The organism is Pauljensenia sp. 20925_1_27 (genome assembly GCF_041432835.1).
Taxonomy (GTDB): domain Bacteria; phylum Actinomycetota; class Actinomycetes; order Actinomycetales; family Actinomycetaceae; genus Pauljensenia.
On sequence record NZ_JAPWAH010000001.1, the window covers coordinates 287,172 to 340,582 of the forward strand.

Annotated in this window: 41 protein-coding genes and 2 pseudogenes (1 of these 43 only partly in view); 28 read left to right on the forward strand and 15 right to left on the reverse strand. The window is 63.2% G+C overall.

Going from position 1 to position 53,411, the window contains the following annotated elements; all coding sequences use genetic code 11:
• From O3684_RS01295 to O3684_RS01315, 5 genes are all read left to right on the forward strand, one after another.
• Window positions 1-56 carry the final stretch of a metal ABC transporter substrate-binding protein gene (locus O3684_RS01295; protein WP_500064491.1) on the forward strand. It extends 955 nt beyond the left edge of the window, so the window shows 56 of its 1,011 coding nt (coding positions 956-1,011); its start codon lies beyond the left edge, outside the window; its stop codon occupies window positions 54-56.
• Window positions 53-877 (forward strand): metal ABC transporter ATP-binding protein, encoded by an 825-nt coding sequence (locus O3684_RS01300; protein ID WP_500064493.1) that lies wholly within the window; start codon window positions 53-55, stop codon window positions 875-877. The genes O3684_RS01295 and O3684_RS01300 overlap by 4 nt, the downstream gene beginning before the upstream one ends.
• A 13-nt stretch (window positions 878-890) precedes the next feature.
• The gene (locus O3684_RS01305; protein WP_500064495.1) at window positions 891-1,817 is read left to right on the forward strand and encodes a metal ABC transporter permease; all 927 of its coding nucleotides are present in this window, start codon (window positions 891-893) and stop codon (window positions 1,815-1,817) included.
• Between the two features lie 16 nt (window positions 1,818-1,833).
• Window positions 1,834-2,223 carry a Fur family transcriptional regulator gene (locus O3684_RS01310; RefSeq protein WP_500064497.1) on the forward strand — a complete coding sequence of 130 codons (390 nt, stop codon included), beginning with the start codon at window positions 1,834-1,836 and terminating at the stop codon, window positions 2,221-2,223.
• A gap of 115 nt (window positions 2,224-2,338) precedes the next feature.
• Window positions 2,339-2,890 (forward strand): hypothetical protein, encoded by a 552-nt coding sequence (locus tag O3684_RS01315; RefSeq protein WP_500064499.1) that lies wholly within the window; start codon window positions 2,339-2,341, stop codon window positions 2,888-2,890.
• Between the two features lie 5 nt (window positions 2,891-2,895).
• Here the strand turns inward: O3684_RS01315 and uppS are convergent, their stop codons facing one another.
• On the reverse strand, window positions 2,896-3,720 hold the full coding sequence (uppS, locus tag O3684_RS01320) for a polyprenyl diphosphate synthase (protein WP_500064501.1): 825 nt from the start codon (window positions 3,718-3,720) through the stop codon (window positions 2,896-2,898).
• Window positions 3,717-4,454, reverse strand: coding sequence for a DNA repair protein RecO (recO, locus tag O3684_RS01325; RefSeq protein WP_500064503.1), 738 nt, complete (start codon window positions 4,452-4,454; stop codon window positions 3,717-3,719). The genes uppS and recO overlap by 4 nt, the downstream gene beginning before the upstream one ends.
• A gap of 243 nt (window positions 4,455-4,697) precedes the next feature.
• On the opposite strand from recO, the gene O3684_RS01330 reads away from it, so the two are divergent.
• Both O3684_RS01330 and O3684_RS01335 read left to right on the forward strand, forming a co-directional pair.
• The gene (locus O3684_RS01330) at window positions 4,698-5,237 is read left to right on the forward strand and encodes a TetR/AcrR family transcriptional regulator (RefSeq protein ID WP_500064504.1); all 540 of its coding nucleotides are present in this window, start codon (window positions 4,698-4,700) and stop codon (window positions 5,235-5,237) included.
• A gap of 257 nt (window positions 5,238-5,494) precedes the next feature.
• Window positions 5,495-6,064, forward strand: coding sequence for a TetR-like C-terminal domain-containing protein (locus O3684_RS01335; RefSeq protein WP_500064506.1), 570 nt, complete (start codon window positions 5,495-5,497; stop codon window positions 6,062-6,064).
• Window positions 6,065-6,154: 90 nt separating this feature from the next.
• Here O3684_RS01335 and leuA read toward each other — a convergent pair whose 3' ends face one another.
• Complete coding sequence (leuA, locus tag O3684_RS01340) at window positions 6,155-7,909, reverse strand: 2-isopropylmalate synthase (protein ID WP_500064508.1); 1,755 nt, start codon at window positions 7,907-7,909, stop codon at window positions 6,155-6,157.
• Window positions 7,910-8,091: 182 nt separating this feature from the next.
• On the opposite strand from leuA, the gene O3684_RS01345 reads away from it, so the two are divergent.
• The 8 genes from O3684_RS01345 (at window position 8,092) to O3684_RS01380 (ending at window position 16,264) form a co-directional block, all read left to right on the forward strand.
• On the forward strand, window positions 8,092-9,753 hold the full coding sequence (locus O3684_RS01345) for an L-lactate permease (protein WP_500064509.1): 1,662 nt from the start codon (window positions 8,092-8,094) through the stop codon (window positions 9,751-9,753).
• 386 nt (window positions 9,754-10,139) lie between these two features.
• Window positions 10,140-11,336 carry a hypothetical protein gene (locus tag O3684_RS01350; protein WP_500064510.1) on the forward strand — a complete coding sequence of 399 codons (1,197 nt, stop codon included), beginning with the start codon at window positions 10,140-10,142 and terminating at the stop codon, window positions 11,334-11,336.
• A 17-nt stretch (window positions 11,337-11,353) separates the two neighbouring features.
• The gene (locus O3684_RS01355) at window positions 11,354-11,716 is read left to right on the forward strand and encodes a hypothetical protein (RefSeq protein ID WP_500064511.1); all 363 of its coding nucleotides are present in this window, start codon (window positions 11,354-11,356) and stop codon (window positions 11,714-11,716) included.
• A 3-nt stretch (window positions 11,717-11,719) separates the two neighbouring features.
• Window positions 11,720-12,277: a hypothetical protein gene (locus O3684_RS01360; RefSeq protein WP_500064513.1), complete on the forward strand. Its 558-nt coding sequence runs from the start codon at window positions 11,720-11,722 to the stop codon at window positions 12,275-12,277.
• Between the two features lie 22 nt (window positions 12,278-12,299).
• Entirely contained in the window at window positions 12,300-12,854 is a 555-nt protein-coding gene (locus O3684_RS01365) for a hypothetical protein (RefSeq protein ID WP_500064515.1), read from the forward strand.
• A gap of 312 nt (window positions 12,855-13,166) precedes the next feature.
• A complete protein-coding gene (locus tag O3684_RS01370) occupies window positions 13,167-13,964 on the forward strand; it encodes a (Fe-S)-binding protein (protein WP_048671444.1) in 798 nt (265 codons plus the stop codon).
• 1 nt (window position 13,965) lies between these two features.
• Complete coding sequence (locus O3684_RS01375; protein ID WP_500064517.1) at window positions 13,966-15,588, forward strand: LutB/LldF family L-lactate oxidation iron-sulfur protein; 1,623 nt, start codon at window positions 13,966-13,968, stop codon at window positions 15,586-15,588.
• 1 nt (window position 15,589) lies between these two features.
• Window positions 15,590-16,264, forward strand: a complete 675-nt coding sequence (locus O3684_RS01380) for a LutC/YkgG family protein (protein WP_500064518.1) — start codon at window positions 15,590-15,592, stop codon at window positions 16,262-16,264.
• 103 nt (window positions 16,265-16,367) lie between these two features.
• On the opposite strand, the gene O3684_RS01385 is transcribed toward O3684_RS01380, so the two are convergent.
• The 5 genes from O3684_RS01385 to O3684_RS01405 are packed head-to-tail and all read right to left on the reverse strand — an operon-like array spanning window position 16,368 to window position 22,922.
• Window positions 16,368-18,833, reverse strand: a complete 2,466-nt coding sequence (locus O3684_RS01385) for an excinuclease ABC subunit UvrA (protein ID WP_500064520.1) — start codon at window positions 18,831-18,833, stop codon at window positions 16,368-16,370.
• 1 nt (window position 18,834) lies between these two features.
• Window positions 18,835-20,070: a GTPase Era gene (gene era / locus O3684_RS01390; RefSeq protein WP_500064522.1), complete on the reverse strand. Its 1,236-nt coding sequence runs from the start codon at window positions 20,068-20,070 to the stop codon at window positions 18,835-18,837.
• Window position 20,071: 1 nt separating this feature from the next.
• Complete coding sequence (locus O3684_RS01395; protein WP_500064524.1) at window positions 20,072-21,427, reverse strand: hemolysin family protein; 1,356 nt, start codon at window positions 21,425-21,427, stop codon at window positions 20,072-20,074.
• On the reverse strand, window positions 21,424-21,873 hold the full coding sequence (gene ybeY / locus O3684_RS01400; protein ID WP_016461311.1) for an rRNA maturation RNase YbeY: 450 nt from the start codon (window positions 21,871-21,873) through the stop codon (window positions 21,424-21,426). Before ybeY ends, O3684_RS01395 begins: the two co-directional genes overlap by 4 nt.
• Window positions 21,870-22,922 carry a PhoH family protein gene (locus O3684_RS01405; protein ID WP_500063744.1) on the reverse strand — a complete coding sequence of 351 codons (1,053 nt, stop codon included), beginning with the start codon at window positions 22,920-22,922 and terminating at the stop codon, window positions 21,870-21,872. Before O3684_RS01405 ends, ybeY begins: the two co-directional genes overlap by 4 nt.
• 138 nt (window positions 22,923-23,060) lie before the next feature.
• On the opposite strand from O3684_RS01405, the gene hrpB reads away from it, so the two are divergent.
• The gene (hrpB, locus tag O3684_RS01410; protein ID WP_500064526.1) at window positions 23,061-25,661 is read left to right on the forward strand and encodes an ATP-dependent helicase HrpB; all 2,601 of its coding nucleotides are present in this window, start codon (window positions 23,061-23,063) and stop codon (window positions 25,659-25,661) included.
• A gap of 28 nt (window positions 25,662-25,689) precedes the next feature.
• Here hrpB and O3684_RS01415 read toward each other — a convergent pair whose 3' ends face one another.
• Window positions 25,690-25,944: a type II toxin-antitoxin system Phd/YefM family antitoxin gene (locus O3684_RS01415; protein WP_016461314.1), complete on the reverse strand. Its 255-nt coding sequence runs from the start codon at window positions 25,942-25,944 to the stop codon at window positions 25,690-25,692.
• Window positions 25,945-26,144: 200 nt separating this feature from the next.
• Here O3684_RS01415 and O3684_RS01420 point away from each other — a divergent pair, with 200 nt between their 5' ends.
• A complete protein-coding gene (locus tag O3684_RS01420) occupies window positions 26,145-27,542 on the forward strand; it encodes a dihydrolipoyl dehydrogenase family protein (protein WP_500064528.1) in 1,398 nt (465 codons plus the stop codon).
• 272 nt (window positions 27,543-27,814) lie between these two features.
• Here O3684_RS01420 and O3684_RS01425 read toward each other — a convergent pair whose 3' ends face one another.
• Window positions 27,815-30,250, reverse strand: a complete 2,436-nt coding sequence (locus O3684_RS01425; RefSeq protein ID WP_500064572.1) for a S8 family peptidase — start codon at window positions 30,248-30,250, stop codon at window positions 27,815-27,817.
• Window positions 30,251-30,840: 590 nt separating this feature from the next.
• On the opposite strand from O3684_RS01425, the gene cas6 reads away from it, so the two are divergent.
• Genes cas6 through O3684_RS01460 form a run of 7 tightly spaced genes read left to right on the forward strand, consistent with a single transcriptional unit; the run spans window position 30,841 to window position 40,732 of the window.
• On the forward strand, window positions 30,841-31,473 hold the full coding sequence (gene cas6, locus O3684_RS01430; RefSeq protein WP_500064530.1) for a CRISPR system precrRNA processing endoribonuclease RAMP protein Cas6: 633 nt from the start codon (window positions 30,841-30,843) through the stop codon (window positions 31,471-31,473).
• Between the two features lie 14 nt (window positions 31,474-31,487).
• Window positions 31,488-32,033: a hypothetical protein gene (locus O3684_RS01435; RefSeq protein WP_500064531.1), complete on the forward strand. Its 546-nt coding sequence runs from the start codon at window positions 31,488-31,490 to the stop codon at window positions 32,031-32,033.
• A gap of 16 nt (window positions 32,034-32,049) precedes the next feature.
• Window positions 32,050-34,008 (forward strand): hypothetical protein, encoded by a 1,959-nt coding sequence (locus O3684_RS01440; RefSeq protein ID WP_500064533.1) that lies wholly within the window; start codon window positions 32,050-32,052, stop codon window positions 34,006-34,008.
• The gene (locus tag O3684_RS01445) at window positions 34,005-35,999 is read left to right on the forward strand and encodes an RAMP superfamily CRISPR-associated protein (RefSeq protein ID WP_500064534.1); all 1,995 of its coding nucleotides are present in this window, start codon (window positions 34,005-34,007) and stop codon (window positions 35,997-35,999) included. Before O3684_RS01440 ends, O3684_RS01445 begins: the two co-directional genes overlap by 4 nt.
• Window positions 35,996-37,846, forward strand: coding sequence for an RAMP superfamily CRISPR-associated protein (locus O3684_RS01450; protein WP_500064536.1), 1,851 nt, complete (start codon window positions 35,996-35,998; stop codon window positions 37,844-37,846). Before O3684_RS01445 ends, O3684_RS01450 begins: the two co-directional genes overlap by 4 nt.
• Complete coding sequence (locus O3684_RS01455) at window positions 37,839-38,462, forward strand: hypothetical protein (RefSeq protein ID WP_500064537.1); 624 nt, start codon at window positions 37,839-37,841, stop codon at window positions 38,460-38,462. The genes O3684_RS01450 and O3684_RS01455 overlap by 8 nt, the downstream gene beginning before the upstream one ends.
• Before the next feature lie 2 nt (window positions 38,463-38,464).
• A complete protein-coding gene (locus O3684_RS01460) occupies window positions 38,465-40,732 on the forward strand; it encodes a hypothetical protein (RefSeq protein ID WP_500064539.1) in 2,268 nt (755 codons plus the stop codon).
• Window positions 40,733-40,825: 93 nt separating this feature from the next.
• Here O3684_RS01460 and cas2 read toward each other — a convergent pair whose 3' ends face one another.
• From cas2 to O3684_RS01480, 4 genes and pseudogenes are all read right to left on the reverse strand, one after another.
• The gene (gene cas2 / locus O3684_RS01465) at window positions 40,826-41,107 is read right to left on the reverse strand and encodes a CRISPR-associated endonuclease Cas2 (RefSeq protein ID WP_500064540.1); all 282 of its coding nucleotides are present in this window, start codon (window positions 41,105-41,107) and stop codon (window positions 40,826-40,828) included.
• Window positions 41,104-42,297: pseudogene (gene cas1, locus O3684_RS01470) on the reverse strand (CRISPR-associated endonuclease Cas1). The gene cas2 and the pseudogene cas1 overlap by 4 nt, the downstream one beginning before the upstream one ends.
• A 33-nt stretch (window positions 42,298-42,330) precedes the next feature.
• Entirely contained in the window at window positions 42,331-42,897 is a 567-nt protein-coding gene (locus O3684_RS01475) for a hypothetical protein (RefSeq protein WP_500064542.1), read from the reverse strand.
• Between the two features lie 4,502 nt (window positions 42,898-47,399).
• Complete coding sequence (locus O3684_RS01480; RefSeq protein ID WP_500064544.1) at window positions 47,400-48,689, reverse strand: DUF5692 family protein; 1,290 nt, start codon at window positions 48,687-48,689, stop codon at window positions 47,400-47,402.
• A 167-nt stretch (window positions 48,690-48,856) separates the two neighbouring features.
• On the opposite strand from O3684_RS01480, the gene O3684_RS01485 reads away from it, so the two are divergent.
• Entirely contained in the window at window positions 48,857-49,894 is a 1,038-nt protein-coding gene (locus tag O3684_RS01485; RefSeq protein WP_500064546.1) for a hypothetical protein, read from the forward strand.
• A complete protein-coding gene (locus tag O3684_RS01490; protein WP_500064547.1) occupies window positions 49,894-50,949 on the forward strand; it encodes a DUF5692 family protein in 1,056 nt (351 codons plus the stop codon). The genes O3684_RS01485 and O3684_RS01490 overlap by 1 nt, the downstream gene beginning before the upstream one ends.
• A gap of 181 nt (window positions 50,950-51,130) precedes the next feature.
• Here the strand turns inward: O3684_RS01490 and O3684_RS01495 are convergent, their stop codons facing one another.
• Window positions 51,131-51,394, reverse strand: a complete 264-nt coding sequence (locus tag O3684_RS01495; protein ID WP_500064548.1) for a ribbon-helix-helix domain-containing protein — start codon at window positions 51,392-51,394, stop codon at window positions 51,131-51,133.
• Between the two features lie 613 nt (window positions 51,395-52,007).
• Here O3684_RS01495 and O3684_RS01500 point away from each other — a divergent pair.
• Window positions 52,008-52,886: a DUF6318 family protein gene (locus O3684_RS01500; protein WP_500064550.1), complete on the forward strand. Its 879-nt coding sequence runs from the start codon at window positions 52,008-52,010 to the stop codon at window positions 52,884-52,886.
• A pseudogene (locus O3684_RS01505) lies at window positions 52,873-53,411 on the forward strand (hypothetical protein); the annotation flags it as partial. The gene O3684_RS01500 and the pseudogene O3684_RS01505, both read left to right, overlap by 14 nt.

Consider the following 53,411-nt stretch of genomic DNA (forward strand, 5'->3'; position numbering starts at 1 on the left):
CCGCAACGATGAACTCCAACATTGACGCCCTGACGAAAGCCCTTGACTGCCAGTGACAACGACTTTCACCCCCACGACGGCGGGAGCCTCCCACGCGGAGGCGACCGCCGTCGTGCGTCTCGATAATCTACACGTGGCCTGGGATACAGACCTGATCCTGCACGGAATCTCGCTCGCCATTCCCGCTGGCCAGACCGTGGCGCTCACAGGGTCGAACGGCTCTGGCAAATCTACGACCCTCAAGGCCCTGCTCGGCACCGCTCCCATCACGAGCGGCGACGCACAGCTCTTCGGGCACTCGGTCACCACCCGTCGCCGCGTCCCGTGGAACAAGATCGGCTACGTGCCCCAGCGTATCTCCTCGGGCGGCGCGATCAGTGCCAGCGCAATCGAGGTTGTTCGTTCGGGCCTGCTCGGGCCTCGTCGACTGTGGGCCCTGCCGGGCGACACCGCAAGGGCAATGACAGCCCTCGAGCGCGTCGGCATGGCTCACCGCGCCCACTCCCCCCTCAACATCCTCTCGGGTGGACAGGCGCAGCGCGTCCTCATTGCGCGCGCCCTTGTACGCCGTCCCGAGTTGCTCATCATGGATGAGCCGATGGCTGGAATCGACGCGGCCTCGCGCGCACGCCTGGCACAGATCGTCGCCGAGGCCAAGGCGGAGGGGACCACGATCCTCATTGTCCTGCACGAGCTGGGCGAGCTCGGCCCCCTCCTTGACCGAGAGCTGCACATCAGCGCGGGGCACGTCTCCTACGACGGCCCGCCCCACATCGAGGACGACCACGAACAACACCACGGTGGCGGCGACCACTGCCACCCCACCATCGACCCCGGGGCCGCACCGACCGACCACGGCCTCGTGAGCGGAATCTAGACGGGAGCGACGCATGATTGACGCACTGACGACCCTCCTGTCCTCACCGATGATGCAGCGTTCACTGCTCGCTGCCCTCATCGTGGGCCTCACCGCCCCGATCATCGGCACGTATCTCGTGCACCGCAGGCTCGCGATGCTCGGAGACGGCATCGGGCACATCTCTCTGACCGGCGTCGCGCTCGGCTGGCTGGTCGGCACGTTCGCAAACGTGAGCCCGGCCGACTCGTGGGCGATCCCGGGTGCGGTGATCATCTCACTGCTCGGCGCGATCACGATTGAGCTGGTGCGCCAGAGCGGCCGCACGTCCGGGGATACGGCCTTAGCCATGCTGTTCTACGGCGGCATCGCCGGCGGCGTCCTGCTCATCGGCCTGGCGGGCGGCACCTCCGCGCAGCTCAACTCCTACCTCTTCGGGTCGATCTCGACCGTGCGATGGAGCGACATCACGCTCATTACGATCCTTGGTCTGGCGATCGTGGCCCTGGGCGTGGGATTGGCACCCGCGCTCTTCTCGGTGACCAACGACGAGGACTTCGCGCGCTCGACGGGCCTGCCCGTGCGCACGCTCTCCCTCCTCATCGCGGTTCTCTCGGCGCTGACGGTCGCCGTCGCGATGCGAGTCGTCGGCTCGCTGCTCGTCAGCGCCCTCATGGTCATCCCCGTCGCCATCGCACAGCTGGGAGCGCGTTCGTTCCGCTCGACGATGGGCATCGCGATGGCACTGGGCGTCGTCATTTGCACGGCGGGACTGTCCCTGACCTACTTCGTCGACCTCTCCCCCGGCGCAACGATCGTTGTGGGAGCAATCGCTCTGTACGCTATTGGTTTCGGGATCAGGGCTATTGTGGATCGTACACGCAGGGTGCGCAGGATTCGCGCGGCACGCAGCCACAACCAGCACCCTGAGCACGACCAGACCGCTCACTCGAACGCATGACGATGGAGGCAACACCATGCAGCGCATGACGAAGCAGCGTCAAGCAGTCCTCGACGAGCTGACGCGCGTCAACGACTTCCGCAGCGCCCAGCAGATCTTCGAAGACCTGCACCTGCAGGGACAGCGCGTGGGGCTGGCGACCGTCTACCGCTCGCTCCAAAGCCTCGCAGAGGACGGACGAGTCGACACGCTGCGTTCCTCCGACGGTGAGGCCCTCTACCGCTCCTGCACGACGCACCACCACCATCACCACCTGGTGTGCCGCAAGTGCGGTTTCACCGAGGAGATCGAGCAGTCGCAGATCGAGGCGTGGGTAGACTCCGTGGCAACTGCGCACGGCTTCAGCGACGTCGAGCATTCGCTGGAACTGTTTGGCGTGTGCAGCTCCTGTCGTTCTCAGGGCTGACGCAGCGTTATATGGACGAGGAGGCCCGGGAGGCGGATGCTCTCCCGGGCCTTTTCTCTCCTCTTTTCCTGGGTTAGGATAGGCTTCGTTTGCTGAGCCTCACTCTGGGAGCGTCATGTTTGCCGCCGGTATCGACTCCATGGTCCCCGCCTTCGCACGCGAGGGCGTCTGGCTCTTCGTGTTCCTCTTCGTGGTCGTTTTCTTCCGCGCGCAGCTCACCTATTGGCTGGCGCGAGGTGCCGCCTCCGGCGCGGTTCGAGCGAACGGGCGGCGCGGCCTCGTCGGCGCCATTGCACGCTGGTTTGACGGCCCTATCCCTCGTAAGGGCGCGGCCATCCTGGACAAGTGGGGAATCATCGTCATTCCCCTGTGCTTCCTGACGGTCGGCATCCAGACCGCCGTCAACGCGGGCGCGGGCCTCGTGCGCATGCGCTGGAGCACCTACACGTTCGCGATGATCCCGGGGTGCGTCCTCTGGGCTCTCCTGTATGGCCTCGGCACGCTCGCGGTCTTTGCGGCGGCGATCCGCGCGCTCGCTGGCTCCCCCTGGGGTTGGGCGGGCCTCGCCCTCATCATCGCGCTCATCGCCGCGAAGATCGCGTGGGGGCGCCGTAAGCGTCGTGCGGTCAGTGCCGCACTTGATCCAGGTGCAGCAGACAACGCCTAGGAGTCCTAGGAGCCAGCGACACGGTCGATCGCGCCGCCGAAGCGACGGTCGCGGCCCGCGAACTCCTCCAGGCAGCCCCACAGCTCTTCGCGGTCGAAGGCCGGCCAGGGCGTGTCGACGAACATCATTTCGGCGTATGCCATCTGCCACAGCAGATAGTTGGAGAGGCGCTGTTCGCCCGATGTGCGGATCATGAGGTCGACGTCGGGAACGTCGGGCAGGTAGAGGTGGCGCGACAGCGTCTTTTCGGTGACACCGCGCGGGCTCAGGCACCCGGCCGCGACATCCTCGGCGATGGACCTGGCGGCATCCGCGAGCTCAGCGCGCCCGCCGTAGTTGACGCACATGATGAGGTCAAGTGTCTTGCAGTGCGAGGTCGCACGGTCGGCTTTTTCCAGCGCGTTGATGACGCTCTTCCACAGCTTGGGCCGACGCCCGCTCCAGCGCACGTGCACGCCCCACTGCGCGAGCTGGTCGGTGCGACGGGCGAGCACGTCGGAGGCGTAGTTCATGATGAAAGAGACCTCGGCGGGCGAGCGCTTCCAGTTTTCGGTCGAGAACGTATAGACGCTCAGGTAGCGCACGCCCGCGTCAATGGCACCGGCAATCGTGTCCATGAGGGCATACTCCCCGGCGCGATGCCCCTCAGTGCGGGCCAGGCCTCGACTGTTTGCCCAGCGGCCGTTTCCGTCCATGATGAGGGCGACGTGCGCGGGGGCTTCACCCTTACGAAAGACGGGTGCGTTGCGGTGCCACTGACCCGGTCCGAGCAGCGGCGCGGTGGGGTCTTGCGGAGCGCGGTCCATAGGAGTGGGGCGCGGGTCTGTCATGGGTGACTCCTATCGATGACGCTCAGCGAGCGCAGGCGGCGTTCCAGATGCCATTGAGTGTACGAGGAGATGAGGCCCGAGGCCTCGGTGCGCGCGTACGCCTCGCAGCGGTCGGCGCGCTCCCAGTCACCGCTGAGCAGTTGACCGAGGAGGGCCACCGAGTCGGGCGCGGGCGAGGAGGCACCGGGCGGACGACAGGTGTCACAGACGGTACCGCCGTCGGGGATAGAGAACGAGGAGTGGGGTCCCTGGGTGCCGCACACGGCGCAGTCAAAACAGGAGGGCGCCCATCCGGCCAGGGCGAGGGCGCGCAGCGTGTACGAGGTGCGAATGAGGGTCGGGTCGTGGCGGCCTCGTGCCAGGGCGTTGAGTGCACCCAGGAGGAGCAGGTACTGAGAATGCGTGCCATCGTGCGCGTCCGTCGTGAGACGTTCGGCGGTCTCAACGATGACGGTGGCCGCGAGGTAGAGGTCGTAGTCGGCGGCGATCGCGTCACCGTATTGGGCGATGGAAGCGACCTGGGTCAGAGTATCGAGGGTGCGACCACGATGGAGTTGGGCGTCGATGACGGAGAAGGGTTCGACGCGCGCACCGAACTTGGAGGTCGTCTTGCGCACCCCCTTCGCAACGGCGCGCACCTGGCCATTCTCAGCGGTGAGAAGCGTGATGATGCGATCCGCTTCGCCCAGCTTGTGGGTGCGCAGGACGATCGCCTCGTCTCGATAGGACTTCATCACACGGACATTGTGTCACGCCTACACAGTCGCGGTCGGGCGATGCCGACGCACATCGCAGGGCGCGGAACTAATTGTGAAGTGCACTGTCACATCTACCGACAAGCCCTCCGACAGGCAATGACAACAATATATGAGAAACTGACAGCGTGGTCGGTTACACAGCCGGCAAGTAGTTTTCAAGTAGATAGTTTCTTCGTAACTGGTTATGGTTTACTCATAACCGTCGAAGGAAGGAAAAAGATGGCACCCCCGATCGATGCCCGCGAAAAGCTTGGCACTGCACTGCGTCAGGCCCTGATGCAGACCCCCCTGTCAAAGATCTCTGTCAGCGCGCTGACACGTTCCGCCGGGGTCACCCGTCAAGCGTTCTACTACCACTTCAACTCCCTGAGCGACCTGAACGCCTGGGTTTTCCGCGAGGAAGTCACATCGCGCCTGACCGCCAGTTCGGGAGAATGGCTCGATGCCGTCGAGGCCACCATGACCTGGATGCATCACCATCGCGACGAAACCGCCTCGGCCATGAAGACCATCGAAGCGAACGACCTGTGGGCATTCCTGGCCTCTCATATCCAGGAGCTCATCGAGTCCCGCCTGCCCGGCTCTGCCTCGGCCACAGCGCGCGACGTCGTCGCCCAGCACTTCGCCCTGGCAACCACCGCCCACATGGCACAGTGGATGCTCTCCGGTCTCGAGGTCAACCCCTCGCTCGCGATCGCTCGCATGCGAGTGCTCATGACCGACCAGACCACCCCCGCCCTGGCTCGCCTGGCCAAGTAACGCGGTTATTCCCACCAACCGCACAGGGACAGACGCACAGACCCCCTCAGCCCCGACCTCGTTCAGACAGTTCATTTCGACGAGGCCGGGGCTGAACCATACACTCCGCTTCCAAACAACGACGTTTCCGGATGCATACAAGCTAATCTGAGCTATACAATTGGTCAGTCGCACATTGCACTGAAATTTCGCGGATCCGCGATACAGCCTGTACAGTTTGCTCGTAACCTCTCTTTTCATGTCGACGAGGATCTCCGATGCCCCACACCGATGCGAAAACGATGCTCGCGCACGCCCTGCGCGACGCACTCCAGACCGTCCCCCTGTCAAAGGTGACCGTCTCCGGTCTCACGCGCACCGCCGGCGTGACCCGCCAGGCCTTCTACTATCACTTCGCCGACATCCGCGACCTGACTGTCTGGGTTTTCAAGCGCGAGGTTGCCAACCAGATCGAGGCCCAGTCCACCCACGAGGACTGGTCCGAGGGACTGCTCGCCATGCTCACATGGATGCAAGCGCACCTCGAAGAGACACGCTCCGTTGTCTCAACCCTGTCCATGGAGGACCTGCAGGTCTTCCTCTACAAGCAGCTGCGCGCCGTCATGGAGCCCATCGTCGACCACTACAGCGACGGTCTGACTGTCCGAGCGGACGATCGCGAGTTCATTACTGAGCACTTCACGCTCAGCGTGCTCGGACACGTCTCCCAGTGGCTCACCTCCGACATGAGCGCTGATCCCGCCCTCCTCACGGAGCGCATCTCCCGCATCCTCGCCGGGCAGGTACGTCGCAGCCTCGAGCTCTTCGCACAGTCTCACGCCTCCTGAGGGCCCCCTCCTGACGGCACAGACGCATACGAAGGACCCCGACCTCTTCACTTTGAACGAGGTCGGGGTCCCTATTGTTATCGCGCGCTCTTAGCGCAGGGCGCGGTTCACCGCCGAGATGACGGCCTTGTAGGACGCGCGAGTGATCGAGGAGTCGATGCCGACGCCCCACACGATCTGGCCGTCCACGGCCGCCTCCACGTAGGCGGCAGCGCGCGCATCGCGGCCCTGGCTCATCGCGTGCTCGGAGTAGTCGAGGATGCGCACATCCAGGTCGAACTCGTGCAGCGCGGACACGAACGCGTCGATCGGGCCCTTGCCCTGCGCGTGAACCTTGACGACCTCGCCGTTGTCGGTGAGCGTCGCGTTCAGCTCGACATTCTCATCATCCATGGTGCCCACCTGCGAGGAGCGCAGATCGAAGCGACCCCACGACTCCAGGCCCGGCGCGGCGTTCGTCGGCAGGTACTCGTCGGCGAAGATCTGCCACAGCAGATCCGCGTTGATCTCGCCGCCGTAGGTGTCCGTGTGGCGCTGGACGATGCGAGAGAACTCCACCTGCAGGCGGCGCGGCAGCTCGAGGGCGTGTGCCGTCGACATGAGGTAGGCGACGCCGCCCTTGCCGGACTGCGAGTTCACGCGCACCACGGCCTCGTACGAGCGTCCCACGTCGTGCGGGTCGATCGGCAGGTAGGGCAGCTCCCACACGACCGCTTCCTCGTCGCCGCCGGCCGCGTCGACCTTGGCCTTGCGGGCGGTGAAGCCCTTCTTGATCGCATCCTGGTGCGAACCGGAGAAGCTCGTGTAGACGAGGTCGCCGACGTAGGGGGCTCGCGGGGAGGTCTCCATCTGCGTGCAGTGCTCCACCGTGCGACGGATAGCGTCCACGTCGGAGAAGTCGATGCCCGGATCGATGCCCTGGCTGAACAGGTTCAGGCCCAGCGTCACCAGGTCGACGTTGCCGGTGCGCTCGCCCTGACCCAGCAGACAACCCTCGATACGATCCGCGCCGGCCAGCAGCGCCAGCTCGGCCGTCGCCACGCCCGTACCGCGGTCATTGTGCGGGTGCACGGACAGCGCCACGTACTCGCGGCGGCTCAGGTTGCGGCTCATCCACTCGATCTGATCGGCGAACACGTTCGGGGTTGCACGCTCCACCGTGGAGGGCAGGTTCAGGACAATCTCGCGTCCCTCGCCAGGCTCCCACACGTCCATGACGGACTCGCACACCTCAAGGGCGAAATCCAACTCGGTATCCACGAAAATCTCGGGCGAATACTCGAAACCGAAGATCGTGTCATCATCCAGGCGCTTCTCAGCCTGCGCGATCACCTCGCGCGCACCGAACTGCGCCAGCTCGATCGTCTGTGCCTTGTCAGCGTGGAAGACAACCTCGCGGAACACGGGGGCCGTCGCGTTGTAGAGGTGCACCGTTGCGCGCGGGAAGCCCACCATGGCCTCGACCGTGCGCTCGATCAGCTCCGGGCGAGACTGGGTGAGCACCGAGATCGTCACGTCCTCGGGCACCGCGTCGTCCTCGATCAGGGAGCGCACAAAGTCGTAGTCGGTCTGCGAGGCCGCGGGGAAACCGATCTCGATCTCCTTGTACCCCAGCTTGATGAGCAGGTCGAACATGCGGCGCTTACGAGCCGGGTCCATCGGCTCGATGAGGGCCTGGTTGCCATCGCGCAGGTCGGTGGACATCCAGCGCGGCGCCTTCGTGATGCGCTTGGAGGGCCACTGGCGATCCGGCAGATCGATCGGATTCGTATCGAGGAACGGCCGATACTTACGGATCGGCATACGCGAGCCGGAGGGAACGGGAACAGCGGATGTAGTCTTCACGCTTCGTAGTTTATCGACGAGGAACCGCCCACGAGCAGGCGCTGCGCATACTGGACGTGAGATGCGGCGCGCTCCCCCATCCGGGATTGACAAAGAAAAACGCTCAAAACTGTGTACGCCTCTGCGTTCATATGTCATGATGATTAGGTCCAATGTCCCACACACCGACGCGCGGAGCAGCCATGACTTCTCTTTTGTTAGCCCAATCTTTTACCCCGTCGACGACTGCCGTCGCGGGTAACGTCTTCCTGACAGCCGTCGTCGGGCTCCTCCCGCTCGTCGTGTTCTTCGTCCTCATGGGCGTCTTTAAGGTCGCCACCCACTGGTGCTCGATCATCTCCCTGGTGCTGTCCCTGGGTATCGCTGTCCTCGCCTTCAAGATGCCCGTCGGCATGGCACTCCTGGCCGGCACGCAAGGCGCGGCGATGGGCTTCATGCCGATCATCTACATCATCATCGCGGCCGTGTGGCTCTACAACCTCACCGAAAAGTCGGGCCGCAGTGCCGACCTGAAGGCCGTTTTTAACACGATCGGACGAGGCGACCAGCGCGCCCAGGCCCTCATCGTCGCCTGGTGCTTCTGCGGCCTTCTCGAGGGCCTGGCTGGCTTCGGCGCTCCCGTGGCCATCACCTGCGCCATGCTCGTGACCCTCGGCGTCCCCAAGATCAAGGCAGCCGTCGTGGCCGTCGTCGGCAACGCCATCAACGTCGGCTTCGGAGCTATGGCCATCCCCACGACGACCGCTGGCAAGCTCGGCGGCGCGGACCCCGTCGTCGTCGCCGGCGATATGGGGCACCTGACCTGGATCTTCTGTCTGTTCATCCCGGTCCTGCTGCTGTTCATCCTCGACGGCAGCCGCGGCGTGCGCCAGCTCTGGCCCCTTGCCCTCGTCGCCGGTCTCGCTGCCGGTGCGGGCCACTTCTTCACCCCCTCGGTTTCCTACGAGCTGACTGCGGTCGTCGCCTCCCTGCTCGGCTTCGCCGCCTGCTACGTGTTCCTGCTGGCGTGGGGTCCGACGACCCCCGCGGAGTGCGCGACGGAGGCCGACGAGGCCGACAAGCCCACCGGCTCGCGCATCGGACTGGCACTCCTGCCCTACGTCCTCGTCGTCGTCATCATCGCGATCACGAAGCTGGCCAAGCCCGTCGCCGCCTTCTTCTCATCGACGGACGTCAAGGTCCCGTGGCCTGGCATCTACGGCAACCTGCTGACCGGCGACGGATCGCCCTCGACCGCCGCAATCTACTCGCTGCAGATCCTATCCAACCCCGGCACCTGGATCTTCGTCACCGGCATCATCGTCGCCATCGTGTACGGGACGAACTCCTCGAACGGCCGTTTCCAGACCTCCGTGGGTGAGATGTTCGCGGTCCTGCCGCGCACCATCTACTCGCTGCGCATGGCGATCCTGACAATCGCCTCCGTCATGGCCCTCGCCTTCGTCATGAATTTCTCGGGTCAGACTACCTCGATCGGTGCCGCGCTGGCGACGACGGGCGCGGCCTTCGCCTTCCTCTCCCCCATCCTGGGCTGGATCGGCACGGCCGTCGCCGGCTCCGCAACCTCGGCGGGCGCGCTCTTCGCGAACCTGCAGTCGACCGCCGCAGCGGGCGCCGGCCTCGACCCGTCGATCCTGCTGGCCGCCAACACGATCGGCGGTGGCATCGGCAAGATCGTCTCCCCGCAGAACCTCGCGATCGCGGCAACCGCGGTCGATTCGAAGGGTTCCGATGCGGAGATCCTCAAGAAGGCCGCCCCCTACTCGGTCGGTCTGCTCCTGGTCCTGTGCGTCCTCGTGTTCATCGCATCCCAGGGCTGGCTGGGTGCCTACATGCCGCACTGATCCATTGCTGCGCATGTGATCGGAGGGCCCGGGAGGCAATTTGCTTTCCGGGACCTCCCACTTGTAGGCTCCCAGCAGACATACGGACAAAGGAGACGACAGTGCCCGACTTGAGTTTTTCCAGCGACGCCTTACGCACGGCTGCTCAGTACCTGGGCGGATCGTCACCCGCGACAGAGGTCACGCCCCCAACTGGAGACCCCTGCAGCCGCGTCTACGCAACTCGACTCATCGGGCCGATCAGCATCCTCAACGTAGAAGACAAACACATCCAAGACGCACTAGGTAAAACACACACTGGCATGGTAGCGATGCTGGAGGCATTCGAGTCTATGGAGCAGGGAATCGCGGACTCGCTCCGTATGGCTCTCGCAAGGTGATATCGCATGATAACGAAGACGCAGCTGTACGCGCTTGACCTGTCCTCCTTTTACACGACGTGTAACGACCTTGATTCGATGCTTCGCGCCAACCAGGAAAGGTTGGAGGACATCGCCCATGCGAAGGACCTGGTTGCTTCGAACATGCAGGGACAGAGCGCCATCGCGCTCCTCGCGAAGCTCGCATCGATCGAAGCGCAAGTCAACAGTCACATCACGCTCATTGGGCAGGCAGAGAACCTCATCACCGCATATTGCGACAACAAGACGCGCCTACAGGGCGAGGTCATCGATTTTATTGAGAACATCGAACGTGATGGTTTTACGGTGTCCGACACATGGCAGATTCGGCTGTCAGACACACTTTTACAGCCGCTGGATCCCGCATGTGTCTGGGTTCATTTCGTCCGCGCCAAACAACTGCAGCCTGCTCTCAAGGGACGGGTCGCATCCTTCGAGTACTACGACTTCCAGGCCGCTGTCATTGGTGATCCGGGTCCGGTGCCCTACATCACGTCAGGTGGATATACGACGGTCCAGCCTGATCGCACCATGACCTGGGACGACGACTTCCCCTGGGGGTCAAAGAGAGGGCAAGCTACCCCCAAAGATTACGCATCCTGGGAATTATGGAAGAAAGGTCCGGCGGCCGCACGGCTCATGGGTCAACCCGACGCCGCTCGATGCTATCAGCATTTCCTCGACAACACGGGCACACCCCTGACGATTGATTATGAGAAGGGGTATGAAGAGGACAGAGGGATCCGATACCACGTGAATACCGAGCTCAATGGGGCTCTGCAAGCAGCGAACGAGGCCGCACAAGCCGGCCAAACCGGCATCACGCTCCACTCACCCGGCAGCAGCACCGGCCAAACCAACACTTATCCGGAGACGACAAACTGGCAAAGGACTCTGGGAGGTCACAACACCTACACCGAGACGAAGGTTGAGGTCAACGGGGACACGGTCACCGCGACCGTCACCGTTCATGCACGGGACAAGTGGAACTTCAACAAAGGTGATTCAGATATAGCATCTGGCGCTTCGGACGCCGCCAATGGACGCTTCGAGGAGCTTGGGTGGGCCAGGAGCTTCGAGACAAACGGGAGCATGACACGCACCTATTCATGGAAGGTCGGACAACAGCCACCGGTTTTGCCCACCAACGCAGATGAAGACACGAGTAGTAGCAGGCGTTAGAGAGGAGACAAGGCACCATGGTAAGTTTCCGTCAGCTGATGTCAGTGGAAATGCTCGACGAACTACTGCCGACCCACGAGTTCTTTCGCATCCTGGACCGGCGCGTCATCCTCAAGTCAGAGGAGTATGTCCCCGCACCCGCGGATAGGTTCATGGTGATCTGCGCTGAGGCGAACGAGGAGTGGAGCAGCCTTCTCGCTGACAATTGCACCGGCGAATACACGGGTGATCTGTGGCTTCCCGCGTCGCTTGCGGATCTCCGCCACCAGCGCTGGATGACCGGTCCCAATCTGCCGACCTATCTCGGCATTAGCAGCTACTCGACCCGCGTTGCGGTCTGTGGACAGTATGTGTACGTCTGCGTGCACATCGGGGCATAACGGATGAAGCTCCCACTCAAGGCCCTCGTGCCGCTGCTCGCGATTGCGGCGCTCACCACCGCCTGCAACCCCTTTGCACACAAAGCTTCGGCTCCTCAATACCCGCAGGACCCCCGCTTCGCCGAGTTCAAGTATGAGACCGATGACAAGCTGGAGGTACAGGAGCGTGTCGACTCGTTCAACGAGCGTATACCCGGACTGGGGGCGACCGCCGGACACGTTGTTGTAGCCCATTTCCGGGATGGCGCCGACCGGGAGCCGACGCCGGATCGCCAATTCTGGCTGACCGGTGTCGCCGAGGTCCCCGACACGACGATCTCCATGCTGGTCGACGACAGCATCGGCGAATCTTCGTTGCTGCCCGGCATCCACCCCCTCCTGTACACGTATGTACCTGAGGATTGCTCTTTCACAACCGTTGACCCAGCCGTTGCAAATGAGGTCCTCGGCACCGATCCAGGAGCCATCTATTCAGAATGGGGATCGTTCGAGATCCGCGAGTTTGCTGTCTCTGCCGACTGCAATCTCATTATCGTCACCGGCGATGGCCTCAACGCCTAATACACCAATCTTCAGGACAACCATGAAGCTCCCACTCAAGACCATCGTGCCGCTGCTGGCGGTCGCGGCGCTCGCCACCGCCTGCAACCCCTTCACGAACAACAATTCCCGGTCCAGAGGTACCCACGACCCGCGCTTCGCCCCGTTTACCTACACGAGCGACCGCAAGACGGAGGTGCAGACGCGCCTCGACTCGTTGAACGAGCGTTGGCCGGGAATGGAGGCAACCTCCGGGCATGTGGTCGTCGCTCGCACCCATTCAGGAATCTTCCATATTCTCGATCAGGATCCCGAATACTGGTTGACCGGAGTCGCCACCGTCCCCACCACGACGATTGACGCTCTCATGGAAGATGCGACCGGGGACGCGAGTGTCCTGCCGGGCATCGATCCGCGGCTCTACACGTACGTGCCCGAGAACTGCCATTTCTCGACGATCAACCCAGGGCATGCGAACACAATCCTCCCGCCTGAAAAAGGCAAGGGAAGTCGCGATTTCAAAACCCTGCCCATCACTGCGATAGCGGTGTCCGAGGACTGCCAACTGCTCGTCCTCACGGCGATCGGCCACCCCTAATCCCCTCGGGCGCCACTCTTCCTTGTCCACCGCACCCCGGCCTCGTCCATTTTCGAGGTCAGAGCGAGCGTACGCACGCACGAAACCATCGCAAAACTGAAAAACGAAAACTCACCCTGAGCTAAGTCGCGTTCCAAAGGTCCTAAAACGCCCGATAAGCCGCTGTTTTTCACTGATAACTTTTCAAGATTTTTTGGCGATAAATGGCCGATAACACAACCTTGCGCACACTGTCTGAACAAAAACGCATGCTGGGACCTCGGACCCAGCCATAACCTGGGAAGGACAGCACCCACGAGGAAGGATCCCCCAGTGCGTATCGCTCTCTTTTCCACTTGCCTGGCAGACGTTATGTTCCCCCAGGCTGCCCAGGCCACAGTGACCCTGCTGGAACGCCTCGGCCACGAGGTCGTCTTCCCTGAAGACCAGGTCTGCTGCGGCCAGATGCACGCCAACACCGGCTACTTCGAAGACGCCGCGAAGATCACCCGCAACCACGTCAAGACCTTCGAGCCCGTGCTCGACGGCCAGTGGGACGCCATCGTCGTCCCCTCCGGCTCCTGCACCGGTGCAGCGCGCCACGAGCAGAAGGTCGTCGCCGAGCACGTGGGTGACAAGGAGCTCGCGAAGCAGTCCCAGCGCATCGCCGAGCACACCTACGATCTCACTGAGCTCATCACCGACGTGCTGGGCCTGGAGGACGTGGGCGCGTACTTCCCGCACACGGTCACCTACCACCCGACCTGCCACTCGCTGCGTATCGCCAAGGTCGGCGATCGCCCCTACCGCCTCCTGCGCGCCGTCGAGGGCCTGACCCTCGTCGACCTGCCTGACGCCGAGGTCTGCTGCGGTTTCGGCGGCACCTTCGCCATGAAGAACTCCGAGACCTCCACGTCGATGCTCGCGGACAAGGTCACGAACGTCATGTCGACTCGCGCCGAGGTCCTCGTCATGGGCGATTACTCCTGCCTCATGCACGTCGGCGGCGGCCTCTCCCGCCTCAACTCGGGCATCCGCCCCATGCACCTCGCCGAGATCCTGGCATCCACCAAGGACCAGCCCTTCGAGGGCAACATCTCCTTCGCACCCGAAAGCGCACAGGTGATCTGACATGTCTGAAACATTCATCGGTATGCCCGGCGTGGTCTCTGACGACGCGAACGCGCAGGCCCACACGGGCGGCTGGCGCACCACCGTCTCCATCCCCGAGGACACCCTCCGCTGGGGTCCCACGTTCCCGCAGGGTGCCCACAAGACCCTGGCGAACACCCAGATGCGCCGCAACCTGGGCCACGCTACCCGCACGATCCGCACCAAGCGCGGGCAGCGGGTCGCGGAAATGCCCGACTGGGAGGACCTGCGCAGCGCAGCCGAGGCCGTCAAGTTCGAGGTCGAGTCCCGCATGCCCGAGCTCCTCGAAGAGTTCGAGCGCAACGTGACCGCTCGCGGCGGCATCGTCCACTGGGCGCGCGATAAGCACGAGGCCAACCGCATCATCGCGGACATCATCAAGTCCAAGGGCGTCGACGAGATCGTCAAGGTCAAGTCCATGGCCACCCAGGAGACGAACCTCAACGAGTACCTGAAGGAACAGGGCATTCACGCTCGCGAGACCGACCTCGCCGAGATGATCGTCCAGCTGGCCGACGACATGCCCAGCCACATCGTGGTTCCTGCGATCCACCGCAACCGCTCCGAGGTCCGAGGCATCTTCCTGGACCGCATGGAGGACGCGCCCCGCGACCTCTCCGACGACCCGACCGAGCTGACCGCCGCGGCACGCTCCCACCTGCGTAAGAAGTTCCTGCACGCCAAGGTTGCTGTCTCGGGCACGAACATGGGCGTCGCGGAAACCGGCACGGTCTCGATCTTCGAGTCCGAGGGCAACGGCCGCATGTGCCTGACCCTGCCCGACACGCTCATCACCCTGATGGGCATCGAGAAGCTGGTCCCCCGCTTCCAGGACATCGAGATCTTCTCCCAGCTCCTGCCTCGTTCCGCCACCGGCGAGCGCATGAACCCCTACACCTCCATGTGGACGGGCGTCACCCCCGGCGACGGCCCCCAGGAATTCCACCTGATCCTCATGGACAACGGCCGCACCAAGGTCCTCGCCGACCCAATCGGCCGCCAGGCCCTCGCCTGCATCCGCTGCGGCTCGTGCATGAACATCTGCCCGGTCTACCAGCACACTTCCGGTCACGCCTACGGCTCCGTCTACCCGGGCCCCATCGGCGCGATCCTGACCCCACAGCTCACCCAGGGCCTCGACGAGCACGATCCTGTGCACACCCTGCCCTTCGCATCCTCCCTGTGTGGAGCGTGCGGCGAGGTCTGCCCCGTCAAGATCGATATCCCCACGATCCTTATTCACATGCGTGCGCGCACGGTTGACGTCAAGCGCAACCTGGTGCCGGACGTGTGGGACCTCGCGATGGGCGTAACCACCCCGGTCATGTCGAACGCGAAGCTATGGAAGGCCGCGAACCTGCCGACCAAGGCGACGCGCCTCTTCGCGAAGAAGGGTGCGATTGGCGCACTACCCTTCCCGGCCTCGCTGTGGACCCGCGCGCGCGACCTACCGGTCGCTCCCAAGGAGACCTTCCGTCAGTGGTGGAAGCGCACTCACAAGGATTCCGACGCCAACGCGCCTCGCACCGACGCCCCCGCGACGGGCATCCCGCTCGCGTCCGAGCACGGCATGACCACCAACACGACCCCGAAGGAGGCGTGACATGAGCACCACCACCATGGACGCGAAGACCGCGATCCTGGCTCGCGCACGCGACGCCATCTCTCGTTCCCAGCAGGACCGTCCGGTGCGTCCGATCCCCCGCGACTACATCCGCTCCACCGAGCACGCGCCCGGCTCCGACGCGGTCGTCGAGGAAATGATCGAGAAGCTCGAGGACTACTCGGCCAAGGTCGTCGTGGTCTCCAGCGACGACGAGGCCGCCGACGCAGTCTCGAAGTTCCTGGCGGACAAGGAAGCCTCCTCTGTCGTGGTTCCCTCGGGCCTGGATGACGTCTTCAAGAAGGCCGCCGCCCGCGACGGCCGCACGGTGCGCGAGGACAGCCGCGAGCAGGCCATCCCGACGCTGGAGCTCGACAAGATCGACGCCGTCGTCACGCGCTGCCGCGTCGCGATCTCTCTGTCCGGCACCATCGTCCTCGACGGCGAGCCCGACCAGGGGCGGCGCGCGATCACGCTCGTGCCCGACACGCACGTCGTCGTCCTGCGCGCCTCCGACATCGTTCCCACGGTGCCGCAGGCCGTCGATATTCTCGGCAAGAACCCGACCCGTCCGATGACCTGGCTCGCCGGCGGTTCGGCGACCTCCGACATCGAGCTGGTCCGTGTCAACGGCGTGCACGGCCCCCGCTTCCTGCGAGTCGTCATCGTCAAGTGATCTGATCACGACGCAGGAGTGCCCGGCTGCCACGCGGTAGCCGGGCACTGTGTTGCATGCGGGAGTCGTCCGCGCGTCTATTAGGTTTCCCCGTGAGGCAGTCTCAGTGCAGATAGCGGCCCGTCACTGAGGCCTCGTTGGCTGCAATATCGGTCGGCGTCCCCTGTGCGACGATGCGGCCGCCTTCCATGCCGCCGCCCGGGCCCATGTCGATGATCCAGTCGGCGCAACGAATCAAATCCAGGTCATGCTCGATGACGAGGACCGTCGCTCCCCGCTCGATGAGGTGCTGGAGCACATCGATGAGGACCTGCACGTCGTCGGGATGCAGGCCGATGGTCGGCTCGTCGAAGACGAACAGCGTCCCGTCTTGTCGCCGTCCCATCTCCGAGGCCAACTTGAGTCTCTGCGCCTCGCCACCGGATAGGGCGGGCGTGGCCTCTCCGAGCGTCAAATACCCCAGGCCGAGGCCCGCCAGGGTCTCCAGGATCGCTCCGGCTTTCTTCAGGCCTCGCACGGCCGCCCGGGCCTCGTCGATGCTCATCGCCATGATGTCGGGCAGGCTCAGCCCATCGCGGCGGATCTGCGACGCCTGCGCGCCGTAGCGGCTCCCACGACAATCCGTGCACTCAATGTCCACGTCCGGCAAGAACTGCACATCCAGGGTGATCTGCCCCGTCCCATCGCAGGTCGGACAACGCAGCGAGCCCGTGTTGTACGAGAAGGCACCGGGCTTCAGCCCGGCGGCCTGCGCCTCCTCCGTGCGCGCAAAGGCCCGGCGCAGCTCGTCCAGGACGCCAGAGTACGTCGCCACAGTCGAGCGCACATTCACGCCGATCGGCGTCGCATCAATGAGGTTGACCCGCGACAGACCGCCAGCATCCACGTCGCGCACATGCGCGGGCAAAGGCTCACCAGCAAGGCGCGCACGCAGCGCGGGAACTAGCGACTCCAGGACGAGCGTCGTCTTACCCGACCCACTGACGCCCGTGACGGCCGTCAACGAGCCGATGGGAATGTCCACGCTGAGGGGCCGCACCGTGTGTATCTGCGAGGTCTCCAGGTGAAGCGCACCGCGCCCGTCGACGTCCACGCCCTGATCCGACTCCCCGGCCGCACGCTCAACCCGACGGACCCCAGCCATGTACGGGCCGATGCGGGACGCGGGGGCGTGGCAGGCCTCGTCGATGGTGCCCTGGAAGATGACGCGACCACCGTCCGCGCCAGCTCCCGGGCCGATCTCGATGAGGTGGTCGGCGGCCCGCAGGACCCGCGTGTCGTGGTCGACGACGACAACGGAGTTTCCGTCGGCAATAAGCTCACGGATGATCGATAGGACACCGTCGACGTTGGAGGGGTGCAGGCCGATTGTCGGCTCGTCGAGGACGTAGAGGACACCGGTCGTCCGGTTGCGCACGGCTCGGGCGAGCTGCACGCGCTGGCGCTCACCGTTGGACAGCGTCGAGGACGCGCGGTCGAGGGACAGGTAGGACAGGCCGAGTTCAACGAGGCGATCCATCGGCTCGGTCATCTCGTCGACGATGACGCGCGCCATGGGTGCAACCTCCTCCGGGACGAGGCCGGGGACGCGTCGCACCCACTCGCGCAGTTCCGTGAGGGTCAGGCGAGAGGCCTCGCCAAGGTCGATGCCGTCGATGAGCGTCGAGCGCACCCGCTCCCCCAGGCGTGTGCCGTCGCATGCCGGACACGTGCAGGTGATGAGGTATTTGTCCACGCGGGCGAGGGCCTTCTCGTCTTTCGCCTTCGACAGGGCGTTCTCGACGGTGGCAACCGCGTTGAAGTAGGTGAAGTCCAGCTCGGCGCCACCGGTCTTGGTGGCGACGACGATGTGACGTTTCTCGGCGGGCCCCTCGTAGACGATCACCTTCTCTGCATCGCTCAGGTCCCGGAAGGGCACGTCCGTGCGCACGCCCATCTCGCGGGCGACGTCCTTCATGAGTTTCCACATGAGGGATCCCCACGGGGAAACCGCGCCCTCGTCAATAGTGAGGGATTCATCGGGCACGAGGGACGCTCGGTTGACGACGCGCTGGACGCCCGTCCCCTCACACACCGGGCACGCGCCGCCCGAGTTAAATGCCATCTCCTCCGCGCCGAGGCCGTAGAAGGATTCCCCACACTGCGGGCACTTCAAAGGAATCTCAAGCGCGACGTTTCGCGAGGGCGGGACGCGGTGCCCGTTCGGGCACAGGTAGGAACCCGCGCGCGAGAAGAGGAGGCGCAGGTGGTTGAGAAGCTCCGTCGCCGTACCGAAGGTGGAGCGCACGTCGGGCACGCCCGGGCGCTGGCGTAGCGCAAGCGCGGCGGGCACGTGCGCCACCTCGTCGACCGAGGCCTTGGCCGCCTGGGAGATGCGCCGACGCGTGTAGGTTGCCAGGGACTCCAGGTAGCGCCGCGATCCCTCTGCGTAGAGCGTGCCCAGGGCCAGGGAAGACTTGCCCGACCCGGACACACCCGCGACCGCAACGAATTCGTTCAGGGGAACATCAACGTCCACGTTCTTCAGGTTGTGGACGCGTGCGCCGCGCACGCGGATAACGCTGGGCATATCAGAAGCCGAGGCGTCCCAGCATCTTGGGGTCGGACTGCCAGTCCTTGGCAGTGCGCACGTGCAGGTCGAGGTACACGCGGCGTCCCAGCAGCTCCTCGATGCGCACGCGGGCCTGGGTGCCGATCTGCTTGAGACGCGAGCCCTTGCGGCCGATGATGATGGCCTTCTGGGAGTCGCGCTCGACGTAGACGTTCACATGAATGTCGAGCATGGGCGGGCGGTCGTCGCCCTCGCGGCGCGGCCTCTCGATGATCTCCTCGACCTGGACGGCCAGGGAGTGGGGCAGCTCGTCGCGCACGCCCTCCAGGGCGGCCTCGCGGATGAATTCGGCGATCAGGGTGTCGCGCGACTCGTCGGTGACGTCGCCGTCGGGATAGAGCGGGGGCGAGAGCGGCACAGTCTGCGCGAGCACCTCACGCAGGTGATCGATGCCCTTGCCTTCGACGGAGGAGACGGGCACGATGGCCGTCCACTCCCCCAGCTTCTCGATGGACAGCAGGTGCTTCATGACGCGCTCGCGCGGCACGGCGTCGCACTTGGTCGCCACGGCGATGATCGGGCGCTTGATGCCGCGCAGTTCGCGTGCGATGAACTGGTCGCCGGGGCCGATGCGCTGGTCGGCGGGCAGGCAGAAGAGCACGACGTCGACTTCGGAGAGTGCCTCGCGCACCATGTCGTTGAGGCGCTTGCCCAGCAGCGTGCGCGGGCGGTGGTATCCGGGTGTGTCCACGAGCACCAGCTGGTAGTTATCCCCGTGCACGATGCCGCGGATGTTGTGACGCGTGGTCTCGGGGCGGCCCGAGGTGATCGCGATCTTGCGCCCGACCAGGGCGTTCGTCAGGGTCGACTTGCCGACGTTGGGTCGCCCGACGATCGACACGAAGCCGGCACGGAAGTCCTCCGGGAAGTCCGGGATCTCGATGGTCGCGGCCGCGTCCTCGCGCAGGGATGCGAGCGAGGTCAGCGCCTCGAAGGCGTCGAGGTCGGCGTCCTCCTCGTCATCCAGGCCCTCGAGGTCCTCGTACTCTTCCTCGTCCTCGTCTTCCTCGGAGTCTTCAAAGTCCTCGTCGTTGCCAGGCTGCGCCCCGGCCTCGTCCGAGGTTTCGCCGAGGCCGGCGTCGATCTGCGCGCGAGCATCGGCTTCCGGGTCGGCTGCGTCGGGTTCGACCTCAATGCGAGCGTCCCCGAAGGCGTTGGGGCCGGCCATGAGTTCGTCGTCGGAGGGGAATCGCATGTCAGTTGTCCTTGTCGTCGGCGGGGTTGTGGTCGGGGGTCAGGGGCTGCGCGTCGGGGTCGAGACGGCACAGGATCGTGGAAACCTGGCGGCGGCGTCCGCGCGCCTCTTCGGCGGTCATCATGACGCCAGCGAGGGTGCCGGTCGCGCCGGGTAGTGGAACCTTACCGATGGCCTTGGCGAGCAGACCGCCGACGGAGTCGACGTCCTCGTCCTCGATCTCGCGGTCGAGGAGCTCGCCCAGCTCGGAGATCGGGTAGCGCGCGGGCACGCGCCACACGCCCGGCTCGACTTCTTCGGGTTCGATGGCGTGGCGGTCGTGCTCGTCGGTCAGCTCGCCGACGACCTCCTCGAGGATGTCCTCGAGCGTAACCAGGCCGGCGACGCCACCGTACTCGTCGATGACGATCGCCATGTGGAAGCGCTCGGCCTGCATCTGGCGCAGCATGTCGTCCGCGGGCTTCATTTCGACGGCGTATTCGGCGGGGCGCATCATCTGCTCGGCGCGCATGTCGAGCTGGCCGCCCGTGGCCTCCCAGCGGTAGACGAGGTCCTTGAAGAACAGGATGCCGCGGATATCGTCCACGTCGTCGCCGACGACGGGCACGCGCGAGAATCCGGAGCGCACGAAAAGGCGCAAGGCGGAGGGGGCGGGCGTGTCGGCGTCGATGGTCACCATGTCGGTGCGCGGCACCATGACCTCGCGCACGAGCGTGTGCCCGAGGTCCAGGACGGAGCGGACCATGTCGCGGTCCTCTTCCTCGAAGCTCTCGGGTTCACCGACCTCGTCGACGATTTCACGCAGGTCGGAGATGAGCTCGGCGCGCGCCTGGGCCTCGGTGGGTTCTGGTGCGGGGCGAGAGGAGCGCACGCGGGTCAGCAGCGGGTCAGCGACGTGACTCAGGCGCGCGAGACGGTCAGCCAATCGCGTGCCAACCAGCGCGATTCCTTCAGGGTTGCGCGCGCCCCACTGGGCGGGCAAGAAGGAAACGAAAATCAGCTGGATCACCGCGATCACGCTGACGGCGATGAGGGCGACGGCCCACCACGGCAGGTGCGTGCCGACCAGGACGATCGTGCTCATGACCGCATAGACGACCTGCCAGAACGTACGGAAAGCACGCAGAGACAGCAGGGTGCGCCGACGGCGATCCACGAGGCCGTAGAGGACACGCGCGTGCCTGCGCTCTTCCTCGATAAGGTCTTCGACGCCGGCCAGGGTCAGGCGTTGGATGGCCTGCTCGACGCTCTGCGCGAAGGACGCCGAGGCCAGGGCGATGATCGCGAGGATCAGGAGCGCGACGGAAGGCACGTTCAGGGCCGACGAGGCCGAGGACGCTTGAAGGGGAAGGATCATCGGGTGGCCAGGAAGGTCAGCAGGAGCTTGCGCTGGAGCGCGAACATTACCTCGCGTTCCGCGTCGGTCGCGTGATCGTATCCCAGGAGGTGCAGCATGCCGTGCGTGGCCAGGAGCAGCATCTCCTCGGCGGCGCTGTGGCCGGACTCGGCGGCCTGGCGCGCGGCGACCTTGGGGCAGATGCAGATGTCGCCGAGCATGCCGGGAGGCGTGGGGTGGTCCGCCGTGCCGGGGCGCAGTTCGTCCATGGGGAAGCTCATGACGTCGGTCGGTCCGGGCAGGTCCAGCCAGCGCACGTGCAGGTCCTCCATCGGCTCGGGCTCGATGAAGATGATGTTGACTTCCGCGTCGGAGCTGACGTGCATCTGGTCGAGCACGTAGTCGGCCAGCGCGGAAAACTCGGCTTCGTTGATCTCGTAGTCGGTCTCGTTGATGACCTCGGTCATGACGTGTACTCCCTGCGTGCGGTGTTGTGACTGCGCGTGCGTGCGCGACGCGCGGCGTTTCGATCGTCAAAGCGCTGGTAGGCATCAATGATTGCGCCGACCAGCTCGTGGCGCACGACGTCGGCGCTGGTCAGGTGACAGAACTCGATGTCGTCGATGTCGCCGAGGATGTTTTCGACGACAGACAGGCCCGAGGTCTGGCTGCCCGGCAGGTCGACCTGCGAGGCGTCGCCGGTCACGACGACCTTGGAGCCAAAACCCAGGCGCGTGAGGAACATCTTCATCTGTCCGACCGTGGTGTTTTGGGCCTCGTCCAAGATGATGAAGGAATCGTTGAGGGTGCGTCCGCGCATGTAGGCCAGGGGTGCGACTTCGATGGTTCCGGCGGCCATGAGCTTGGGCAGGGCCTCGGGGTCGAGCATGTCGCCGAGGGCGTCGTAGAGGGGGCGCAGGTAGGGGTCGATCTTGTCGGTGAGGGAGCCGGGCAGGAAGCCGAGGTTCTCCCCCGCCTCGACGGCCGGGCGGGTCAGCACGATGCGGCGCACCTCGCCGGAGAGGAGGCGACGAACGGCCTGGGCCATCGCCAGGTAGGTCTTGCCCGTGCCCGCGGGGCCGATGCCGAAGACGACGGTCGCGCGGTCAATGGCGTCCGTGTAGGCCTTCTGGCCGGGAGTCTTGGGACGGATCGATCGCCCGCGCGCGGAGAGGATTTCCTCCGTGGGGGCCTCGCCCGAGGTCAGGCGCCCGAGCAGCCCGATGGCCTGCTCGACGGCGGCAGCATCCAGGGCGGTTCCGCGCCGGGCCATGCCGATGAGTTCTTCGAGGAGGCCCGCGGCCACGTCGATGTCGGCCTGGGTGCCTGCCAGGGAGATTTCGCGCCCGGTGACGAGGAAGCGGACGTGCGGGAATCCGCGTTCGAGGGCGCGCAGGACCTGGTCTGCGACGCCGAGGACCACGATCGGGTCCATGTCTGCGGGGATGGTGACGCGCCCCGTGGTGTGTGCGAGGGTGGCCGCCGCGAGCGCCGGCGCTGTGTTCTCCGTAGTCATACTGCTCCCATTCTACGCTGGAGCGCCCCTCCACAGGCTTCACGGTGCCCTCTCACGCAGTGACCCCGGACGCATCGGAGCGGCGCGGCGTATGGTTCCCGGATGCATGGATGCCCTGGGAACACGCACAATGAAGCCATGCCCACCCTCGAAGAACTCGTTTCGCACCCTCCGCAGCTGCCGGTCACGCACGCCCTGGGCGATATTGCGGCGGCGACGCGGCCGGGCGGCTGCGCGGTGATCACGGCGCCTCCGGGCACGGGTAAGACGACCCTGTTGCCGCCCGCGGTTGCGGTGGCGTTGGCGCGCCACGACGCGTCGGCGGGGCGGGTGCTCGTCACTCAGCCGCGCAGGGTGGCCGCGCGGGCTGCAGCGCGCCGGATCGCGCGCCTGCTCGGCGAGGAGGTCGGCGGTCAGGTCGGCTATTCGGTGCGCGGGGATTCGCGCGTCAGCGAACGTACGCGCGTGGAGATGGTGACGCCGGGTGTGGCGCTGCGTCGGCTGCAGCGCGACCCGGAGCTGCCCGGGGTGTCGGCGCTGATCGTGGATGAGTTCCACGAGCGTGACCTGGATACGGACCTGGCGCTGGCGTTCGCGCTAGACGCCCGCTCGGCGCTGCGCGACGACCTGTTCGTGGCCCTCACCTCGGCCACGCTTGAGGCCTCGCGCACGGTTGATTTCCTGCGGTCCTCGACGGGCGAGGAGCCCGCGCTCGTTGATATTCCGGGGGATATTTTTCCGCTGGAGCTGCGTTACGCTCCCCCGCCGCGCGGCGTCGAGGCCGTGGGTGCGATCGGGAATGAGCGGGTGGGCGTGCGCCGCGAGTACCTGGCACACGTGGCGCGCACGGTCGAGGACACGGTCGCCGCCACCGATGGCTCGGTCCTCGTATTCCTGCCGGGCGTGGGCGAGATCGAGACCGTGCGCAGCAACCTGCACCTGAGCGACGTCCCGGTCCTGACGCTTCACGGACAGCTGAGCGCCGCCGAGCAGGACCGTGCACTCTCCCCCGCTTCCGGACGCCGCGTCATCCTCTCCACATCGATTGCGGAGTCGTCTCTAACGGTCCCGGGCGTGTCCGTCGTCGTGGACGCGGGGCTCGCGCGCGAACCCCGCTTCGACGCGGGGCGCGGCCTGTCTTCGCTCGTCACGGTCCCGGCCGCGCTCGCGCGCCTCGAGCAGCGCGCGGGCCGAGCCGCGCGTACCGGCCCCGGCGTCGCCGTGCGCGTCATGGATGCGGTGGACGTGGCGCGCAGGCCCGCGCAGTCCGCGCCGGGCATCGCCACGCAGGACCTGACGGACGCGCGCCTGCAGGTCGCCGCGTGGGGCACCCCGGTGGAGGAGCTCGCCCTGCTCGACGCTCCACCGGCGGGCACGTGGGAGGCCGCCGGGCAGCGTCTGTCCTCCCTGGGCGCCATCGACGAGGCCGGGGCCGCCACCGCTCTGGGCCGCACGCTGGCGTCGCTGCCGTTGGACCCGCCCTTGGGCAGGGCCCTCCTGGCGTCGAGCGCGCTCCTGGGGGCGTCGAAGGCGGCGCGTTTCGTGGCCCTCCTGGCGGAGGACGTGCGCGTTCCGGGGGCTGACCTGGGTGCGTTCGAGCGTCGGCTGGGTCGCGGTGGCGCCAGCGGCGCTTCAGGTACGCACGCGCAGGCGGCTCGGGTGAAGGAGACGCAGGCGCGCCTGGAGCGCCTAGCGAAGCGCCTGTCGGCTTCTTCCACCGCAGACGCACTCACGTCTGTGACAGCGCGCCAGGATGCGCAGGGGCGCACCCGCGAGGATGAGTTGGCGCTGACGTGCGCGCTGGCGTACCCGGAGTGGATTGCGCGTCGCCGCCCGGGGTCGATGGCCTACATTTTGGCGGGCGGCGTGGGCGCGGAGCTGCCGCAGGGCTCTCCTCTGGAGGGGCAGGAATGGCCGGCGGTCGCGTCGATCGACCGCGCTCCGGCCTCGCGCCACGCGCGCATTCTCGCGGCTGTCCCCCTGTCGGAGGAGGACGCGTTGGCGGCGGGCGCAGCTCTGCTTGCCATCCGCACGCAGGCGTCGATCGAGAACGGGGCACTGCGAGCCACGCGCACGCGCACCCTCGGGGCGATCCCCCTGAAGGCCGCCCCGGCCTCGTCCCTGAGCGAGGAGGAAGCGACCGCGCTGGTCGCCGAGCACCTGGCCGCCCACGGGCTGGACGATCTGGGCTGGGGGAAGGAGGCCTCGTCCCTGCGCGAGCGCATGCGCGTGCTCCACGAGGTGCTGGGCGAACCGTGGCCGGACGTGTCGGATGAGGCACTCGCGGGCAGTGCGGATCAGTGGCTCCTCCCCTGGGCGAAGCGCCTCGCGAACGGCGCTTCATTAAACAAGGTCTCAATGCTCGACGCGCTGCGTTCGATGCTGCCGTGGCCGGACGCCGCGCGCCTTGATGAGCTGGCGCCGGAGAAGATGCCGATCCCGTCGGGTGGCACCCGACCAATCGATTGGAGCGGCGCGCACCCTGTGCTCACGCTGCGCGTTCAGCAGGCCTTCGGGTGGACGGACACGCCCCGTCTGGTTGACGGGCGTGTGCCTCTGGTGCTGCATCTGACGGATCCGGCGGGGCGCCCCGCGGCGGTCACCTCTGACCTGACGTCGTTTTGGGCGGGGCCGTATCGGGACGTGCGCGCGCAACTACGCGGGCGCTACCCGAAGCACCCGTGGCCCGAGGACCCGCTGCACGCGGAGCCCACGAACCGCGCCAAGCGCCGGGGGTAGTGCGCTCGCAATCCCCCGCGCCGGGCGTTTACTCGTCCAGTTTGCCGACGACTCCCCGCCCATCAGGCAGGTTTTTGGACGGCATCTGGTAGGCGTCAAGGTCCGCCATGGCGGGGCGCTCGAGGCCAAGTTCGCGCAGCTGCGCGTAGGTCGACATGCGCACGGGACCCAGCTCGGCGACGGGCTGGCCTTCCTCTGTGAGCGTGACGACTTCGCCGGATGAGGCGCGCGCGAGTGCGGCACCCACATCCTCTTTGAAATCACCAATTTCTAGAGCCCTCATGCACCCTATCTAAGCATGACAAAGCGGGTTTGAACGAACGGCACGATCACTATGTGACCCTTCGCTTCAATACACCCGCCAAACGAGAGTCAGTTTGCCGTTGCAACGTGATAATGCACACCTATCGATTGCTCACCTGCCGGAATAGAAGCCCGCACGGTGCGTTGAGATAGGTAACCCTGAACTACCCAAGGAGAAACATGTCCACGAACGCAATCGAGAACGTCGACCTGCTGGTCGTCGGCGGCGGCAAGGCCGGAAAGTCCCTCGCGATGGAGCGCGCGAAGGCGGGCTGGAAGGTCGCCATGGTGGAGCGCCGTTTCGTCGGCGGCACCTGCATTAACGTCGCGTGCATCCCGACGAAGTCGCTGGTCAACTCGGCTCGCCGTCTGAGCGACGCCCGCACGGACGAGGCGTTCGGCATCGTCGGCACCGAGGGCGCGCGCGTGGACCTGGCCAAGCTCCGCGCCCACAAGGAGGGCATCGTCGGTGCGATGGTCGGCGCGCACGAGAAGATGTTCGCGGCCCCCGGCCTGGACTTCATCCGCGGCGAGGCCCGCTTCACGGGCGAGCGCACGGTGACCATTGCGCTTCAGGACGGCGGCGAGCGCACGATCCGCGGCGAGCGCGTCCTCATCAACCTGGGTTCGCGCCCCGCGCGTCCCGCGATCCCCGGCCTGTGGGAGTCCGGCGCATGGACGAACGAGGAGATCCTGCGCCTTGAGGAGCTGCCCTCCTCCCTGGCGATCATCGGCGCCAGCTACATCGGCGTGGAGTTCGCGTCGATGATGGCGACGTTCGGCGTGGACGTCACGCTCATCTCCTCGGGTGATCACGTGCTGCCCCGTGAGGACGAGGACGCCGCCCGCGTCGTCGAGGCTGGCCTCAAGTCCGCCGGGGTGCGCATTGTTCCCGGCCGCGCCGAGTCGGCCTCGCGCGAGGGCAACACGACGACCCTGACGCTCTCCGACGGCTCGACGGTGTCCGCCGAGGCGGTCCTGGTGGCCGCAGGTCGCGTGCCCAACACGGACGGTATCGGACTGGACGAGGCCGGGGTTGAGCTGACCGATCGCGGTTTCGTGGCGGTCGATGAGCACCTGCGTACCTCTGCTGAGGGCGTGTGGGCGGCCGGCGACTGCGCGGGCACCCCCATGTTTACGCACGCGTCTTGGTCGGACTTCCGCATCATCCGCGCACAGCTGACCGGCGCGTCCCTGGACGATCCGACGACCACCACGAAGGGCCGCACGATCCCCTACGCCGTGTTCGCCACCCCCGAGCTGGCCCGCATCGGCCTGTCCGAGGGCGAGGCCCGCGAGGCCGGCCTGGACGTGCGTATCGCCAAGATTCCCACGGCCGCGATTCCGCGCGCCAAGACGATGCGATACGCGGGCGAGGGCTTCTGGAAGGCCGTCGTGGACGCGAACACGCACCAGATCCTGGGCGCGACGCTGATCGGCCCGAACGTCTCCGAGGTCATCACCTCCGTGCAGGTTGCGATGGCGGGCGGGCTGACCTACGAGCAGCTGCGCTTCCTGCCGGTCGCGCACCCGACCATGGGCGAGGGCCTGCAGGTCCTCTTCGACTCCTTGGGGTGACCCCCATCGCTCCTCCAGGGCACGACGAGGGGGCGCGCCCGGATCTCTCCCGGGACCTGTGAGAGAAGTCGGGGCGGGTCCGAACATGATTGTTCGGACCCGCCCCTCGTGTATTCGGTTGCGCTGGGTGCCGGGTGCTCTGCGCACCGGGTGCGCTGGGCTAGTGGCGCTGCGTGTGTGGCGCTCTTGGCGTCAGTCGCGCTCTGCGTCAGGCGCGTCCAGCGCGGGGTTCGAGGCCGGAGCATCCCAGCCCCGGCCTCGTCCCCGCCTGTTCAGCCGAGCCAGGCGCCGGAGGACGCGAAGTGCTGCCACGCGCCGTCGATGACGACCCAGCCGGTCACCATGCGTCCGGAGGCGTTCAGGTAGTACCACGTGCCACCGTCGTTAACCCAGCCGATCGCCATCGCGCCGCTGCCGGTGAGGTAGTACCAGGAGCCGTTCACGGCGGTCCAGCCGGTGGCCATGGAGCCGTTGCCGTTCAGGTAGTACCAGGAGCCGTCAACGTTGGCCCAGCCGGTGGCCATCGCGCCAGAGGCGTTCAGGTAGTACCAGGTGCCACCGTCGTTAACCCAGCCGGTCGCCATGGCACCGGTCGTGGGATCAAGGTAGTACCAGGTGCCGCCCGCGTTGGCCCAGCCCTTGGCCATGCGGCCGGACGGGGTCATCCAGTGCCACGCGCCGTCGAAGGTGACCCAGCCGGTCGCCATCACGGCGTCGCCGTTGAAGTAGTAGGTGTCGCCGTCGATGGTGACGTACTTGCTGCGGGCGCAGTAGCCGTCGGCGTAGCAGTACTTCCAGCCGTCGGTGCTGTTGGCCCAGGCGCCGCCGTCGTGCAGGGACTCATCCACGTGGAAGTGGACCGTGTCCTTGACGTCGTCATCGGCGCGCGAGTCCTTGTTGCGGCCCTCGGCGGAAACAGTGACGTCGACGTGCGGGCCGTCGCCGGCCAGGTCGGTGGCAGCGTAGGGGCCGGCCACGAGCGTGACCTCGTTACCCGTGAAGGCACCGGTGCCGGTACCGGTCACGGGCTCCTTGTCGGCGACCTGGAGGGACGCCGCGGTCACGGGACCGGAGACCGTGGTGCGCACGTAGACCGTGCCGGACACGCGGGCATCGGCCAGCGGACGCCAATCGGTGACACCGTCATGCGAGTACTCAAGAGCACCGATGACCGGTTGCGGCTGATCCTTCAGGACGGCAGCCAGAGCGTTGACGAGGCCAGCGCCGCGGTATTCCTTGCCGTCGGTCGGCACAGCGAGGCGGTCGTAGGTGTAGCCCGCCTGCTTCTTGAGCAGCTCAATCGTCTGATCGGGAGTGTAGTCCGGGTGGATCTGCTTGATCAGCGCGGCAACGCCCGCGGCGTGCGGGGAAGCCATCGAGGTACCCGACAGGTAACCGAAGGGCGGATCCTTCTTCCAGGTCGGCAGGGTCGACCAGATGCGCGAGCCGGGAGCGGCCACGTCCACGGAGTTCTTGCCGTAGTTGGAGAACTTGGAGCGCTCCAGCGTGGCCGTGGCCGGATCGGTGCCAGTGGGCAGGGCCAGGGCGGACACGGAGACGACGGAGTCGTTAAGCATGGCGGGCACGTCCACGCCGCCAGCCACGTTGCGCTCAACCGCGGCACCCTCGACGTCGTTGGGCGAGGCCTTGTCGATCGTCGGGTTGTCGTGGTCGTCGTTGTCGTTACCCTCGGCGGCGATGTTGACGACGCCGTGGTTCTTCGCGTAGCGGATCGCGCGCGAGGCAGCCTCCAGGCCCGCGGCCTGGGAGCCCTCGGTGGGCATCCAGAAGGCGTAGGGGTCCATGTAGTAGCTGGAGTTCGTCACGTCAATGTCGTGCTCGGCAGCCCAGTCGAACGCGCAGGCCACGTACTCCGGGTAGAAGGAGCCGGCCTCGTTGGAGGTCTTGATCGCGACGATGGTGGCGCTGGGGGCCACGCCGTCCACGCCGTACGCGTTGTGCGCGGCGGCGATCGTGCCGGCGACGTGCGTGCCGTGGTAGTGGTCATCCTTCCAGGCGCTGGGGTCCTGGTTGGGGATGCCGTTCATCTGGCAGCCCACCGAACGCGAGGGGTCGAGGTTGTCCTTGAGGTCCTTGTGGTCGGGGTCGATGCCGGTGTCCATGATGCCGACGGTGACCTTCTCACGGGCCACGTCGACCTGCTGGGCGTCAATCGCGCCGATGGCGGACAGGCCCCAGGCGTTGGCGTCGCCCTCGTCGGGGGTGAAGTCGTTCAGCTGAGAGTCGGCGGACAGGCCGGTCGTGTGCGTGCCGGCGGCGTCAGCGACCGCGTTGGCCTCAGAGGCAGTGTTCTGGGGCTGCTCGGTGCGCACCTCGGAGCCGGTGACCGTCTTGTAGCGGGTGGGGCCAATCGACTGGTAGGAGATGCCGGCGTCGACGAGGTTCTTGCCGAGGGTGGGCGCGAAGGCGGCCTTCACCGACTGGACGAAGAAGGTGTTGAATTCGGGGTACTGGGCCAGCACCACGCCGCTTTCCGAGGCCTTGGAGACGGCCGCGTTGAAGTCGTAGCGGGAGGCGTCGGCGGTCAGGTTGACCGCATAGTTCATGACCTCGTCCTGGGCGCGAGCCTCAGAGGTGATCCCCGGGGTGCCGGCCGCATGCGCGGGGGCGCCGAACGCGGTGAGCGTGACGCCAACAGCGAGCGCCGCACCTCCCGCGATGAGGGTCTTCCACGAGCGTTGATGCATCATTGTTCCTCGTTTCTGTTCTGATGGGGACGCGTCTCCGGGGCTGTCCGGATGGCACGCCGTTGCTCCATCGTCTCAAGGTTTGTCACTAACCTCATAGCGCGTTTCACAATTTAAGAATTCTTGACCTTTCGGTGAAGGAACGAAGGGGTTGGCGGTTTAGCGAGGAGTAACCCCCTCCCCCAAGCCCCTCCCCACACAACCCCCGCGGACCGACCATAACCAACCCGCCAATCAATGAGACAGTTTGAGGGGTCGAAAAATACCGAGCGATTAATTTGATTGTCAGCACAAGGCGCTTCCGCTATTTATCTTGTATTTTTCGATTTGCCAGACAACTTGACAGTTTCGCATGGCCTATGGGCGCAGGCATGTTACGGTCAGAGACGACAGTCATACGCGAGTGATGGGAGGCACCGTTGCCAGCATCCGTCTACGTTCGCTTTGACGCGCCCGAGGGAGTGCCAGCGACACCACGAAGACTCCACGCCGCCCTGTCGGCGGTCCTGGACTTGCCGCCGGGCATCAGCCCCGAAAGGGCCGCACAGTTCCCAACGCTCGCGCACCGGCCGGTTCATGGGTCGGGCGGGGTGAAACCTTATTCGCTCGGCGAGCTGAGCCATTCGGAGTCGACGTTCGGCGTCGAGGTGCGCTTCTTGGACGACCGACTGATTGACACGCTAGATGCGTGGCTGTCATGGGGTGGAGTGATGCGCCTCGGGGCTGGCACCGACGACGATGCAGTTCTGATCGCATCCGAGGGCCAGATCATCAGCCAAGCCTCATGGGAAGAGTTAGCGGAGCGCGATCAGGACACCGCGTGGGAGATACGCCTGGTCACACCAACGACGTTTTCATCGAAGGGGAATCACGTACCAAGCCTGTCTCCGGCAACGATTGCAACAAGTCTGCAGCAGCGCTGGTGGACGTGGAATCGGAGACTCGCTCCCCCACGCATCGACCGCGACGCCATGGCGAGCGTGTTGGCGACCCAGGATTTCACGCGCACGTCGCTCGTTTCACTGGCCATGCCCCGCAACGCCGGCCAGGGCCGCCTGAGCTCCCAGCGCATCCCGGCCCACGAGGGCTACCTGCGCATCAGCGGCATCGAAGGCACCGAAGCAACCCGCATTTTCTCGCGCCTCATGGCTCTGTCCGCATACACGAACGTCGGCTCACACACGAGCTACGGCATGGGCGTCATAGACGCTGTGGCCGCATAACATTAAGGAGAATAATGAACTGGCAAATTTTCTGTGATTGGGTCTGGGCTCCAATCATCGCCCCCTTTGCGACCTACTGTATCGGCAAGCTATTTTCAAGATGCAAATACGGTCGCCAGCTCTTTCGAAAATTAACACTCGGAAATCCAAAGATTGCACTCATAGCTGACCACACAGAACAGAATAACATTAGCAAATCAATTGCCTCAACAGGATTATTCAAAGAAAAAAATATTACGTGCGAAACTTTCACAGATACACACAATCCCTCATTTCATAACAGATTTGATATCGTCATCATCGTGTTTGACTACGAAGGAAAACCCTCAAATCCAAAGGAAGACTTCACAAATCACAAACAAGAAGAGGCGGAGAGGATACTCGAAGAACACTACGATTCTTTCAAAACAACAGACGAGCCGATTGTTGTTTTCGCGAAGAAGATGATGAATCGTAAACTCTTCAACAAGATTGCAGACCGAGCAAACACATCAATTTGTCAGGCGCGTGGAAGGCTCACAGCAGACATCATCGCACAACTCACTGCTTTCAATGGATAAAACTTGGGGAATCACGATGGAAAGTTACCTCGTCATGCTGCAGACGAACAGCAATCAGCCCTTCATTTTCTCCTCTCCTCGCTTGCGTGAGCAGATCGGCGCATCCTTTGAGATCACGCTGCTGTCCAAGTGGGTGAAGGATAAGGCAGAAGAACTCCTTAATACGAAGACCCTTCCGAGTTCCTTCTGGGTTTCCGACTCGTCCGGCAAGGTGATCGTCCGATTCACCGAGACTGATGGCGTTCCAAAGGAATTAGCGAAGCGACTGATCCGAGAGGTTACGCTCCGTGCGCTGACTGACGCCCCGGGCCTCGACGTCACGGGTGTTTTCACCCCAACAGCGCCCGACGCCCTCGAAGCGAAGGACCTCGACAAACTCGACCGTGAATTCAGTGAGTACTCGCTGAGCCGCCGACCGGCGGCGGCACGCTTCCCACAGTTCCCGTTCCTGGAAAGGGCGGATGAGTCGGCGCTCCCCGCCTCAGCAGCACTCTCGGATGAGGCACTCGACAGGATCCGCAAGTACGCGAGTCACTCACTCAAGGTTCCGATGCTTTCGGACGACGGGGGTCAGCTCCCAACGCAGACGGGAAAGGACAAGGATCGGCCCCTGTCGCTTCCGTCGCGAGTCAAGCGCGCGTGGTCGCGTTCGGCACGCCGATTGCAGATCAGGGAAGTCATCGCGCGCCAGGATTCGACTCTGAGCGACGAGGTAGTCAGAGATCGAATCAAGAACCTGAACGAGGACCCATTTCAGCTGGAGAGGGCCTTTCAGGATGTGTCTAACGAGGTCGGGGCCACGAATCCTCTCCCGGAGCTGTCCTCCGTCGGCGTGATCCACATCGACGGCAACGGCGTGGGTGCGATCATGCGCGACCTCGGCAGAGCCTTCGACACAGTCGACGCGTGCCTTGATTCGCTCAAAGACGCGGCGTATAAACGCAGAGACAACCCGTGCTCGATTCATGACGATCGTTTCCAGTGGTTCGTCATGGAGGTCAACTACCGTCTCGACGGAGTCGTCAATCAAGCGGTGGCTGAGGCATGGCAAGCCGTCGACAATATTGCTGGCATCAATCGCCTTAAGACACTTCCCGTGGTTCCCGTCCTGGTGGGCGGCGACGATGTCACTGTCTACACAGACGGACGCTACGCAATTCCCTTCGCCGAGGCCTACATCCGCCACTACGAGCGCCTCACCGGCAAGGACGAGCTTCTGAAACAACTTGCCGTCGTCGCAGGCGCGGAGACACCCGGCCCCCTCACGGCCTCGGCGGGCGTGGCCATCGTGGGCCGTAACTTCCCCTTCCACATCGCCTACGACCTGGCGGAAGAGCTGGTATCGCGAGGAAAGAAGCTTGGCAAGAAGCCGGGAACGGTCCCCTGTTCGACGATCGATTTCCACGTGCTGCGCGACGCGACGGTCCTCGACCCGGATGACACGCTGGACGAGTACAAGGGCCGCACGCAGCGCCCCTTCCTGATCGGTCACTACGCGCCGGATCGGACCGGGGACGCGACCACGACCTCGTCCGAGGAAACACCCACGACAACGTCGCAGCCCTTGTCCTCCTGGGCGCGCATCCTTCAGGCAGTCGCCGCCTTCGACGGTAAGAAGCCGGACGATCCCACGCAGATCACCGGCGATCCTTTCCCGCGCGCCCGCGCGAACCGCATCGTCAAACTGCTCGCGGAAGGTAAGGCGGAAAAGGCGGCAACAGAGTGGGACGACGCGCTACAGAACGCACCCAGTGCTGGACTCCTTTCCAAACAGCTGATACTTCTTCCCCCTCAATCCTCGAGTTCCGATGAGGCTTGCGAATCTCTCGAGCAGATCAAGTGGCTCCTGGACCTCATCGACCTGTCTGAGAACTTGCCCGAGGGGTACCTTGCTTCCCGGATTGGGAGCAAAGGCGCCGACGGCACCAACTCCCAGAGAACAGCGACTGATTCCACCGAAGGAGGTGCCCAGTGACCACGGATTCACCTACCGCAAGCGGCCACGTAACCATCGTGTTCACGTCCGACTGGGGCGTATCCACGGGCGTGGGCCACGCGGGACGCACGCACTCAACAATCGAGCGTTGCGGCGACGACCCGGTCGTGCGCGGCACGGTCATCACGGGTGTTCTGCGCGAGCAGGCAATGCTGGCAGCAAAGGCGCTCGACGGGCAGAAGGACGGGAAGTGGACCAACTTCGCCCTGTGGCTCTTCGGCCAGGACCCCAACAGCGAGCCGGGCTCCGTCCCCCACCCGCGTCACGTTCTGTTCACGGACGCGACCCCGGCCTCGACGATTGACATCCACGACACTGTATCCCTGTCCATCGACCCGACCACGGGGACGGCGCGCGACCAGTTCCTGCGCTTCACGGAGCGCGCAGCGGCCGGCGTCCTCACGGGCACCTTCACGCTCATCGACGAGGCCGGAGCTGAGACCTCCGACCAGGCGACGATTGAGGCCGCGCACTTCCTACTGGGTGTCGCGGGCCTCATGGTCCGAGGCATCGGCTCGGGACGCAGCGGAGGCGACGGAGAGTGCACGGTCCTTGTATCCGGCGACAAGGTTGAGGCGCGCGACGGGCAGTCCACATCCGAGATAGTCACCTTCGCCTCGTCGCACGCACAGACGCTGAGGACGAGCCTCAAGAAGCTGGCACAGTCTCTCGAGCCAGGCGTTGTCAGCGCGCTCCCAGCCCCGCAGCGCAGCACACAACACCAGGTCGGGACCGTCGACGGTCCCGCAGCTCAGCACAGCGGCGGGCACCACCTGATCCTCGACCTCACACTCAACTCGCCCATCGTGTCCTACGAGGTCCCCTTCTCGAACGAAATCCGCTCCTTGGACTTCCTGCGCGGAACGGTCCTGCTCCCGTGGCTGCACCGGCTGGTGTCACCGAAGAAGCAAGCAGGGAACGAAGCCGTCATTACCAACGCCGTGACCGGCGGCCACCTGTTCGTCTCAGATGCGTTGCCCGTCATCAGTGACACTAAGGGACTCCCCGTTCCCCTCACGCTCAAGACGGACAAGACATCGCCCTCGGACTCGACCATCACCCTGTACGGCGACTCCACCGAGGAAACGGTGAAGATCCCCATTCGCGGCGGATATGTCTTCTTCGCCCCGAAGGAAGGCGACGGTGAAGAGCCCGGCACGAAGACTCAGGGCTGGTACGGTAAGCCTCCCCTACGCGGGCGACAGACGACCGCCATCAACCATGAGACGGGCGCGGCCAGCAAGGGACAACTCGTCCTGGTCGAGGCCCTGCCTGAAAAGATGTGCATGCGCGCGCACGTCTGGGTGTCGGATGAGCTCTGGGAGGCCGCCTCTGTCTCCGATCTTCTCGGTAAGACACGCGAGGCCCGGCTCGGGTCACGCAAACTCACAGGAACGTTCGGATCTGCGACGTGCACGCTGCGCATAGAGACAGACGATGAACGGGAGTCGCGTGGCCGTTTCGGCAACGCCGGAAGCACGCAGCTCACGAGCACTGCCTCGACGTCCGCTGATGGGACGGCCCCCGGCGAGGGCACCACGACCTCGTCCAGCGTTGTGTCGCTGTGGTTCACCTCCGATGTGATCGCCCGTTCGGCTGGACTCGGGGCTGGAGGGACCACCGACGACCTCATTCGTGCATTCAAGCGCGAGGGCATCACCGTCGAGGCAGTCGGTACCCCCTCTATCCGTCACCGCCGCGTCGACTCGTGGTCGCCTGCGGACAACGGGCCGCGCGCGAGTCGCCTTGCGATCCAGGCGGGGTCCGTAATTCAGGTGCAGGGCAGCGAGGAAGATCGGGCCAAGCTCCTGGAGCTTGCCCCCTTTGGAGTGGGCGAGCTGACGGCGCAGGGCTACGGGCGCTTCGTCGTCGATCATCCCCTTCTCAGCATCCAAGCCATTGAGGTCACGAAAGCAAAGCTCGCGCACTTTGTGTCGGCGAAGACGCCCAAAGGAGGCGAACACAAATGACATTCACACGCTATGAGCTCACTATCCCCGTTGAGCTGACGTCGGAACTCCACATCGGTGGTGTCGATGCTGTCCCCGACCGCGACGGAGAGGGAACCGTCATCCGTTTCTGCCGCAACGGCCTCCACGAGCCGACGATCCCCGGCAGGTCCATCAGGGGCGCGGTTCGCGCGGCGTGCGACATCGCCCGCCAAACGATGGAAGACGCCGGGCATCCCACGACTCAGGACGGAGGAGTATTCTCGAAGGCCAGCTGGGTGTCCCTGTGGGGCGATGACACGGACTACACCGGCAAGTCACTCCGCGATCGCCGCCTGCGCAGTGACGACTCCCTGCCGATCAGGCAGAGCGCGCTCACCTTCCACGCCGTCTCCTTCCCGGAATACAAGGACAGCGACTCCGGAGATTCCCCCTTGCCGAGGCGTCACGGCGTCGGCATCGACCGGACGACAGGAGCTGCCTCGGACGGAGCGCTGTACGAGCACGAGTTCCTTCCCCGCGGCACAAAGTTCGACATTCGCATCACCGCGGAGGGGCGCGACGACGAAACGATGGGACGCGACCAGTCGGAGGGGATTCCGGGGCCCGCGTCATCCGAGTCCGTCAAAAAGCTCCTCGAGGTCATCGTCGATGTCCTGACATCCGGTGCGGTATGCCTCGGTGGGCGGACTGGCTCTGGCCAGGGAACAATCCAGGTTATTGAGCCGAAGCTCCGTCGCACCGGCAAAACGACCGATACCGGTGCGCTGACTGCACCTGCGGACGTTCTCGATGCGCTCATCGGTGAGGACGAGGAAGGTACGCCGATTCCCCTCGAACTGGGCGGATGGTCCCTCGAAGAGCCTGCACGCATCAGGATCAACTGGTGGTCACCCACCGGTATTTTCGTCGCCGAGGACGAAAAGCTGACGAAGCAGCGCAAAGAAGAGGCTCGGAAGAAGGACCCCACCGCCAACGGAGTAACAGAGCCCCTCCGCGATCCGTCTGTCCCCTGGGATGAGGCCCAACTCCTCATACCGGGAACATCGATTCGTGGTGCGCTGCGCTCACGGGCCTCGCGCATCACACGGACGGTGCTCGCAGCAAAAGACAAATTGCCCACGTTCACATCCCATGATCTCCACGAACAGCTCGCCGCAGAGCCGAACCTGGTCCGCTACATGTTCGGCAGCACGGAGTACCGGGGCGCAGTCACCGTCCATGACTGTCTCTCCACTAAGCGTGGGGAACGCATCGAGGTCACACACAACGCGATTGATCGGTGGACGGGCGGCGTCATCGACGGTGGTCTCTTCACCGAGGCCGTCTACCTGGGCACTCACTGGGAACCGATCACGATCGACATTGATCTGCGCCAGCTCCTGAACAACATCGAAGCCGAGAAGGGGCCTGAAGACGATGGCAAGACCGTCGGCGCCGACGAAACAGGGATTGGTTCGGAAGATCGCGAGCAGTCGAAGCCTACTCACGCGGACTACGCTCACGCTGCCTACGTTTTGCTCGGGCTGGTACTCACCGAGTTGTCCGCTGGCACGCTCCCGTTGGGTAGCCGTTCGACGCGAGGCCTGGGCCAGGTCGTTGTTACAACGATCGAGGTAGAGGGGGCTAACCGTAAAGGTGTTGACCTTCCGTCGTGGAATTTCACTGGTTGCGAAGCACTGCAGCAGCCGGCAACTGGCGCTGGCGTCATGACTGACGCGCTATACAAGGGACAACGCGAGCTCGCGCGACGGGTCCTGCGCCATTTGAAAGATAAGTATGACGGGACAGAGTGGTCTAAGCGCCTAGAGAACGGTCCGGGAGCCGCGCGTAAACAATCTGAAGGGACGGAAGCCGCCGATGACTGACAAGAATCAGCAAGCGATGCTGACACACTCATCTATCCCCCCGGTTTCTGGTGACACACCACGCTTGGATCTCTTCCTCGTATACGCACGGAAACATTCGGGTGAGGATATTCAGGGCCTGGCGTTCGCAACCAACGGGACGTGGACCGTGTTAGGTTTCGATAAGGGATCCTCCACCGAGGCACCGAAGCTCGCGGTCGCGCAGATCGATGGACGAGAATTCGATCCGACGAAGCTATTCGAGCTGCGCCTGTGGGTACCGGTGAAACTGCCCGATGAACCCACAGAGGGCGACGTTCTGGCTCACGAGTTCCGTTGGGCGAACGGCGTGGGTGCCGTTGAGCTAACGCTCACCTTCGGAAGACTGAAGACATCGTCTGAAGTCACGGAATCAGTAGCTGTCAGCGGGTGGTTCCACGAGGTGAGTTATCTGCAGCATAAGTCTGCTGCGACTAGCAAAGAAGAGTCTGCCCCCGATACCAGCACTGGTCAGACAAAACAGGGCAAACAAGACCCCACCACTAACGAAATGTCGGCACTCGAGTTCATCCAAGAAGAAGATAAGTACGGAAACACGGTCGTAGTCGACCAGCTATTCACGGGAAGGTGGAGCTAATCATGTCGAGCAACAATCAAAAGCCACAATTCACTTCGTTCCATTCATCAGTGAACTGCATTCCGGTACTACGCACATCCATTCAAAAGCATGTAGCTGACGACACAAAGCGCGAAGGACAGAGCGACTCCGCCCGCCCGAACCTTCCTGAAACTGTAACAACATTTCTGAGCGACAGACTCCCCACCCCCCTTGACCACCTAGGAATTGATACATACAGCGGATCACTCCGCCTAACAGTCGAAGTGATGACTGCCCTCATTTTTGGTAATCAAAACAAATCAAAAGGAAAACCGGCTGAAATCTCAGTCCCCATCGACCCGACAACTGGACACCCTTTCATTTCCCCGACAATGATCAAAGGCATGATCTCGAACGCATACGAACGTTTGACCGCCTCGCGTTTCCGCGTTTTCGGTGAACACAACACCACCCTGACATACCGGGCAGACCCTGCCGCTGCTCTCGGACTTGTACCGGTAAGGCTAGATGACAACTACGACCTCGGTACTCACCGAGGGAAACTGCTGTACGGTCCGGGGCGTGCTCTCTACGCGAAACTACTGACACACGAAACAGGAGACGATGGGGAGAACAAAAAGCCACATCCGCTCCTCAAGAACTCCTCTGCCTGGAACAAGCTCCAGCACGGAGAGCGCATTGACTTCATGGCAAAGAAGATTAAGGATTCGTATATAGTCACACAAATCAAAGCAAGAGGGGATAACGCTTACTCACAACTCAACGTTCCAGACTGGGTCGCCACATCAAATAGTGACGAAACTGCATATACTGGCTGGTTCTATTCCACCACACCCGACCATCTCCTCAAGGCAGGAAAGTCTATATTCGACTCTAAGCTATCCGAGCGCATCTTCTTCTATGACCATCGCAGCAATGAAGAAATCGAGATCGATCCCACTGTGGCAGAGACCTACGATCAAATTATCTGCTCATATTCCTACGATTCAACAGATCCCACTTCAAAGACGCCAACTAAGCCAAACAGATTCGTCATCGATCGAGCAGGGAACAAGGACATACCTCCAATCAACCACTCCGGCCTTTTAGCATATGCCCGCCTTCAAGGAAAGAAGGTCGTTGAGCTCATGCCAACACAGGTTGGCAGGCGCAACTACTCGCGCAGTCCACGGAGCTTAGCTCAGGAGCAGGGAGTACTCCCGGTTAGCGACGCAATCGAGGCATCCCCGGCGGACCATATCTTTGGCTTCATCCCCATGGACGCCGGGGCAGCCGCCAATCAGAAAGATCAACAATTGTCGACACTTAGAGGAAGGATCACGATCAGCGCTGTCGACACAAGCGAAGTAACGCCTAAGGATGAGAAACTTAATCTTCGCCCCCTTCTCGGACCAAATACAGGTTCAGCTCGCCGTTTTCTCACTAATACTTCAGGCCACACGATCAGCGGACGCCCGAGACCTGACTACTATTCCGAGGGAGACCACCTTGGAGCAGCTTCATACGGCTTTCGCCGTAGAGATGCAGAACACAAGAAACGCGGAGATGCAGAACAGAAGAAACAGAGTGACGGGCGCATAGGTTACGCGACCCTCGAGCGTTACGAGGCAGAGCAATTAGAAGAGAATTTCCGAGCACAAGAGAAGACGAACCCAGATATCTATTCCACCGCGATAACCTGGATTCCCCGCAGCAGCACCTTCCATTGCACGATCCATTTTGAAGGATTACAAAAAGAGGAGCTGTGGACGCTCCTTTGGATTTTGGATTCCAAGCTCCTCGGACAGTACGCGCAGGAATCGCAACATCAGCCAGAATCTGATCAAGGCGAAAGCAGCGCGCCCATGGAAGGTTATCTGCGAATGGGGATGGGTAAACCTCTCGGCCTTGGGGTAGTGCGCACATCCTTTTCGGCACTTAGCTACGTCAAAACCGCAGACGATGACGCATTTGCACTTGTTGACGATTATGAAGATCTCGACGGATGCCTGGGAGCCCCTGACCCTGATAAAGACACGCTAAACGAGGAATGGGGAAACGAATTCTTTGCTGAAGCAGAGGGCTTCTATCGACTTCTTTCCAGCACACCATGGTGTAAAGCGTTTCTTAGGTCATGCCTTGGCTATCCCGGCAAAACAGAGGTTCGCTACATGACACTGAGCGAAAACAAGCAGAATAATAAGACCGAGTCTGACGGAAGGGTTAAGTCTGGACGCGGACACGCCCCGCGTCCACTCGCTGCCGACAATTGGGACGAGGCCCTGAAGATACCGAAGAAACAAGACTGAGTACAGCTATGAGTTCCGCTGCGAGTTCCAGTGTTGCTTCAAAACAACAGGCACCATGTCTGGTCCCGGTATGCACCAGCCTCCCGCTAGCCCTCACCACACTCCCCGGCACAACCCCACATCATCCAGCGCTATGGCCGCGCCGAGTATGTCGGCGCGGTCGGCGCAGGATGAGCAGATGGGGTAGATGTGGATGACGTCGTCGGTCTCGGAGATGAGAGCGGCCAGCAACAAACGCACGCGCGCGAGCGTGGCGGTGTCGAGGCGTAGCTGGAAGACGGATTCTTGGATGCGGTAGCCCCAGGATTCGAGGGTTTTGGCGACGCGGAGTCGGCGTTTGTTGTCGGCGATGTCGTAGGCGATGTTGTAGATCATCGCCAGGTGATCCCGCTCCACTGGTAGTCGGGTTCGGCAATGGCGCGCACCAGCATCTGCGCGGAGTGGGCGATGCGTCTGCGCCACGACCCCGTGTATCCGGGGAGGGCTCCGGAGACGGATCGCTGGCAGGCGCCCTCGTACGCGTCGACGAGGATTCTCTTGCCGTCGCTGCCCAGCCACATTCCCCCACCCTCGGCCTCGACGACGCCGTGTTCGGGCCGGAGTTTGCGTGTGCGCAGGAGTGCCATGACGGTTTGGTCGACCAGGAGTGGGCGGAACTGTTCCATGAGGTCCAGCGCCAGGCTGGGCCGCTTGTCGGTGGGCGCGTGCGCGATACCGGGGGACGGTTCGAGCCCGGCGGCGTGCAGCGCGCCGACGCATTCGGACAGGAGGATCGCGTACCCGTAGGACAGGGCGGCGTTGGGTAGGTCGTGGGGTGGGCGTCGGCTGCGCCCGTCGAAGGTGACGTCGGCGGGCACGCACGCGGCGAGCGCGTCGAAGTAGGCGTTGGAACACGCGCCTTCGATGCCCATGATTTCGTCGAGTGTGCGCGCGCCCGCGAGGGAGCGCCGCCAAGCGTGCATGTGCGCGGTCGTGTCGGCGACGTGCACGGCTTCGTCGCGTCGGGCGATGCGGGTGAGGACGTGGATTTGACCGCGGATTTTCGCGCCGATGAGGCTGGCGGCCAGGCGGACGCGCCGCTCACGGTCGCCGACGAGGGCCACTTGCGCGAGGAGCCGACTGGCGTGCGATCCCCTGTTGGCGCCGATGAGAGTGCCTTAGTAGGAGCCTCGCCGCGACAGGCACACGACGTCGACGCCGCCGCGCATCGCCCACGAACGCGCACCGGCGGACAGGCCGACGTTTCCGGACAGGACGACACGGGTGACGCTGTTATTAGGGAGGGATGTGGAGGGCAACGAGCCGGGCGCGTCGACGAGGACGCGGCCCGCTTTGACATGGACGCGCGCGCCATCGCGGCCGACGTAGAGGATGCGGTCGGCTTGGCCTGTGGGTTCGTCGCTGGGCCGGGTGATCCACGGGTCGATGCCGACGCTGGCGAGGGCTTTCTCCTCGTCAATGTACTGGGTCGTCACGTCGGTGAGGCGCGCACCCGTGTTGATGGCTGCGGCCGCGACGGTGTCGATGGCGTCGGCCAGGCGCTGCTCGGTTGGTGCCGCGAGCATGAGGGTGGTTCCTACGCGCGAGTAACGCAGTCCTCACCCAGTGGCGTACCTGTCAAGGTCGAGCAGGGCGGCGTCGGCGAGGACGCTCACGATCAGGTTGGGGTCCGAGGCCTGGGCGAGTTCGTCAATAATGGGCGCGTCGGCGTCGGACACATCCAGCGCCGAAAGACCCGCACAGGTCACGAGGCCCCGGTCGGCGACGCAGATGGTGGCTCGCGCGAGGTGGTGGTTGCCGTGGTCGTAGTCCTCGACGAGTCCCCTGCTGAATGCGTCGTATCCTGCCCGCGTGTCGTCGTAGGTGCCGTAGGGGCGTTCCGCAGCGAGGCGGCGATCGAAGGTTTCGCGCACCGATTCGGCCAGGAGCGCCCGGGTGATGGGGTCGGCCGTTGCGATCGTGTTCGTGTCAAGTGCGGCGATCCGTGGCGGCACCCAGTCGCTCGCGGCGAGGACGCGGAGTTGTTCGTCGGTGAGGCTTCCCGGCGTGGGGGTGTTCGCTCTGGTGGGGTCGGGGTGTGCTGTGAGGAGTCGGCGTCTGGCGCGAGTGAGGGCTTCTGGGCTGGTCGCTTCTCTCAGGGACGAGGCCGTGGCGGGTGTCGTCATTGTCTGTCCTTACACTCAACAACCCTGCGGTTACTCTCCAAGTGTGAAGCGTTATGGAGGAGCGACACGCCGACGATGGCGGCGATTTCCGGGACAACGTCGGCCCCGCAGGCGTTCCGCGGCGATGCGAGCATTCGCAACGAAAAGTCTGGTAATCTGACCTCGTGCTTGCTGGTCGGGGGGATGCTTATTCGGCCACTGGCGATCCGGTACGACGTTTTCCCTGGCCACAGGGGGTACGACACGCCGGACAGTCAGAAAGCACCGAGCGCCAAAAGGTGCATTAAGACGCTGCGTCCGTTTACACGCGCTAACGCGCATGTAACGAAGTCAGAAAGCACCGAGCGCCAAAAGGTGCATTAAGACAGGACCGTGTTCGCATAGCCGACCTCGTTGATCTTGAGTCAGAAAGCACCGAGCGCCAAACGGCGCATCAAGACACCATATCTGCTCCTTCTGGCTGATATTTCTTAAGTCAGAAAGCGCCAAGCGCCAAAAGGTGCATTAAGACACGCCGTCCAGCGCGTCATCCTCATACGTCACCTGTCAGAAAGCACCGAGCGCCAAACGGTGCATTAAGACTCTCCGATCTGTGCGCGCAGGATACGCTCAGCCTCACGGGCCAGAAAGCACCGAGCGCCAAAAGGTGCATTAAGACCCTGCTACCACCCGCACTTGTTGACCAACTATAAATTGAGTCAGAAAGCTCCGAGCGCCAAAAGGTGCATTAAGACATCGAACAAGGTCATGAGGACCAGCAAGTCCTCAGTGCGAGTCAGCAAGCACCGAGCGCCAAAAGGTGCATTAAGACAGGTTGAAGTCTGACCGCTCTAGGTCGGCGTCCCATCGTCAGAAAGCACCGAGCGCCAAACGGTGCATTAAGACGCCTTCGCAGCCGCCGCCTCCCAGATGAACTTCGGCATGTCAGAAAGCACCGAGCACCAAAAGGCGCATTAAGACATGACCGCCACGTTCCCACCCTCGGCAGGCTCGCAGTCAGAAAGCACCGAGCGCCAAACGGTGCATTAAGACGCGATTTTTTCGGGTCGCATGTTGTTTTCGGCGAGCGCCCAGTCAGAAAGCACCGAGCGCCAAAAGGCGCATTAAGACAACTGTACGTTCGCGGCGTTAACGAACATCGTGGGTGGTCAGAAAGCACCGAGCGCCAAAAGGTGCATTAAGACTACTCGGCCTCCGCGCGGATCGCGACGAGGTTGTTCTCGTGTCAGAAAGCACCGAGCGCCAAAAGGTGCATTAAGACGTCCTCGTAGCCGAGGTCGTGAAGCAGCTGCATCCAAGAGTCAGAAAGCACCGAGCGCCAAAAGGTGCATTAAGACGAGTACAAGACCTCATCTGCGCACTGCGCCGCCTCGGGTCAGAAAGCACCGAGCGCCAAAAGGCGCATTAAGACATAACGTAGTTGCCAGCATCGAGAACGTGCTCGCCCTCGTCAGAAAGCACCGAGCGCCAAAAGGTGCATTAAGACACCGTCAATGTCCCATTGCATTTCTCGGGTTTACCCAGGTCAGGAAGCACCGAGCGCCAAACGGCGTATTAAGACAGGCCAACTGTCGTCGTCGCGACGTCGGGCAGTGCGGGCCAGAAAGCACCGAGCGCCAAAAGGTGCATTAAGACCAATCATCCTTGGTCGCGTTGAGGATCTCAGTGATCTGGTTAGAAAGCACCGAGCGCCAAAAGGTACATTAAGACTTCGTGATGATATCTCTCAGGTCATACAGAAATCTCCGGTCAGAAAGCACCGAGCGCCAAAAGGTACATTAAGACTTCGTGATGATATCTCTCAGGTCATACAGAAATCTCCGGTCAGAAAGCACCGAGCGCCAAACGGTGCATTAAGACAGCTTGCGAACGCGGTCTTGAATTCGCTTGAGCTTATGTCAGAAAGCACCGAGCGCCAAAAGGTGCATTAAGACCTTGTGTATGCGGTCGAAACGTGAGTGCTGCCGTCACTCAGTCAGAAAGCACCGAGCGCCAAAAGGTGCATTAAGACGGTCTTGAAGAACATGACATCGGGGAACTCGACGCTCTTGGTCAGAAAGCACCGAGCGCCACAAGGTACATTAAGACGGGCCGTAGATTTCGTCGTCGTCCACGCCGACAGCGCGGTCAGAAAGCACCGAGCGCCAAAAGGTGCATTAAGACACCTTGACTGTGATATACGGCTTCTCAGGATCCGGGTCAGAAAGCACCGAGCGCCAAAAGGTGCATTAAGACCGGGGTTCGGGGACTTACGGATGGTCACTGCGCTTATCAGAAAGCACCGAGCGCCAAAAGGTGCATCAAGACTCGCTCCCGTCTTCCCCCACATCCTCCCAGGTCATACGAGTCAGAAAACACCGAGCGCCACAAATCTCGCATGCAATTCTCTTGGTACACACGTCAACGACCAGTGAAAACAGCGGAATACCAACGTTTCAATTTCACTTTTTGAACGAATTACAGCTGAATTTCATGCAAAATTTTCCAATTTCCTCCAGGACGAGCGCCATAAGGCGCATTAAGACGACAGGTTGACAATGATTGCCAGAACGTCTTTGTCGCCCTGGTTAGAAAGCACCGAGCACCATAAGGTGTATTAAGACGCGCGGCAGCGGCCAGCTCTGCCACGGACACGAGCGTGTCAGAAAACACCGAGCACTATAAGGTGCATTAAGACACCATGCCGCCTGCGTAGAAGTGTTCCAGCTCCGTGTGTCAGAAAGCACCGAGCGCCAAAAGGTGCATTAAGATGCTTCACAACAACGCGGCCACCCTGAACCTTTCCACGGTCAGAAAGCACCGAGCGCCAAACGGCGCATTAAGACATCTAATTAAAGACCTCAAAGCAAGTAGTCCTGGCGGGTCAGAAAGCGCCGAACACCAAACGGTGCATCAAGACATGACCGGTCGCGGAATCACGCGGAAAAGTCGCATTGGCGGTCAGAAAGCACCGAGCACCAAACGGCGCATTAAGACAGGCCAACTGTCGTCGTCGCGACGTCGGGCAGTGCGGGCCAGAAAGCACCGAGCGCCAAACGGTGCATTAAGACGGGCGGATGACGGCGCAGACTGAGTCCCAGTCTCGGGTGCGTCAGAAAGCACCGAGCGCCAAAAGGTGCATTAAGACCGCGCATTGCCTGCTTGTGCATTGCTCGCTGGATGGAGCGTCAGAAAGCACCGAGCGCCAAAAGGTGCATAAAGACGCGTTGGTGCGTGCTTCGTTGCCATTGAGGTAGTCGTGTCAGAAAGCACCGAGCGCCATAAGGTGCATTAAGACGAAAGCATGTCAACACTCAGTGTTTCTGGCCACCCGTCAGGTTAGAAGGCACCGAGCGCCAAAAGGTGCATTAAGACTCCGGGGGAGCAGTGTTCAACTCGTCAAGGAATACGACGGTCAGAAAGCACCAAGCGCCAAACGGTGCATTAAGACGGCGCAAGCATCGCCTGCGCCGTGATCATGGACACGACGTCAGAAAGCACCGAGCGCCATAAGGCGCATTAAGACGCGCTGATCTTCGGATCATCCCACCAACCTTCACGGCGTCAGAAAGAACCGAGCGCCAAAAGGTGCATTAAGACACGTAGCTGAACCCAAGGAGAACTTCGGAGGCTGCGTCAGAAAGCACTGAGCACCAAACGGTGCATTAAGACGTATCTGAACATAGTGTTCCTTGGTTGTGTCGATGTGCCAGGAAGCACCGAGCGCCAAAAGGTGCATTAAGACGGGGTCTCGTCGAGCAAATCGAGCAGGTCAAAATCGTTATCAGAAAGCACCGAGCGCCAAACGGTGCATTAAGACAATACGATTACAGCCACTGCCATCGCAGCTATAACGTCAGAAAGCACCGAGCGCCAAACGGTGCATTAAGACCTGCCTTAACAGACATCGACATGTCTCCCTTCTTGATAACATGCAGAAAGCACCGAGCGCCAAACGGTGCATTAAGACGGGTAGAGAACGCCCTTGTTGACGCCAGTCTGGTAAGTCAGAAAGCACCGAGCGCCAAACAGTGCATTAAGACGAGACGTTATCTGGGCTGTCAGTGTACTGAGCCTGCGATGTAAGAAAGCACCGAGCGCCATAAGGCGCATTAAGACATCGCGACATTGGTCGCCGGGCCGTAGATTTCGTCAGTCAGAAAGCACCGAGCGCCAAAAGGTGCATTAAGACCCCGTGTATTTGATGAATCTTTCGTTATTTGTTTTATGTCAGAGAGCATCGAGCGCCAAAAGGTGCATTAGGACCCCTGTCGGAAGCCGATACGCTGAACGAGGTAACGTTAGAAAGCACCGAGCGCCATGAGGTGCATTAAGACCGGAGCTTTACTGCTAGCAGTGGTGGTGTCACGTGTTAGAAAGCACCGAGCGCCATGCGGCGCATTACAACGCGGCCTTCCACGAGCTTTCCATGGAACAAGCTCGGGCCTGAACCAGCACGCGTACGACCGATGCCTCCCCGCCACAACGCGGGGAGGCCACGTCAATGTTGGGCAGAAAAGCACCTACGAGCGCAAACCAGCATCCCTCTTCAACGGATGCCTTCTATCCTCTCCCCGCCACCACGGCATCCACGCGCGATATCCATCAGGCGGCGGGGTCAGTGAGTCTGGCTCGAAGCCGAGCTCCTCGGGTGTCTCGGGGATGCGGTCGACGAGGAAGTACTTGTCCTTGTCGTCGCAGTGTTCGCGCACGATGGTGCGGAATTCGGCGAGCTCGCAGTACAGGACGCCCGTGATCGGATTCCTCTTGCACACCACGATCTTGTACAGCCAGTAGGCGAACAGCGCGACGTTGGCCGCGAGCGCCAGGGCCGCACACACGATGTTCGCTCGCGGGTCCATGGTCGCGAAGTTGAAGATGTCCGAGGGAGGAACCAAGACCTCGGGCAGGAGTGTGTTCATGGAGATCCAGAAGACCAGCGTGAAGCAGCGGAACCAGATCCACTGGCCCTTCGCCCAGGTGAACGCGGGAATCGTGCAGGCGAGTAGCAGGGCAAGCGTGCAGTACCACGTGTAGTCGGCCAGCGAGTTGTACAAGAATGCATGGTTCCACAGGTCGTAGGCGATCACCCACGGCCACACCATGTCCACCCAGATGAGGCCGCGCACGGAGCGCTTGCCGGGTGAGGTCACGATGATCTTACCCAGGCCCGTGATCGTGATGATGTTGAGCAGGCCGGCCGCAGCGGACAGCAGGTTCCAATAGCCGCCGATCGTGCGGAAGCCCGTCTCCGGGTCAATGCCGACGTGACGCTCCGCCAGGTTGGCGGCGACCTCCTGATACCACTGCTGGGAGTGCAGCTCGGCGCTCACTCCCCTGGCCTCGGGCAGGCCGGCGATCATGTCGATCGTGTGCGCATCGTTCACGCCCTTCAGGCACTGCCAGTCGGCGCCGCACGCGTAGTACGCATCCGCGTTGAACCAGATCGTGAGGTCGCGGATGTTCGCCTCCATGATGTTGACGGCCAGGCCGATCCACAGGGCTACGCCCAGCCAGATCGCGTACTTGTGCGCCTTGACGGGATTGCGCTTCGCGTACACCAGGACCGTGCCCGTCATGGTGGCGGTCAGGATCATGATCGCGTACTTGCCGAACGGGAACCATCCCACCATCGGGGTCCCGTGGATCCACGCGTAGGGCATGAGGGCGATGCCGCCCACGGTCCACACGGCAAAGATCGTCCAGTTCCACCGCCGGTTAATCTCCGCGACGACGATCTGGGCGGCAAGCACCAGCAGCCAGATGAGATAGACCTTGGGAGTCCCGAGCTCCCACAGGAAAAGCGAGTCCACGGCATTCTCCTTCGAACGCACAACCGGGCTAATAGTTGTCGGCTATCATAATCCGAAACACTAACCTAGTGTGCGGGGTTCACCGTCGAATCCCCATCGTTCCGGGGCTCCACGCGGGCCAGCGCCAGCGCGGGCGCCCCTCGTCAATTCCTCAAGGAGGAGGACCCATGACACGCCTACCCCGTCGCACCCTCTGCGCCGCCGGCCTGACCGGCACCGCCGCACTCCTGGGAGGCATGTACGCCTTCAGCCAGCTCAGCGGCAAGGCCACGCCCGAGGAGCAGGCCTGGCACTACCCGGGCGATGACCTCATCGACGCCAACTACGACAACGGCTACTCCTCGACCTACGCGATCACGATCGACGCGCCCGCCTACGCAGTGTGGCGCCTCTTCAAGCAGATCGGCGCGGAAAAGTCCGGATCCTTCTCCTCGGAGTTCCTCGAGCGAGTATTCGCGCGCCTGCCCTTCTTCAACTCCTACGAGATCCAGGAGGAGTTCCAGCAGCCCGACTCGATGGTGCCCGGCGACATCGCGGCCTTCGACTTCCACGGCATGTCGATGGAGTGGGCGGACGTCGTGCCCGGCAAGTACATGGTCCAGTGGGTCGAGACGAAGAACCCGCCCAAGGCGCCCGGCTCCTACGCGTTCCGCTTCCCCGGGATGACGCACTTCGCGGCCGCCTGGTGCTTCTACATGGTGCCCCTGTCGGGTGGGCGCACGCGCCTCATCAACCACTGGCGCATCGGCTACGAGCCCGCCTCCCCCGCCATGAAGGCCCTGAACTGGATCAACATCGAGTTCATCGGCGGGTGCATGACCCACCTGCAAAACCTCTACGTCAAGCGCGTCCTCGAGTTCAAGAAGAAGCAGCACCTGACGGGCCGCTTCATGCGCGGAATGCTGGGCGGACGCTTCTTCAACTCGGGCACGCCCGCAGGGCGCTACGACGGGACTCCCCTGTTCGAGGAGACCTTCACCCAGTGGTTCCGCTACGGACGGTCCGCCCCGGCCGTCGCCGAGATCCGCCCGCCCGTCACCGACGACCCCTCCTGGCCGCCGACGGGCGCGGACAGCCCGTGGGCGGGCGAGGTCGACGCCTCCTACTTCGACGGCTGGACCGAACCCGCCTTCTCCTGGGAGGAGCAGATCCGCCAGAAGATGGAGCGCACCTACCTGCCCAATTGGGGGAAGGAGCAGCGCTAATGGGCGCCATCACTCCCCCGGACTACCCGACGCTCTTTTTCTTCGAGGTCGGCCAGTGGTGGGACTACGCGATGCTCCTCCTCGTCGTCGCGCTCCTCGCGGGCACCGCGTGGCTGGCACAGCGCAACATGTGGGTGGTCCTCGCGCTCTTCGTGGTCATCCCCATCGCCCTGACGATCTTCTGGTGGCCGCACTCGACGGCGGGGACGGCCTCGGCGGGCTGGTTCCCGATCGTGAAACAGTACTCGGCGCTGGCGGGGTCCCTGTGCCTCGTCGCCCTGCAGGTCTTCCCGAGGCTGCGCTACAACCGCTGGTACCTGATCATCCCGCCCGCGATCCTCGCAGTGAACATCGCCGAGGCCGTGGTGCGCGACTTCCAGTGCTACGGGATTCACGGGGTGGATCCCTCGCAGGGCATGGTCACGTGGGGCGGGCCGTGGAACATCATGAACGGCATTGCAGGCATCTTGAACCTGCTCGCGATCTCCGGGTGGGTCGGGATCTTCGTATCCAAGGGCAAGGAGCGCGCCCTCATCTGGGGTGACCTGACGATCGGGTGGATTATCGCCTACGACCTGTGGAACCTCGCCTACGTGTACAACTGCCTGGCGGACCGGGCGTGGTACTCGGGCGTGGCGCTGCTAGCCGCGTGCACGATCCCGGCGCTCATGAAGGTCGGGCGAGGCGCGTGGATCCAGTACCGCGCGTACACACTCACGCTGTGGTCGGGAGTCGTGCTCACATTCCCGCACTTCATGCACGATTCGATATTCGCCCACCGCAGCGCCCACAACCCCTGGGCGATGCTCATCCTCTCGGCGGCCGCCCTGGTGGCCAACATGTGGGTGTTCGCCGCGCACGTGCGCACGATCGTCTCCAAGCGGCGCAACCCGCTCACGCAGGAGGTCCACGCCGACGAGGCCACCTACGCCTCGTGGGTCCGTGACCTCGCGTCCCAGGAGGACAAGGAGCTCATCGCCGCGCGCCTGGGCACGACACCCGAGAAGGCGGGCTTTACGTCGGCGAGGGGGGATGCCAGCTTGGTCAGGTCGTAGCCGCGCTCAGCCTCATCGGCCCACGCCTGAATCTGCTCATCGTTGACGGGTTCTCCGTGAAGAAGACGATCACACATATGACACCTAGAAGGAAAACAAGACTACGAAACCACCGCACACGAGACCTCGCGCGACCAAGCCACACGGGCATCTAGGCCAACTGAACGACCAGACGCTGCCATTAAAGTGCGTCGATTAAGTCGCGCACGAGCTGCGACGGCGTCGTACCACGCTCCTGAGCCACCTCAGCAAGCTTGGCACGGCGAGAACGATCAAGACGGAGGGTGAACGGCTTAGCACCAACACCGACGCTAATCGGACGTCCGGCCACTGACGATCCGAGATGCTTCCCGTCGTAAGGAACACCGTTCTCGGCCTCGTTCCCCCAACGCTCCAGATCCTCATCGGTGAATGTCACGCCGTCAGCTGACTTATACGTCGCCATCATTACCTCCTTAAACCAACCTCTGCGAGCACCGCTCGCGTTACCAGCATCGCATGGAAAATGAGCCATCCATCGGGCTCATCCTCGACCGCAATATATTCCAAAAGTCGCCCCTTGCGGTCGAGGCCAACTCCGACCCACTGGATCGGATGCGTATCGCGCGCACGCGAACGCAACGTGCCCTCGAAGGCCGCGATAACATCATCATCCTCAACATCACTATGACGTTGATGGACACGAGGATGAACCCGGACTCGCACGCGATCACCTCCATAGTTTCGTATACACGCCAGTGTAGTACGAAATAGCCCGAGAGGGAATAGCTCCGGCCACCACACCCCCTACAACAACCGCAACACGCCTCTCAAGACGACCACCCTCCCCACCGCAACCGACCCGTTCACTTCTTCTTTCTCCTCGTTCATTAACGAGGCCTGGGCTGGGGTGTACACATACGTGCGGTTTCGGGAATGCGGATGGGAGGATGTGCGTGATGGTTGCGCAGCATTCTTAGTATTTCGTGTCGGTTCTGCGCGTACCCTGAAACGGTAGGGCGCGCCTCCAAGGGTGGGGGCGCGCCGCAGGGCACCTCACCGTGGAGGAGTACAACGCCATGACGGTTCCACCATTATTCGACCACCTCGACACCGAGGATGAGGATCAGCTGCGGCGCGACATGTCCGCGTCACTGGACGCAGGCTTTGAGGCCGATACTGAGCACCGGGCCACGCGCGCGCATCCCGGAGGCTTGCGGGAGCGCGCCCAGGCCTGGCTGCACGTCGAGCCGTTCTATTGGGTGATGCGCGTGGTCTACGTGTGCCTCGCCGCCGGGGCAGTCTTCGCCGTCTACATCAACGGAGTCGCCGAAGGCTGGTGGCACGCCTGGGGTGAAAAACCCAGCGTCGCGGCCACGACCCCCGCCACTCAGCCCGCACCCACCGCTTCTCCGACGGCCTCGAGCGAACCACCAATGTCGGGCGGCTACCAGATCGGACCCGACGGCGTCCTCGTACGCCCCGCCCAATATGCCGCAGACACCTACACCAAACCCGAGCTCCCTGAGGAAGCGAAGGAAAACACCGAGCGAGGAGCAGAAGCAGCCGCAGAACACTACCTCGCACTCCTGATCTATTCTTGGAACACCGGCGACACTCAGCCACTAGCCAATATGTCTGACCCATCATCGAACTTTGCAAAGAACCACATTGCCAATACTCAAGAAATGTATACAAATGGCTGGTCATTTGGAAACTCAGTAACAGTACAGGAGGTGCTTCGTCTTGAAGCAGTTTCATCGCAAGATGGAACGATTCCACCAAATACCGTCGGAGTTCGCCTTCGTGTCAGCGCAAATAATGGAACAAGGTGCAAGGGGCAGAGCATTATTGTTGACGATTCTGAGCATAGTTCAACAATTACCTTATTCATGACATGGAAAGATAACCGCTGGACAGAGGTACAAGGAAGCGCCACCGATCATGATGACGAATAAATTACGCATTTTCCTTGCAATCACCGCCACTTCATCTTCTTTACTAATTTTGAATTGCCTACCCGCGATAGCCCTCGCACCAAGTTCAGGTTTTGACGCCAACGGAATCGATAGGGATGTCAACACTGATATGTGGGAGGATGAGAACGAAGATAGTCCTGGCACAGTAGGAAGCCCCTCTCAACCATCAGAAGATGACACGGGTTCACCTCGAGCGACTGAACCAACGACCACGAACAGCGCTTTGGATTTTGCGCTTGGCTACCATTGCGAACATCCAGTTTCCTACGATTCGGGTCATCTGATGTTCCCTACCTACTGGAGATGCGACGATCCTCCGCCGTCCGTAGACACGCCATCAGATCCTCCTTCAACCCAGAAGATTCTGCGTCACGCTGCTGCCACAATTCACGCGGATGGCGCAGGGATCTACAAGCAGCCCCCACACGTCTCGTATACGAACAAGTACGTCCCCACGCTCGTCTCAGTCACCAACCCGACCCAAACCCACACGATCAACCTGCT

What these genes read in the sequence shown, in the direction of transcription:
- O3684_RS01305 (WP_500064495.1), top strand. Translation starts at nt 891, where the DNA reads ATGATTGACGCACTGACGACCCTCCTGTCCTCACCGATGATGCAGCGT.
- O3684_RS01310 (WP_500064497.1), top strand. Translation starts at nt 1,834, where the DNA reads ATGCAGCGCATGACGAAGCAGCGTCAAGCAGTCCTCGACGAGCTGACG.
- O3684_RS01315 (WP_500064499.1), top strand. Translation starts at nt 2,339, where the DNA reads ATGTTTGCCGCCGGTATCGACTCCATGGTCCCCGCCTTCGCACGCGAG.
- uppS (WP_500064501.1), bottom strand. Translation starts at nt 3,720, where the DNA reads ATGACAGACCCGCGCCCCACTCCTATGGACCGCGCTCCGCAAGACCCC.
- recO (WP_500064503.1), bottom strand. Translation starts at nt 4,454, where the DNA reads ATGAAGTCCTATCGAGACGAGGCGATCGTCCTGCGCACCCACAAGCTG.
- O3684_RS01330 (WP_500064504.1), top strand. Translation starts at nt 4,698, where the DNA reads ATGGCACCCCCGATCGATGCCCGCGAAAAGCTTGGCACTGCACTGCGT.
- O3684_RS01335 (WP_500064506.1), top strand. Translation starts at nt 5,495, where the DNA reads ATGCCCCACACCGATGCGAAAACGATGCTCGCGCACGCCCTGCGCGAC.
- O3684_RS01345 (WP_500064509.1), top strand. Translation starts at nt 8,092, where the DNA reads ATGACTTCTCTTTTGTTAGCCCAATCTTTTACCCCGTCGACGACTGCC.
- O3684_RS01350 (WP_500064510.1), top strand. Translation starts at nt 10,140, where the DNA reads ATGATAACGAAGACGCAGCTGTACGCGCTTGACCTGTCCTCCTTTTAC.
- O3684_RS01355 (WP_500064511.1), top strand. Translation starts at nt 11,354, where the DNA reads ATGGTAAGTTTCCGTCAGCTGATGTCAGTGGAAATGCTCGACGAACTA.
- O3684_RS01360 (WP_500064513.1), top strand. Translation starts at nt 11,720, where the DNA reads ATGAAGCTCCCACTCAAGGCCCTCGTGCCGCTGCTCGCGATTGCGGCG.
- O3684_RS01365 (WP_500064515.1), top strand. Translation starts at nt 12,300, where the DNA reads ATGAAGCTCCCACTCAAGACCATCGTGCCGCTGCTGGCGGTCGCGGCG.
- O3684_RS01375 (WP_500064517.1), top strand. Translation starts at nt 13,966, where the DNA reads ATGTCTGAAACATTCATCGGTATGCCCGGCGTGGTCTCTGACGACGCG.
- O3684_RS01380 (WP_500064518.1), top strand. Translation starts at nt 15,590, where the DNA reads ATGAGCACCACCACCATGGACGCGAAGACCGCGATCCTGGCTCGCGCA.
- O3684_RS01385 (WP_500064520.1), bottom strand. Translation starts at nt 18,833, where the DNA reads ATGCCCAGCGTTATCCGCGTGCGCGGCGCACGCGTCCACAACCTGAAG.
- era (WP_500064522.1), bottom strand. Translation starts at nt 20,070, where the DNA reads ATGCGATTCCCCTCCGACGACGAACTCATGGCCGGCCCCAACGCCTTC.
- O3684_RS01395 (WP_500064524.1), bottom strand. Translation starts at nt 21,427, where the DNA reads ATGATCCTTCCCCTTCAAGCGTCCTCGGCCTCGTCGGCCCTGAACGTG.
- ybeY (WP_016461311.1), bottom strand. Translation starts at nt 21,873, where the DNA reads ATGACCGAGGTCATCAACGAGACCGACTACGAGATCAACGAAGCCGAG.
- O3684_RS01405 (WP_500063744.1), bottom strand. Translation starts at nt 22,922, where the DNA reads ATGACTACGGAGAACACAGCGCCGGCGCTCGCGGCGGCCACCCTCGCA.
- hrpB (WP_500064526.1), top strand. Translation starts at nt 23,061, where the DNA reads ATGCCCACCCTCGAAGAACTCGTTTCGCACCCTCCGCAGCTGCCGGTC.
- O3684_RS01415 (WP_016461314.1), bottom strand. Translation starts at nt 25,944, where the DNA reads ATGAGGGCTCTAGAAATTGGTGATTTCAAAGAGGATGTGGGTGCCGCA.
- O3684_RS01420 (WP_500064528.1), top strand. Translation starts at nt 26,145, where the DNA reads ATGTCCACGAACGCAATCGAGAACGTCGACCTGCTGGTCGTCGGCGGC.
- O3684_RS01425 (WP_500064572.1), bottom strand. Translation starts at nt 30,250, where the DNA reads ATGCATCAACGCTCGTGGAAGACCCTCATCGCGGGAGGTGCGGCGCTC.
- O3684_RS01435 (WP_500064531.1), top strand. Translation starts at nt 31,488, where the DNA reads ATGAACTGGCAAATTTTCTGTGATTGGGTCTGGGCTCCAATCATCGCC.
- O3684_RS01440 (WP_500064533.1), top strand. Translation starts at nt 32,050, where the DNA reads ATGGAAAGTTACCTCGTCATGCTGCAGACGAACAGCAATCAGCCCTTC.
- O3684_RS01450 (WP_500064536.1), top strand. Translation starts at nt 35,996, where the DNA reads ATGACATTCACACGCTATGAGCTCACTATCCCCGTTGAGCTGACGTCG.
- O3684_RS01455 (WP_500064537.1), top strand. Translation starts at nt 37,839, where the DNA reads ATGACTGACAAGAATCAGCAAGCGATGCTGACACACTCATCTATCCCC.
- O3684_RS01460 (WP_500064539.1), top strand. Translation starts at nt 38,465, where the DNA reads ATGTCGAGCAACAATCAAAAGCCACAATTCACTTCGTTCCATTCATCA.
- cas2 (WP_500064540.1), bottom strand. Translation starts at nt 41,107, where the DNA reads ATGATCTACAACATCGCCTACGACATCGCCGACAACAAACGCCGACTC.
- O3684_RS01475 (WP_500064542.1), bottom strand. Translation starts at nt 42,897, where the DNA reads ATGACGACACCCGCCACGGCCTCGTCCCTGAGAGAAGCGACCAGCCCA.
- O3684_RS01485 (WP_500064546.1), top strand. Translation starts at nt 48,857, where the DNA reads ATGACACGCCTACCCCGTCGCACCCTCTGCGCCGCCGGCCTGACCGGC.
- O3684_RS01490 (WP_500064547.1), top strand. Translation starts at nt 49,894, where the DNA reads ATGGGCGCCATCACTCCCCCGGACTACCCGACGCTCTTTTTCTTCGAG.
- O3684_RS01495 (WP_500064548.1), bottom strand. Translation starts at nt 51,394, where the DNA reads ATGGCGACGTATAAGTCAGCTGACGGCGTGACATTCACCGATGAGGAT.
- O3684_RS01500 (WP_500064550.1), top strand. Translation starts at nt 52,008, where the DNA reads ATGACGGTTCCACCATTATTCGACCACCTCGACACCGAGGATGAGGAT.